General features: G+C 56.2%; 54 protein-coding genes and 5 tRNA genes (1 of these 59 running past the window's edge). 35 read left to right on the forward strand and 24 right to left on the reverse strand.

The window, feature by feature from the left end; translation table 11 throughout:
- From ACZYUB_RS10730 to ACZYUB_RS10740, 3 genes are all read left to right on the forward strand, one after another.
- Positions 1-2527, forward strand: a 2527-nt coding sequence (locus ACZYUB_RS10730) for a VWA domain-containing protein (protein WP_463947787.1), incomplete at its 5' end; no start/stop codon positions are given.
- A gap of 170 nt (positions 2528-2697) precedes the next feature.
- On the forward strand, positions 2698-3279 hold the full coding sequence (locus ACZYUB_RS10735) for a hypothetical protein (protein ID WP_463947788.1): 582 nt from the start codon (positions 2698-2700) through the stop codon (positions 3277-3279).
- Between the two features lie 55 nt (positions 3280-3334).
- On the forward strand, positions 3335-4033 hold the full coding sequence (locus ACZYUB_RS10740; RefSeq protein ID WP_463947789.1) for an SIMPL domain-containing protein: 699 nt from the start codon (positions 3335-3337) through the stop codon (positions 4031-4033).
- A 76-nt stretch (positions 4034-4109) separates the two neighbouring features.
- Here ACZYUB_RS10740 and serA read toward each other — a convergent pair whose 3' ends face one another.
- Complete coding sequence (serA, locus tag ACZYUB_RS10745) at positions 4110-5339, reverse strand: phosphoglycerate dehydrogenase (RefSeq protein ID WP_463947791.1); 1230 nt, start codon at positions 5337-5339, stop codon at positions 4110-4112.
- A 231-nt stretch (positions 5340-5570) separates the two neighbouring features.
- On the reverse strand, positions 5571-6128 hold the full coding sequence (locus tag ACZYUB_RS10750; protein ID WP_463947792.1) for a cysteine hydrolase family protein: 558 nt from the start codon (positions 6126-6128) through the stop codon (positions 5571-5573).
- A 96-nt stretch (positions 6129-6224) separates the two neighbouring features.
- Between ACZYUB_RS10750 and ACZYUB_RS10755 the strand changes: the two genes are divergently transcribed.
- The 3 genes from ACZYUB_RS10755 to ACZYUB_RS10765 all read left to right on the forward strand — a co-directional run bounded on the left by ACZYUB_RS10755 (position 6225) and on the right by ACZYUB_RS10765 (position 8953).
- On the forward strand, positions 6225-6557 hold the full coding sequence (locus ACZYUB_RS10755) for a DUF1496 domain-containing protein (protein ID WP_463947794.1): 333 nt from the start codon (positions 6225-6227) through the stop codon (positions 6555-6557).
- 136 nt (positions 6558-6693) lie between these two features.
- Positions 6694-8022: a LapD/MoxY N-terminal periplasmic domain-containing protein gene (locus ACZYUB_RS10760; protein ID WP_463947796.1), complete on the forward strand. Its 1329-nt coding sequence runs from the start codon at positions 6694-6696 to the stop codon at positions 8020-8022.
- A complete protein-coding gene (locus ACZYUB_RS10765) occupies positions 8006-8953 on the forward strand; it encodes a TAXI family TRAP transporter solute-binding subunit (RefSeq protein ID WP_463947798.1) in 948 nt (315 codons plus the stop codon). The genes ACZYUB_RS10760 and ACZYUB_RS10765 overlap by 17 nt, the downstream gene beginning before the upstream one ends.
- A gap of 9 nt (positions 8954-8962) precedes the next feature.
- On the opposite strand, the gene ACZYUB_RS10770 is transcribed toward ACZYUB_RS10765, so the two are convergent.
- The 6 genes from ACZYUB_RS10770 to ubiG form a co-directional block, all read right to left on the reverse strand.
- Positions 8963-9655 carry a transglutaminase-like cysteine peptidase gene (locus tag ACZYUB_RS10770; protein ID WP_463947800.1) on the reverse strand — a complete coding sequence of 231 codons (693 nt, stop codon included), beginning with the start codon at positions 9653-9655 and terminating at the stop codon, positions 8963-8965.
- A gap of 157 nt (positions 9656-9812) precedes the next feature.
- The gene (gene yfaE, locus ACZYUB_RS10775; protein WP_463947802.1) at positions 9813-10130 is read right to left on the reverse strand and encodes a class I ribonucleotide reductase maintenance protein YfaE; all 318 of its coding nucleotides are present in this window, start codon (positions 10128-10130) and stop codon (positions 9813-9815) included.
- Between the two features lie 21 nt (positions 10131-10151).
- A complete protein-coding gene (nrdB, locus tag ACZYUB_RS10780) occupies positions 10152-11282 on the reverse strand; it encodes a class Ia ribonucleoside-diphosphate reductase subunit beta (RefSeq protein WP_463947804.1) in 1131 nt (376 codons plus the stop codon).
- 77 nt (positions 11283-11359) lie between these two features.
- A complete protein-coding gene (nrdA, locus tag ACZYUB_RS10785) occupies positions 11360-13630 on the reverse strand; it encodes a class 1a ribonucleoside-diphosphate reductase subunit alpha (protein ID WP_463947806.1) in 2271 nt (756 codons plus the stop codon).
- A 430-nt stretch (positions 13631-14060) separates the two neighbouring features.
- A complete protein-coding gene (locus ACZYUB_RS10790; RefSeq protein ID WP_463947956.1) occupies positions 14061-14744 on the reverse strand; it encodes an HAD family hydrolase in 684 nt (227 codons plus the stop codon).
- A gap of 2 nt (positions 14745-14746) precedes the next feature.
- Entirely contained in the window at positions 14747-15445 is a 699-nt protein-coding gene (gene ubiG, locus ACZYUB_RS10795; protein WP_463947807.1) for a bifunctional 2-polyprenyl-6-hydroxyphenol methylase/3-demethylubiquinol 3-O-methyltransferase UbiG, read from the reverse strand.
- Positions 15446-15607: 162 nt separating this feature from the next.
- Between ubiG and gyrA the strand changes: the two genes are divergently transcribed.
- The 6 genes from gyrA to ACZYUB_RS10825 all read left to right on the forward strand — a co-directional run bounded on the left by gyrA (position 15608) and on the right by ACZYUB_RS10825 (position 24880).
- On the forward strand, positions 15608-18373 hold the full coding sequence (gene gyrA, locus ACZYUB_RS10800) for a DNA topoisomerase (ATP-hydrolyzing) subunit A (RefSeq protein ID WP_463947808.1): 2766 nt from the start codon (positions 15608-15610) through the stop codon (positions 18371-18373).
- Positions 18374-18532: 159 nt separating this feature from the next.
- Positions 18533-19618 carry a 3-phosphoserine/phosphohydroxythreonine transaminase gene (gene serC, locus ACZYUB_RS10805; RefSeq protein ID WP_463947810.1) on the forward strand — a complete coding sequence of 362 codons (1086 nt, stop codon included), beginning with the start codon at positions 18533-18535 and terminating at the stop codon, positions 19616-19618.
- 85 nt (positions 19619-19703) lie between these two features.
- A complete protein-coding gene (gene hisC, locus ACZYUB_RS10810; protein ID WP_463947811.1) occupies positions 19704-20798 on the forward strand; it encodes a histidinol-phosphate transaminase in 1095 nt (364 codons plus the stop codon).
- Positions 20799-21035: 237 nt separating this feature from the next.
- Positions 21036-22793 carry a DUF342 domain-containing protein gene (locus ACZYUB_RS10815; RefSeq protein ID WP_463947813.1) on the forward strand — a complete coding sequence of 586 codons (1758 nt, stop codon included), beginning with the start codon at positions 21036-21038 and terminating at the stop codon, positions 22791-22793.
- 131 nt (positions 22794-22924) lie between these two features.
- Positions 22925-24205, forward strand: a complete 1281-nt coding sequence (gene aroA / locus ACZYUB_RS10820) for a 3-phosphoshikimate 1-carboxyvinyltransferase (protein ID WP_463947815.1) — start codon at positions 22925-22927, stop codon at positions 24203-24205.
- 183 nt (positions 24206-24388) lie between these two features.
- Positions 24389-24880, forward strand: coding sequence for a hypothetical protein (locus ACZYUB_RS10825; protein ID WP_463947817.1), 492 nt, complete (start codon positions 24389-24391; stop codon positions 24878-24880).
- 2 nt (positions 24881-24882) lie between these two features.
- Here ACZYUB_RS10825 and ACZYUB_RS10830 read toward each other — a convergent pair whose 3' ends face one another.
- From ACZYUB_RS10830 to ACZYUB_RS10855, 6 genes are all read right to left on the reverse strand, one after another.
- Positions 24883-26766: an EAL domain-containing protein gene (locus ACZYUB_RS10830; protein WP_463947819.1), complete on the reverse strand. Its 1884-nt coding sequence runs from the start codon at positions 26764-26766 to the stop codon at positions 24883-24885.
- Between the two features lie 305 nt (positions 26767-27071).
- Positions 27072-27147 (reverse strand) — tRNA-Asn (locus ACZYUB_RS10835).
- A gap of 9 nt (positions 27148-27156) precedes the next feature.
- Positions 27157-27232 (reverse strand) — tRNA-Asn (locus ACZYUB_RS10840).
- An 8-nt stretch (positions 27233-27240) separates the two neighbouring features.
- Positions 27241-27316, reverse strand: a tRNA-Asn gene (locus ACZYUB_RS10845).
- 9 nt (positions 27317-27325) lie between these two features.
- A tRNA-Asn gene (locus ACZYUB_RS10850) sits at positions 27326-27401 on the reverse strand.
- 593 nt (positions 27402-27994) lie between these two features.
- Positions 27995-28070: transfer RNA gene (locus ACZYUB_RS10855), tRNA-Asn, on the reverse strand.
- 184 nt (positions 28071-28254) lie between these two features.
- Between ACZYUB_RS10855 and ACZYUB_RS10860 the strand changes: the two genes are divergently transcribed.
- Both ACZYUB_RS10860 and uvrB read left to right on the forward strand, forming a co-directional pair.
- Complete coding sequence (locus tag ACZYUB_RS10860) at positions 28255-29595, forward strand: MATE family efflux transporter (RefSeq protein WP_463947820.1); 1341 nt, start codon at positions 28255-28257, stop codon at positions 29593-29595.
- Entirely contained in the window at positions 29592-31601 is a 2010-nt protein-coding gene (gene uvrB / locus ACZYUB_RS10865) for an excinuclease ABC subunit UvrB (RefSeq protein ID WP_463947822.1), read from the forward strand. The genes ACZYUB_RS10860 and uvrB overlap by 4 nt, the downstream gene beginning before the upstream one ends.
- A gap of 105 nt (positions 31602-31706) precedes the next feature.
- On the opposite strand, the gene ACZYUB_RS10870 is transcribed toward uvrB, so the two are convergent.
- Both ACZYUB_RS10870 and nrdG read right to left on the reverse strand, forming a co-directional pair.
- Positions 31707-32009: an HlyU family transcriptional regulator gene (locus ACZYUB_RS10870; RefSeq protein WP_463947824.1), complete on the reverse strand. Its 303-nt coding sequence runs from the start codon at positions 32007-32009 to the stop codon at positions 31707-31709.
- Positions 32003-32530 (reverse strand): anaerobic ribonucleoside-triphosphate reductase-activating protein, encoded by a 528-nt coding sequence (nrdG, locus tag ACZYUB_RS10875; RefSeq protein WP_463947826.1) that lies wholly within the window; start codon positions 32528-32530, stop codon positions 32003-32005. The genes ACZYUB_RS10870 and nrdG overlap by 7 nt, the downstream gene beginning before the upstream one ends.
- 198 nt (positions 32531-32728) lie before the next feature.
- Between nrdG and ACZYUB_RS10880 the strand changes: the two genes are divergently transcribed.
- The gene (locus ACZYUB_RS10880; protein ID WP_463947827.1) at positions 32729-33076 is read left to right on the forward strand and encodes a DUF805 domain-containing protein; all 348 of its coding nucleotides are present in this window, start codon (positions 32729-32731) and stop codon (positions 33074-33076) included.
- Positions 33077-33152: 76 nt separating this feature from the next.
- Here ACZYUB_RS10880 and nrdD read toward each other — a convergent pair whose 3' ends face one another.
- A complete protein-coding gene (nrdD, locus tag ACZYUB_RS10885; RefSeq protein ID WP_463947829.1) occupies positions 33153-35270 on the reverse strand; it encodes an anaerobic ribonucleoside-triphosphate reductase in 2118 nt (705 codons plus the stop codon).
- 528 nt (positions 35271-35798) lie between these two features.
- Here nrdD and ACZYUB_RS10890 point away from each other — a divergent pair.
- A complete protein-coding gene (locus tag ACZYUB_RS10890; protein WP_463947831.1) occupies positions 35799-36587 on the forward strand; it encodes a lysozyme inhibitor LprI family protein in 789 nt (262 codons plus the stop codon).
- A 76-nt stretch (positions 36588-36663) separates the two neighbouring features.
- On the opposite strand, the gene ACZYUB_RS10895 is transcribed toward ACZYUB_RS10890, so the two are convergent.
- Positions 36664-38577, reverse strand: coding sequence for an LTA synthase family protein (locus tag ACZYUB_RS10895; RefSeq protein ID WP_463947833.1), 1914 nt, complete (start codon positions 38575-38577; stop codon positions 36664-36666).
- 206 nt (positions 38578-38783) lie between these two features.
- Positions 38784-39674, reverse strand: a complete 891-nt coding sequence (locus ACZYUB_RS10900; RefSeq protein WP_463947835.1) for a DMT family transporter — start codon at positions 39672-39674, stop codon at positions 38784-38786.
- Positions 39675-39766: 92 nt separating this feature from the next.
- Between ACZYUB_RS10900 and ACZYUB_RS10905 the strand changes: the two genes are divergently transcribed.
- Positions 39767-40627: an AraC family transcriptional regulator gene (locus ACZYUB_RS10905; RefSeq protein ID WP_463947836.1), complete on the forward strand. Its 861-nt coding sequence runs from the start codon at positions 39767-39769 to the stop codon at positions 40625-40627.
- Positions 40628-40746: 119 nt separating this feature from the next.
- Here ACZYUB_RS10905 and ACZYUB_RS10910 read toward each other — a convergent pair whose 3' ends face one another.
- A complete protein-coding gene (locus ACZYUB_RS10910; RefSeq protein ID WP_463947838.1) occupies positions 40747-41034 on the reverse strand; it encodes a DUF3144 domain-containing protein in 288 nt (95 codons plus the stop codon).
- A gap of 270 nt (positions 41035-41304) precedes the next feature.
- On the opposite strand from ACZYUB_RS10910, the gene ACZYUB_RS10915 reads away from it, so the two are divergent.
- Complete coding sequence (locus ACZYUB_RS10915; RefSeq protein ID WP_463947839.1) at positions 41305-41910, forward strand: hypothetical protein; 606 nt, start codon at positions 41305-41307, stop codon at positions 41908-41910.
- A 183-nt stretch (positions 41911-42093) separates the two neighbouring features.
- On the opposite strand, the gene ACZYUB_RS10920 is transcribed toward ACZYUB_RS10915, so the two are convergent.
- Entirely contained in the window at positions 42094-42744 is a 651-nt protein-coding gene (locus ACZYUB_RS10920) for a DsbA family protein (protein WP_463947841.1), read from the reverse strand.
- A gap of 67 nt (positions 42745-42811) precedes the next feature.
- A complete protein-coding gene (locus tag ACZYUB_RS10925; protein ID WP_463947958.1) occupies positions 42812-43672 on the reverse strand; it encodes an MBL fold metallo-hydrolase in 861 nt (286 codons plus the stop codon).
- Positions 43673-43799: 127 nt separating this feature from the next.
- On the opposite strand from ACZYUB_RS10925, the gene ACZYUB_RS10930 reads away from it, so the two are divergent.
- The gene (locus ACZYUB_RS10930) at positions 43800-44696 is read left to right on the forward strand and encodes a LysR family transcriptional regulator (RefSeq protein WP_463947843.1); all 897 of its coding nucleotides are present in this window, start codon (positions 43800-43802) and stop codon (positions 44694-44696) included.
- Between the two features lie 132 nt (positions 44697-44828).
- Here ACZYUB_RS10930 and ACZYUB_RS10935 read toward each other — a convergent pair whose 3' ends face one another.
- Both ACZYUB_RS10935 and ACZYUB_RS10940 read right to left on the reverse strand, forming a co-directional pair.
- Positions 44829-46232 (reverse strand): NAD(P)/FAD-dependent oxidoreductase, encoded by a 1404-nt coding sequence (locus ACZYUB_RS10935; protein ID WP_463947845.1) that lies wholly within the window; start codon positions 46230-46232, stop codon positions 44829-44831.
- A 191-nt stretch (positions 46233-46423) separates the two neighbouring features.
- Positions 46424-47521, reverse strand: a complete 1098-nt coding sequence (locus ACZYUB_RS10940; protein WP_463947847.1) for an extracellular solute-binding protein — start codon at positions 47519-47521, stop codon at positions 46424-46426.
- Positions 47522-47971: 450 nt separating this feature from the next.
- Here ACZYUB_RS10940 and ACZYUB_RS10945 point away from each other — a divergent pair, with 450 nt between their 5' ends.
- The 16 genes from ACZYUB_RS10945 to ACZYUB_RS11020 form a co-directional block, all read left to right on the forward strand.
- A complete protein-coding gene (locus tag ACZYUB_RS10945; protein ID WP_463947849.1) occupies positions 47972-48229 on the forward strand; it encodes a DUF6129 family protein in 258 nt (85 codons plus the stop codon).
- Positions 48230-48433: 204 nt separating this feature from the next.
- Positions 48434-48826, forward strand: coding sequence for an ArsR/SmtB family transcription factor (locus ACZYUB_RS10950; RefSeq protein ID WP_463947851.1), 393 nt, complete (start codon positions 48434-48436; stop codon positions 48824-48826).
- Between the two features lie 4 nt (positions 48827-48830).
- Positions 48831-49310 carry an arsenate reductase ArsC gene (locus ACZYUB_RS10955; protein ID WP_463947853.1) on the forward strand — a complete coding sequence of 160 codons (480 nt, stop codon included), beginning with the start codon at positions 48831-48833 and terminating at the stop codon, positions 49308-49310.
- A 12-nt stretch (positions 49311-49322) separates the two neighbouring features.
- The gene (locus ACZYUB_RS10960) at positions 49323-49763 is read left to right on the forward strand and encodes a protein-tyrosine phosphatase family protein (RefSeq protein WP_463947855.1); all 441 of its coding nucleotides are present in this window, start codon (positions 49323-49325) and stop codon (positions 49761-49763) included.
- A 13-nt stretch (positions 49764-49776) separates the two neighbouring features.
- A complete protein-coding gene (gene arsD, locus ACZYUB_RS10965) occupies positions 49777-50154 on the forward strand; it encodes an arsenite efflux transporter metallochaperone ArsD (RefSeq protein ID WP_463947960.1) in 378 nt (125 codons plus the stop codon).
- A gap of 54 nt (positions 50155-50208) precedes the next feature.
- Complete coding sequence (gene arsA / locus ACZYUB_RS10970; protein ID WP_463947856.1) at positions 50209-52026, forward strand: arsenical pump-driving ATPase; 1818 nt, start codon at positions 50209-50211, stop codon at positions 52024-52026.
- 85 nt (positions 52027-52111) lie between these two features.
- A complete protein-coding gene (gene arsB, locus ACZYUB_RS10975; RefSeq protein ID WP_463947858.1) occupies positions 52112-53191 on the forward strand; it encodes an ACR3 family arsenite efflux transporter in 1080 nt (359 codons plus the stop codon).
- Positions 53188-53547 carry an RNA polymerase sigma factor gene (locus tag ACZYUB_RS10980; RefSeq protein ID WP_463947859.1) on the forward strand — a complete coding sequence of 120 codons (360 nt, stop codon included), beginning with the start codon at positions 53188-53190 and terminating at the stop codon, positions 53545-53547. The genes arsB and ACZYUB_RS10980 overlap by 4 nt, the downstream gene beginning before the upstream one ends.
- Positions 53544-53747 carry a sigma factor-like helix-turn-helix DNA-binding protein gene (locus ACZYUB_RS10985; protein ID WP_463947961.1) on the forward strand — a complete coding sequence of 68 codons (204 nt, stop codon included), beginning with the start codon at positions 53544-53546 and terminating at the stop codon, positions 53745-53747. The genes ACZYUB_RS10980 and ACZYUB_RS10985 overlap by 4 nt, the downstream gene beginning before the upstream one ends.
- A gap of 214 nt (positions 53748-53961) precedes the next feature.
- Positions 53962-54732, forward strand: a complete 771-nt coding sequence (locus ACZYUB_RS10990; RefSeq protein ID WP_463947860.1) for a pyrroline-5-carboxylate reductase family protein — start codon at positions 53962-53964, stop codon at positions 54730-54732.
- Positions 54733-54868: 136 nt separating this feature from the next.
- Positions 54869-55180 carry a hypothetical protein gene (locus ACZYUB_RS10995; protein WP_463947861.1) on the forward strand — a complete coding sequence of 104 codons (312 nt, stop codon included), beginning with the start codon at positions 54869-54871 and terminating at the stop codon, positions 55178-55180.
- Complete coding sequence (locus tag ACZYUB_RS11000) at positions 55174-55911, forward strand: permease (RefSeq protein WP_463947863.1); 738 nt, start codon at positions 55174-55176, stop codon at positions 55909-55911. The genes ACZYUB_RS10995 and ACZYUB_RS11000 overlap by 7 nt, the downstream gene beginning before the upstream one ends.
- A gap of 28 nt (positions 55912-55939) precedes the next feature.
- Positions 55940-56176 carry a thioredoxin family protein gene (locus tag ACZYUB_RS11005; protein ID WP_463947864.1) on the forward strand — a complete coding sequence of 79 codons (237 nt, stop codon included), beginning with the start codon at positions 55940-55942 and terminating at the stop codon, positions 56174-56176.
- Positions 56177-56246: 70 nt separating this feature from the next.
- On the forward strand, positions 56247-56615 hold the full coding sequence (locus ACZYUB_RS11010) for a rhodanese-like domain-containing protein (RefSeq protein WP_463947865.1): 369 nt from the start codon (positions 56247-56249) through the stop codon (positions 56613-56615).
- Between the two features lie 26 nt (positions 56616-56641).
- Positions 56642-57028: a DUF2703 domain-containing protein gene (locus tag ACZYUB_RS11015; RefSeq protein WP_463947866.1), complete on the forward strand. Its 387-nt coding sequence runs from the start codon at positions 56642-56644 to the stop codon at positions 57026-57028.
- Between the two features lie 19 nt (positions 57029-57047).
- Positions 57048-57671 carry the 5' portion of a permease gene (locus ACZYUB_RS11020; protein WP_463947868.1) on the forward strand. Its footprint extends 747 nt past the window's final position, so 624 of the gene's 1371 nt are visible here — the first part of the coding sequence; the start codon lies at positions 57048-57050; its stop codon lies off the right edge, out of view.

Consider the following 57671-nt stretch of genomic DNA (forward strand, 5'->3'; position numbering starts at 1 on the left):
GGCGGATGTGAGCGTCACGGTGACCGACGATGCGCCGATCCTTACCTCGGTTGAGTCTGCTGTTCTACTGAACAGCGATGCTGGCTTTGCCACAGGATCCTCGGTCTTGAACCTGGGCGCCGATCAACCGGCGATGGGAGATTTGACCGGCAACATTCCGGGATGGGATGGCACCAGTGTGACTTACGCCCAATCGTCCCTGACCTCTAATGAAAAACCGGTCTACTTCTTCGTGGATCCTAACAATCCAGAAACCCTGTTTGCTTACACCAGTGAAACAGCCGGAGCCTATGATCCAGATTCATTGACACAGTCCCTGATCTTCACCCTGGATTATCAGGAGTCTGGTGATTACGCCTTGACCATGGACGGTAAACTGGATGCTCCGACTCAAGAGTTTGGGGCCTCATTCTCCACTACCATTGGTGGGAATCAGGATTACTTGGTGGTTACTAACACGGGAGGCATTTACAAACCCGGTGCTACCATTCCGGATGGTCAGACTGTGGTCATGATGATTGATTCTGCTCCGGGTGTAACCGTGAATTCCAGTCAACAAGGTCTGGGGGCTGACGGTCAGTGGATTGAGGGCGATGCGGTCATCAATTTCAACTTCACGACTCCAGTTGTCAGCGCTGAGTTCAAGATCGATATTCAGTCCGTGAACGTGGGAGCTGGCACGAATGATGTGGATTGGGTGGTTCACGGCACAGATGCCGATGGCAATCTGGTGACCGAAACCGGAACAACCTCCTTTACTGATGGCGTTATGACCCAGATCCCGACCACATTGACTCACATTACCAAAGTCGAGCTGTCGGACCATAGCGGTCTTGAAGGCAATAGTTTCCGGGTGAGTGGTTATGAGGTTGTTGATCGGATTGATGAGGAGCCGTTTGATAAGTCATTTGTGGTTGGCGTGACGGATGCAGATGGCGACACGGCGAGTGGTCAATTGACTGTTACCTTCAACCCGGATGGTGATACGCAGTTACTCGTTGGGTCTAATGCCAATGACGTGACAGGTAGTTCAGCCCGCTTCATCACGACGGCAGATGCCGGAGCCATTGCCGCAGGGAGTGGCGATGACATTCTGGTGGGTGATGAAGGGCGTAGTAGTTTGGTGGGTAAGAGCGTCAATCTGATACTGATGCTGGACACCTCCGGCAGTATGGATTCCAAAATCAGTTTTGACGGCGGCCATAACAACACGACCCGTCTGGAGGCCATGCAGGATGCGGTGAATAACTTGCTGGCTAATCTTGCCGGTGGGGCAGCCGATCATGTGCGGGTTCATATCATCGACTTCGACAGTACCGCAACCAGTCTGGGTTCGTTTGATGTCAAAGATGGTGAGCTGACGGCAGCGGAACAGGCCGTTAATCAGCTGAAAGAGGGAGGTATAACGAACTACGAGGCAGCCTTGCAAGCGGCGTTGAACTGGTTAGGCTCAACCGGAAGTGATGCGCCGTTAACTGGGTCTAATGTCATCAACCAAGCCATCTTTATCTCAGACGGTCAGCCGAATAGTTGGCTGATGGGGAATAGCTCCGATTTGGCTAATTACAGGTACCCTGACGGTTCAGAGGCCGAGGCTCTCAAGCAGATATTGGGACTGTCTGGATCCGATAGCGTTAATGAAGTCGCTTTGTTGGAGCAGTTGTTTGCCCAGATCCAAGCCATCGGCATCAATGTCAGTGCCAATGATTTGAACGTTCTGAATCGGGTCGAAGGCGAATTGGCCAATGTAAACCCCGACGCGGCTACTAACATCACGACTGCTCAACAACTCGATGATGTATTGGCGAACCTGGATCCATCATTGGTATTGCGTGATGCCGGTAATGATGAACTTTCTGGCGGTGGCGGTAATGATCTGCTGTTCGGTGATGCGCCCTTTACCGATACGCTGGCCCATAATGCCGGGCTTATGCTGGCGGCCGGCGCCGGCTGGCAAGTCTTTTCTGAACTGGAAGCGGGTCATAGTACGGTCGACGGTTATGATCACTGGACGCGCGCCGATACCGTTGCTTACATTCAGGATCATGCCGAGGAGTTAGCGCAAGAATCGGGTCGTAATCTGGGCAATGATATTCTGGATGGCGGCGCCGGTAATGACTATCTGTTTGGTCAGGAAGGCAATGACCGGCTCGATGGTGGCGTGGGCAATGATCAACTGTACGGCGGTTCCGGTAGTGATGAGATGACGGGTGGTAACGGCAATGATGTCTTTGTCTGGTTGAAGGGGGATGCTGATAAATCAACCGATACCATCACTGATTTCACCATCGGTCATGACAAGCTGGATCTGGCAGATGTCTTGAACGATCCGACGGGTAATCTCTCCAACTATCTGTCCGTTACCGGCAGTGGGGACGATGCACTGGTCAAGGTTTACAGTGCTGGTAATGCCAGTGGGGGTGGCACTGCGGATTTGACCATTGTCCTGGACGGTTTGGCCTCAACGTCTACCGAGTTGCAACAGTTGCAGGACTATTTGCTCAATCAGGATGGTGTCATCAAGTAAATCGTGGGCAATGGATTGGGCTCTCGGGCCCAATCCGGATAGTCCTCGGGCGGTTAGCATGAGTTGTCGAGCGATTGGTACACAAAGCAGTTGCTTGCCAACTGATGAATTGGTTAACTAGCGGCGAATTGATTCGGGTATTTGATGGCGTTTCGGGAGGCCGAGTGGCGATGATTAACTGGCTGGAAGTAGAAGGCGTTCGCTATGAAGGGCAGGGGGATTCGATCCATTGCCAGACGGCGGTTGGCTTCCATTCCCAGTTGCCAGGCCACACGCTGGATGGACTGGAGGTTGCCGATGCGCAGGGTAATCCGTTGGGATACCTGAGCGTTGACTTTCAATCGGGACATTTGGCGATATCACCACTGGCTTCGATGGCGGAGTTGGCCTCGACCCAGCTCCTGATATCCGATGAGAATGGTGTGCATGCGATCAGTCTGCACGAGATCGAATCATCGCCTATGGATTTATCCTGGTTGGCTGCCGAGTCGGATTTTTTGGATCCGGCTGTATTGGCGGCACCGCTGGAGCCGCAGGAGAATTACACCTTGGCGTTATCCTCGGTGGTGTCAGATGGTGACGAAACTCTGGATGCTTTTTTTGGCGAGAGCTCGACTCACGAGATCCCGGCCTATGAGGTACCGTCAACGGACACCTCGTTGCAGATGACCTCCGTGTATCTGGAATATGGCGTCGAGCCGCTGCATATGCCCTTGTTACCTGAACATACTGATTTACATCATCTGTTCTGATCGGTGTTCTTGTTAATACCTACCTATCTATGACTCTGCGATGGAATAACCTGTCATGCTGAAAACCAGTGCTCTTCTTACTTGCCTGTTTATCTGTGCGGTTCAGGCTCAGGAACAGGGCGTTCCGGCGAATGCACCTCACATAGTGACCACCGGAAGTGCGGAAATTCGGGTACCAGCCGATATGGCAACGCTGGATTTTTCGATTAGCTTGTTGGAAAAAGAGACCCTCAAGGCCCGGCAGGCGGTGGATGCTCGGGTGGCTGCGTTTGTGAACGCATTGGAAGCGGCCGGATTTAAACGCCAGGATTTGGTGGCGGGTAATCTGCAATTAAGCCCTGAGTATGTGTATACCGACAATCAGAAGCCCAAACCCAATGGCTATCGGGCGACACGGGAAGTGAGCGTACGCCTCTACCAGTTGGAGCGCGTCAGTCAGATTATTGATGTGGCGTTGAAATCTGGTCTGGAATCAGTACAACGGATCCAATACGGTGTGCGTGATGAGACTCGCTATCTGAATCAGGTGCGCCAGCAGGCCATTGAGGATTCCAAAAGCAAGGCGAACGAACTGGCTAAGGCCTATACCATGACGCTGGGTAAGGTTTATTCCATTCAATACAATACCACGATGCCACAACGCCCCATGGTGATGGGGAAGATGATGATGGCAGAGGCGGCCCCGGCAGACAGCTATATTGCCGATGATATCCGTTTTAGCGATAACGTCAGTGTGGTATTCAATCTGGAGTAATGCCGCGGATTGTTTAAATTCAAACCATAACAAAAGAGCCCTTGCGGGCTCTTTTTTTGTGCATCCAAATGCGGGATTAATGCAGGATCCGTGCGCGGATGGTGCCATCGATTTGCTTCAGACGCGCAAGGGCCTCTTCACTGCGTTCCGTTTCAACATCAATGACCACATAGCCAATGTCCGCTGTGGTTTGCAGGTACTGACCGGCGATGTTGATCCCTTCGTCGGCAAAGGCCTGGTTAATCTTGTTCAATACCCCGGGTTGGTTGCGGTGGATGTGCAGCAGACGGCTGGAGCCGCGATGCTCGGGCAGCGAAACCTCCGGAAAGTTGACGGCTGACAGCGTGGAGCCGTTATCAGAGTACTTCACCAGCTTGCTGGAGACTTCCAGGCCGATGTTCTCTTGGGCTTCCTGAGTGGAGCCGCCGATATGGGGGGTCAGCAAGACATTATCGAAAGCTTGCAGCGGAGAAACAAATGGCTCGCCGTTGGCGGTCGGTTCGACCGGGAACACGTCGATGGCGGCTCCAGCCAGATGACCACTGGCCATGGCGGCGGTCAGAGCCGGTATGTCGACCACGGTACCGCGTGCGGCGTTGATCAGAATCGCACCGGCTTTCATCTTCGCCAATTGCGCTTCGCCGATCATGTCTTTGGTGGAGGCGGTTTCAGGAACATGCAGGGTGACCACATCCGACATAGCCAACAACTCATCCAGGGTGGCAACCTGAGTCGCGTTGCCCAAGGAGAGCTTGTTCTCGATGTCGTAGTAATAGACTTTCATGCCGATGCTTTCGGCGATGATGGACAATTGGGTGCCGATGTGGCCATAGCCGATGATGCCCAGCTTCTTGCCGCGGGCCTCGACGGAGTTGTTAGCGCTCTTGTCCCACTCACCGCGGTGAGCCTTGGCATTCTTGGCCGGAATACCGCGCAACAGCAGCAGGATCTCGCCCAGCACCAGTTCGGCCACACTACGCGTGTTGGAGAACGGAGCGTTAAACACCGGAATGCCCAGCGCTGCAGCCGCTTTTAGATTGACCTGATTGGTACCAATACAGAAACAACCAATAGCGACCAGCTTCTGTGCGGCAGCCAGCACTTGTTCGGTCAGGTTGCTCCGTGAGCGGATACCGACGAAATGAACATCCCGGATTTTTTCAATCAGTTCAGCTTCTTCCAGTGAGCCTTTGAGGTATTCGATATTGCTGTAACCAGCGGCCTTGAAGGTGTCGACTGTGTTGGGGTGTACACCTTCCAGCAGCAGGATTTTGATCTTGTCTTTTTCCAGTGATACTCGGCTCATTTCGGTCCCTCATGCGCAACGTTATGGATGCAACGTCAAGTCACTCAGCTTGTCGTTCCATGTCTGGTGAGGGGAGTAAACTAGCAAAAAATAGCAACGTTGGGCAATCAGCTTTCGGTGCCGGAGTGTAGTTTCCTCCAGCATTTCCATGATGACGGCACATCTTGGCACCCGATGACCGATGGTGCCTGAACAAAATATCTGCGGTTGTCGCGCTTGGCTGGCAAACGTTTACGAAGTCAGGTACTCCATCACCTGTTCCGTGTTCAGTAATTGTACAGGGTCGGGGATCAGTAAATTTTGCCACATGAAGTTATGGTGCTCGATGATGCGGGCGGCTTCCAGATGAGGGCGATTAGCCGTGGTATGGGCATCTTCAACGGCGATGAGTTGATAATCGAGACTGGCGGCGGCACGCAGTGTGGTGTCGACACAAAAATCGGTGGCACAGCCTGTGACGATGAGACGGCCAACACCCAGTGAATACAGCAGCGGCTGCAGGCCGGTGCGGTAAAACGCATCACAAGCTGTTTTGCGGATCAGATGATCCGTGGTTTCACGGTGTAGTTGTGGCAATAACTGCCATCCGGCGGTATGTGGCTCTAACACATCATCAGTCGGGCCATCGTGTTGAATAAACACCACAGGCGTGCTTTGCTGATGACAGGCATCGATGAGCAGATTGATATTGGCGACGACACTGGCGCTGCGGTATCGACTTTGTTCCGAAGCAAAGAGCCCCTGTTGCATGTCGATGACCAGCAAGGCTAGGCGGGAATGAGTTAGCATGCTCAGCTCCAATTGAGATGAGATGCCATGCTAGCAGAGCCGGCTGCGGCCCGCTATCTCGGGTGAGGGCACCAGGAAACACAATAGGAACATAATATGATTGCATCACGTTGTTTGTTTGCCATGTTGCTGCTTTCCAGCAGCTCTTTTGCTGCCGATTCAGTGGTGGTGGGTACCGACAGCGCCTCAGGAAATACCATTATCTCGACGGGGCCGCGTCGTACCGACGTGCTCATTCCCGTGGATGGCGCCGCCGAGCGAGTGTGCTGGTTTGATGGACAAAAGTTCTCCAAAGGCGCCCGGATCAAGGCCGGAGATGAGTGGTTAGTCTGTGCTCGGGAAAATGATTATGAGACCAACGGTAGCCTGAGCTGGCGAGCGGCCGCCGAGCTGTCGCAACAGAGTGGCAGTAAGATCCAGATCAATTAGCGTCAGCCGGGTGATGGTTGAGCGTCAATATGCGGGAAAAGAGTGCAAGATAAGGTTTAACACGCCACCAGCTTGTACATTTGTTGCTCTGTTTTCTAGTCTTTGGGAAGAGATAAGGCCCTGACAGGAAATGAGCATGACGCTTTCCCGATTATTTAATGTCTGCATGATGGTCATCTTGCTATTGGTCACCTTGTTACTGGTGCGGGTCCAGATCGGCATGGTGCGGGATTCCATTCATGACCAGATGGCCGCAAATTTGGAAACTGCATCAACCTCGTTAGGCTTGGTGTTGCAAGGAGCCTTTTTAGGTGGCGATCCTGTGATGGCGGAAACCATTGTCAATGCGATGTTTGATGGTGGCTACGTCAAATCCATCCGGTTAGTGGATCCGGATGGCAAGGAACTATTCAAGCGTGAGTTTGCGGATGATGAGGCATCTGCTCCGGATTGGCTGGTGCAGATATTGGCATTTCCCCGCACCGAACTATCCCGTGAAATTACCGATGGCTGGAATGTGCTTGGCACCTTGCACATCGAAGGTCACCGCGGTTATGCCTATGGCTACTTATGGCGAGCCGTGCAGTCACAGCTGTGGATCCTGGGAATTGGTTTGCCCCTCGCCGTCGTGGCGATAGCGCTTCTGGGTCATGTGCTGTTGCGACCATTGCGCCGTGCCATCATACGTATCGCTATTTTGTCCCGCAATCACCTCCCGGGGACCCTACCAGGTTCTGCCATCCGGGAACTGGATGCGTTAGCACAGTCCGTCAACCAGCTGATCCAGGAAAAACATCGTAACTATCTGCGTCGTAAACTAAAGCTGCTCAGATGGCGGCAAAGCCTGGGGTTCCAGAAATCGCCCCGGGTTGTTACTTCCCTAACTCCGCCCAGCCAATTCAGATCCACTCAGGGCGATATGTTGCTCTATCAACGACTGCCGATCCCGATGTCGACACTATTGACCTGGCGTCAGAGTGAGAGTCGTGATCCTGAACGCATCTGGCTGGAGTTTCAGCGGATATGGCCTCTTGCGTTGGCTGAGCCTGCGCGCGGGGTGCCGATTTCATTAACATTGCTGGCGGATCCCTGGTGGCCGCAGTTACGCGCTTTGTTATCGAGCCAAGCTCCCTTGCAACTGGAGTGGCAGGCCACTGGGGATGCCTTGCCTGAAGGGTGTTTTGAACGCTTGTCCGAACTCTCCCGACTAGGGGTTACTCATCAGCTAGGCAATTTCATGGCCGATAAATCCAGTTTCCTGCTGCTGGAGAAAATGCAGCCACAGTGGGTGATTACTTCGTGGCAGCCGGATATCCCGCCAGCCTATTGGATTTTGCATAATGTTACCGTCCATGATCTGGGGGCCGGGGTGTTGCTCGAGTCTGCACCGCAGACTGAATTGCTGCTGGAGCTGGAGTTTAATGGCTATTCACAGGTTGGAGGTAGCGATGGGCTCACCCCTTAATCGGCTCACACTCGGAGTGATTCTCTGGAGCCTCAGCCTGTTGAGCTGGGGCGCAACGCGAGGACCGATCGTGATTGCCGGTGGCGATCTGAACGGCGTCTATTTCCAGATCGCGGGCGAGTTTTGCCGTCTGGCTTCGCTGGACGATCCGGATCTGGTCTGCTCTGTGATGCCGAGCGCTGGCTCGACTGAGAATTTGCAGCTGTTGCGTGAAGGTCTGGTCAATTTGGCGCTGGTCCAAGGGGATCTTCTGTATTGGGCGCAGCGCGGCGAAGGTCCCTATCAGGGACGGGCTATCCCGCAACTGCGCTCTGTGATGGCGACCCATGCCGAGCCGTTCACCTTGATGGTGCTCAGTACACAAACGGCCAATCTGGCCGCACTACAGGGCAAGCCGCTTTATCTGGGGGCCGAGCATTCAGGCTCGCGAGCCACGGCCTTGCTGGTGCTCAAACAGTTGGGATTGCCCGATGTGGAGCAGCAGGAAGTTGCGGTTGATGATCCAATGACAGCGCTATGCGAGCAAAAAATCGCGGCCTGGGCCATGGTCATCGGTCATCCTAACAAACAGGTATTGGATACGGCCAAGCGTTGCGCCATTCGCTTCGTTCCCATACTACCGAGGAATAAGCCGGGGGCGGCCGAAAAATATCCCTTTTATCGAGTCAGCCAAATTCCGGGACGTCTCTACCCCGGGGTACTGACCAACACGCCAACTTTGGCACTGCCTGCCATCATGGTGACGACTGCTGGCATGGATAATCAGTTGGTGAGTGGGTTGATCACGGGCTATTGGCAACACCGTAAATCCTTTAACAAGAAAGTCTCGGCCTATGCCAATCTGTTCCGGCTACCTGCCCATATGCAGCAAGCAGCCATGCTGATTCCTATGCACCCAGCTGCTGCTCCTGCGCTAGCGGGTCTGCGTTAACTTGAACGATTACAGAACCATGCGTGGTGATTTGAAGTTACCGTTGCCGATGCGACTGCGATAATCGGTCCATAGCTTGAGACGATCCGCATCGCCGACTAACTGAGCTTCCTTGCGCTGGTTCATGATCCACAAACTCTTGGCATCAAAGCTGTAGACAGGGAATAAGTCGGGACGCTTGCTGGCCGGGTAGAGAGCTGCCTTAATGTTGTCCAGCACCAGCGGATCCGACTTCTTGGTCGGGTAATAAGCCAGCACCATATGAAATTGGTTGTAATCCAGCGCCTTGACGTAGACCAGTCGCAACTTCTCCTCGGCAACCCCCAACTCCATCAGGGTGTAATACTTAGCCAGGCTGTAATCTTCGCAGTCGCCACCGCGGGCCCCTAAAAACTCCAGCGGGCGCGCCCAGAAATCATCCTTTCCCCACAGGCGTTGATCCGGTACGTAGATCAGCTGATTGAAGAAGTTGTTGACGCTCTCGATTTTGCTGCGCTCGGCCATACTCTCCTGACGTTTCAGGGTGGCGAGCCATTGATCGATGCGCGGTAGTACCGCAGCGCCGTAAGTCGCCTGGAGTTGATCCCGGAGTGTTTGTTGGCGCAAATAGCTTTCCAACGGTGAGTCGGTGGCTTGCGCCGATCCACACCATAGGCCGGTGAATAGGCTACCGAGCAATAGCAGTAGAGAGTGATGAGACATGAGTGCCAATCCCGAGGCTATCAATACTCTCTTGAGCTTAGGATCCCCACCTGACAAGTCAAAACTCGCGGTCGCGAACCTTGGCTGATGCCGTGTGTACCAGTACGGATATTGCGGGGCGAGGGAGAGCGGGGAATACGCCAGTCTGTGGTCAGCCTCAGGCCAGTGGCATGACCACATCGCACGACGGCTCTGCTGCCGACTGCGCCACTTCAACCTGCAGGGAGATTGGACCCCGGCTTTGGCAACAACAGGGCAATACTTGACCCGGCCCGATATAGGCGAGCGGTGGGGAGGGATAAACCAGATGTGCGGCTTGCTCCGGCTGCGCCAGCTGCAAGCGACAAGCACCGCAGTAACCGCTGCGGCACTGATATTCGACGGCATGTCCGGTACGCTCCAACGCGGTGAGCAGGGTCTCACCGGGCTGGAGTTTGAAACGGCCGCGCGGAGTGATCAGCACGGGATCTGTCATGACGCACTCATGGTTGGGTCGTTACAGGCTGAAGCCATCCAGGTCACCGGCGTTCATTTCGCTGTCGATCTGGCCGACCAGATAGGAGCTGACCTCCACCTCTTGCGGTGCGACCTGCACATTGTCGGAGCTGAGCCAGGCATTGATCCAGGGCAGAGGGTTCGGCTTGTCGGCGAAGGGTGGGGTCAGTCCGACGGCTTGCATCCGCACATTGGTGATGAACTCCACGTACTGACATAGTATGTCGCGGTTCAGGCCGATCATGGAGCCATCCTTGAACAGATATTCAGCCCACTCTTTTTCCTGCTCGGCGGCGCGTAAAAACAATGCCTGACTCTCGTCCCGACATTCGGCGGCGATTTGCGCCATCTGCGGATCATCCTTGCCACTTTGCAGCAGGTTCAGCATGTGCTGGGTGCCAGTCAGGTGCAGGGCTTCATCGCGGGCAATCAACTTGATGATCTTGGCGTTGCCTTCCATCAGCTCGCGCTCGGCAAAGGCAAATGAGCAGGCAAAGCTGACATAGAAGCGGATCGCCTCCAGGGCGTTGACACTCATCAGGCACAAATAGAGCTTCTTCTTGAGCTCATACAAGGAGACCTGAACAGTCTTGCCGTTGAGCAGGTGTTCTCCCTCGCCAAATTGCTGCCAGAGCTGGGTGGCGGCAATCAACTCATCGTAATAGCTGGCGATATCATCGGCCCGTTTGATGATCTCCTGGTTGACCACAATATCGTCAAACACCAACGCCGGATCCTTGACCAGGTTGCGGATGATGTGGGTATAGGAGCGGGAGTGGATGGTCTCGGAAAAGGCCCAGGTCTCGATCCAGGTCTCCAGCTCGGGCAGCGAGACCAGAGGCAACAAGGCCACGTTCGGACTGCGTCCCTGGATCGAGTCCAGCAGGGTCTGGTACTTGAGATTCGAGAGAAAAATATGCTGTTCGTGAGCAGGCAGGGCTTGATAGTCGATGCGATCCCGCGAGACATCGACCTCTTCCGGGCGCCAGAAGAAGGAGAGCTGCTTTTCGATCAGCTTCTCGAAGATTTCATGCTTTTGTTGGTCGAAACGCGCCACATTGACCGTCTGACCAAAAAACATGGGTTCTTGCAGCGGATTATTGGCCTGTTTGCTGAATGTACTGTAAGCCACGGTCTGGATCCTTCAAGGCTATCTCACGGGTTTCATTGGCCTCATGGCTATCCCCTCCGCAGAGGGGATACAGGGCATTAAATTTTGCAGGCGCCGCCTGCGCAGCCATCATCCTGGGTCTGCTGGGCATCATCGGCACCATCACGGGTATTGTGATAGTAAAGGGTCTTGATGCCGAGCTTGTAGGCATTGAGCAGATCGGTGAGCAACTGCTTCATCGGTACCTTGCCGCCGTCAAAACGCGACGGGTCGTAGCTGGTGTTGGCCGAAATCGACTGATCGACAAACTTTTGCATCACGCCCACCAACTGCAGATAGCCTTCGTTGGAGGGCTGGCTCCACAACAGCTCGTAGCGCTCTTTCAAGGTGGCGTAGTCCGGTACCACCTGACGCAGAATACCGTCCTTGGAGGCCTTGACGCTGATGAGGCCCCGGGGCGGCTCGATACCATTGGTCGCATTGGCGATCTGGCTGGAGGTTTCGGAGGGCATCAACGCCGTCAAGGTACTGTTGCGCAGGCCATGAGTGGTGATGGCGTGGCGCAGGCTCTCCCAGTCCAGTTGCAGCGGCTCGGCACAGATGGCATCCAGATCCCGCTTGTAGCTATCAATTGGCAACACGCCCTTGGCATAGGTGGTTTCGTGGAAACGTGGGCAGGGGCCAAGCTCCTTGGCCAGAGCCACCGAGGCCTTGAGCAGATAGTACTGAATGGCCTCGAAGGTTCTGTGGGTCAGCCCCAACGCGGAACCATCCGAATAGCGCACGCCGTGTTTGGCCAGGTAGTAGGCGTAGTTGATAACGCCAATCCCCAGCGGGCGTCGCCACATAGCACCATTTTTCCCGGCCGGAACCGGATAGTCCTGGTAATCCAGCAGTGCATCCAGGGCGCGAACCGCCAGATCGGCCAGGTTTTCCAGCTCATCCAGCGAGTCGAGAGCCCCCAGATTAAAGGCTGACAGGGTGCACAGGGCAATCTCGCCATTGTCATCGCGCAAGTCGTTGAGCGGCTTGGTGGGCAAGGCGATTTCCATACAGAGGTTGCTTTGCCGCACCGGTGCCACGGCCGGATCGAAGGGGCTGTGGGTGTTGCAGTGATCGACGTTCTGGATGTAGATACGCCCGGTTCCGGCGCGCTCTTGCATCAACAGGGAGAAGATCTCGACTGCCTTGATGCTCTTTTTCCGGATCGCAGGGTCTGCCTCATACTGCAGATACAGACGTTCAAACTCGGCCTGATCGGCAAAGAAGGCATCGTAGAGACCGGGGGCGGCCGAAGGGCTGAACAGGGTGATATTGCCACCCTGGATCAGACGCTGGTACATCAGCTTGTTGAGCTGAACCCCATAGTCCATGTGGCGCACCCGGTTGTCTTCGACACCCCGGTTGTTCTTCAGTACCAGCAGGGATTCCACTTCCAGATGCCACAGTGGATAGAACACGGTCGCGGCGCCACCGCGTACACCGCCCTGGGAGCAGCATTTGACTGCAGTCTGGAAGTATTTGTAGAACGGGATACAGCCAGTATGGAAGGCTTCGCCGCCACGGATCTCCGAGCCCAGGGCGCGTATGCGACCGGCATTGATGCCAATGCCCGCTCGTTGCGAAACATAACGCACCACGGCCGAAGCGGTGGCATTGATGGAATCCAGGCTGTCATCGCATTCCACCAGCACGCAGGAGCTGAACTGGCGGGTCGGAGTGCGCACCCCGGACATGATCGGCGTCGGCAATGAAATCTTGAAGGTGGAGCAGGCATCGTAGAAACGGATGACATACTCCAGGCGAGTATCCTTGGAGTAACGGGAGAACAGGCAGGCAGCAACCAGCATGTACAGAAATTGCGGACTCTCGTAGATGTCGCCGGTGACGCGGTTTTGCACCAGATATTTGCCTTCGAGCTGCTTGATGGCGGCATAGGCAAACAGCATATCCCGCTCATGATGCAGGTGGCGATCCAGCTCCTGGAGCTCCTCGGCGCTGTAATCCTGCAGCAGATGAGCATCGTAACGGCCTTCAGCCACCAGTTTTTTCACATGCTGATACAGAGGTGGCGGGGTGAATTCGCCATAGGCCTTCTTGCGCAGATGAAACATCGCCAGGCGCGCCGCCAGGTACTGGTAATCCGGGGCATCGGTGCTGATGAGATCGGCGGCGGCGCGGATCAGGGTCTCGTGAATATCTGCTGTCTTCATGCCCGCATAAAACTGGATATGGGCGCGTAGCTCGACTTGGGAAACCGAGACATTATCGAGCCCTTCAGCGGCCCAGGTAACCACGCGGTGGATCTTGTCCAGATCCAGGGGTTCAGTACGACCGTCGCGTTTGGTGACTAGCAAATTGGTGTTCATTCCCGTACCCATTCCTTGTTGTATGCCGGCCGTGTCGGCGCGGTGAAGTCTCAGGAACACAGCGATGCGTGATCAGGACTATGCCCGAAGGCCCCGGATACAGCGGGTGATGGTAGTGCCGGGAGTTGGCATGCATCACAAGGCGCGGGGCAGGATGCAAATAGGGTGCATCCCTGGTGGGCGATGTCGGTGATAAATACTACATCTAGTGTTGTTGTGGTTTCGAGGCACAACATAGCGGGCGTCGACGGCTGCTGCAAGGGACTGCCGCGGGGACGAGTTGTGGATAGATCTTTACAAGGCAAGTACAAAGCGGCTTTGCGGCGGTTACAAAAAAATACATTTTTTTTTTATGTTTAGCCTTGCGCCAATCGGTGACGCAAGGGGGCGCCAGATTGGCGCACGACTTGAGTGAGGATGGGGCGCCAGATCAGTGAGGGGCTAGCCACTGGTGCAAGGCGGCTACATCATCAAAGTTCCAGTCGGCCCCCCATTCGGCCGTTGCCTCTGCCGGGTCCATATAACCCCAACCGGCAATGGCGGTTCGCATCCCGGCGGCGCGTCCGGCCTCTATATCGCGGATGTGATCGCCGACATACAAACACTCTGCCGGCTCGACGCCGAGCTGGGCGCAGGCATAGAACATAGGGTCGGGATGAGGCTTGCGCACCGGCAGGGTGTCGGCGCTGACGATCACGCCGCAGTGGGGTAGCTCCGCTACTTGTGCCATCAAGGGCTCGGTGAGAAACGCCGGTTTGTTGGTGACTATGCCCCAACGGATGCCCTGGGCATTGAGCCAGGCTATAAACTCCGGCATGCCCTGGTAGGGACGCGTACCTTCGCAGAGATGGGCGGCGTAGTAATCCAGCAGAGCTTGTCGCAGGGCGGGGGTATCCATGCGCGCCAGCTGCTCCTCACCAAAGCCCGCTTTGAGCAGCCCCAAGGCCCCATCGGAGGCGATACGGCGGATGACTGTGTCCGGCAGTGGTGCCATGCCCTCGCGCTGGAGGACATGATTTACTGCCGCCCCCAGATCGGGGGCTGTGTCGAGCAGGGTGCCATCCAGATCAAACAGGACGGCGGCAAAGCGCGGAGCCGCAGGGTGTGACATCAGGATTACTCCGGTTTGTGGCAATGCAGCATGTAATTGACATCTACCTTATGGGTCTGGCTGAACTGGCCCAGCAGGGGATTGTAGCGCACGCCGCGCATCAGTTTGAGCTGCAGGCCAGCCTGTTCTGCGAAGCGGGCAAGCTCTGCTGGCTGGATGAATTTTTTGTGATCATGAGTGCCTTTAGGAACCATGTTTAGCAGGTATTCGGCGCCCACGATCATCAGCAACCAGGATTTCGGATTGCGATTGATGGTGGAGAAAAACAGCTGACCGCCGGGTTTGGCCAGCCGCGCGCAGGCGCGCACCACGGATGCCGGATCCGGCACATGCTCCAACATCTCCATGCAGGTCACCACATCGAATTGCCCCGGCTGCGCTTCGGCCAGCGCCTCGACAGTCCCCTGGTGATAGTCAACCTCGACGCCGCTTTCCAGAGCATGCAGACGGGCGACTTGTAGAGGTTGCTTGCCCATATCCAGGCCGGTGACCCTTGCACCCTGACGGGCCATCGCTTCAGAGAGGATGCCGCCGCCGCACCCCACATCCAGGATCTGTTTGCCAAACAGGCCATTGCAGTGCTCGGCGATCCACTCCAGGCGCAAGGGATTCAACTGATGCAAAGGTTTGAATTCCCCCTCCAGATCCCACCACCGGCTAGCAACGGCTTCAAATTTGGCGATTTCCTGATGGTCTACGTTCATGGCGACGGCTTCCTAAACGGCATAGTGGGAATGGCGAGCCATTATAACCAAGCTCTCGCCCTGTGACAGCAAGCCATTCTGGATGCTGGGGAATCACCCATTTTTGTGCTAGAATGCCGCCCTTATGCTTTCAAGTAGATTGAAGTAGGGACCTAGGGTTATATGAGTGAGCTGGCCAGAGAAATCACGCCAATCAACATCGAAGATGAGTTGAAGAGCTCCTACCTGGATTACGCCATGAGCGTTATCGTGGGTCGAGCTCTGCCGGACGTGCGAGATGGTTTAAAGCCTGTGCACCGTCGTGTCCTGTTCGCCATGCACGAACTGGGTAATGACTGGAACAAGGCCTACAAGAAATCGGCCCGTGTGGTCGGTGACGTCATCGGTAAGTATCACCCGCACGGGGATAGTGCCGTTTACGACACCATAGTGCGGATGGCACAAGATTTTTCCATGCGCTACATGCTGGTCGACGGTCAGGGTAACTTCGGTTCTGTGGATGGCGACTCCGCGGCGGCGATGCGTTACACCGAAATCCGGATGAACAAGATCGCCCACGAATTGCTGGCCGACCTGGATAAGGAAACTGTGGATTGGGTGCCGAACTATGACGGTACCGAGATGATCCCGGCGGTGATGCCGACCAAGATCCCCAACCTGCTGGTCAACGGTTCATCCGGGATCGCGGTCGGGATGGCAACCAATATCCCGCCCCACAATCTGACCGAAGTGGTCGAGGCGTGTCTGGCGCTGATCGACAATAGTGAGCTGACCATTGATGAGCTGATGCAGTACGTGCCAGGTCCGGACTTCCCGACTGGCGGTATCATCAACGGTCGCTCCGGCATCATCGACGCCTACCGCACCGGTCGTGGCAAGATCTATGTCCGCGGCAAGCACCATATCGAGACCGACGAGAAAAACGGTAAAGAGAGCATCATAGTCACCGAGTTGCCTTACACGGTGAATAAGGCGCGTCTCATCGAGAAGATCGCGGAGCTGGTCAAAGACAAAAAGCTCGAGGGCATCACAGCCCTGCGCGACGAATCGGACAAAGACGGGATGCGGATGGTGGTCGAGCTGCGCCGTGGCGAAGTCGCCGAGGTGGTACTCAACAACCTGTATGCCCATACCCAGTTGCAAAACGTGTTCGGCATGAACATGGTTGCCTTGGTCAATGGTCAACCCAAGACCTTGAACCTCAAGGAGATCCTGGCCGCTTTCATCGACCACCGTCGTGAAGTGGTGACTCGCCGTACCGTATTCGAACTGCGCAAGGCGCGGGATCGTGCCCATATCTTGGAAGGCCTGGCGATTGCGCTGGCTAATATCGATGCCATCATCGAGCTGATCCGGAACTCACCGAGCCCGGCGGAAGCCAAGGCGGGTTTGATTGCTCAGGCTTGGGCTCTGGGATCCGTCGCTGCCATGCTGGAGCGTGCTGGTGACGACGCCGCTCGTCCCGAGTGGCTGGAGCCGGAATACGGCATCCGCGAAGGCCAATATTTCCTGACTGAACAACAGGCGCAAGCCATTCTCGATCTGCGTCTGCACAAGTTGACCGGCCTCGAGCATGAGAAGATCCTGGATGAATATCAGGAACTGCTGAACCAGATCGCTGAACTGTTGCGCATTCTGAACAGCCCGGCACGTTTGATGGAAGTGATCCGTGAAGAGCTGGAGCTGGTGAAGAGTCAGTTTGGCGATGCGCGTCGTACCACCATTCAAGCGGCAAGCATTGAAATCAACATGGAAGATCTGATCACTCCGGAAGATGTAGTGGTGACGCTCTCCCATGAAGGCTATGTGAAGTATCAGCCCTTGTCAGACTATGAAGCCCAGCGTCGGGGTGGTCGCGGTAAATCGGCCACCAAGATGAAGGAAGAAGACTTCATCGAGCAGCTGCTGGTGGCCAATACCCACGACACCATTCTGTGCTTCTCCACGCGCGGCAAGGTGTACTGGCTCAAGGTCTATAACCTGCCGGAAGCCAGCCGCGCCGCACGTGGTCGACCCATCATCAATTTACTGCCGCTGGACGAGAACGAGCGGATCACTGCGATCCTGCCGGTCAAGTCTTATGACAGTGACAAATACGTGTTCTTCGCTACTGCTGACGGTACTGTGAAGAAAACGGAACTGTCGGCTTTCTCCCGTCCGTTGAGCTCCGGTATTCGTGCCATCACGCTTAAGGAAGGGGACGAACTGATAGGTGTCGATATCACCGACGGTAGCAACGAGATCATGCTGTTCTCCGATGCGGGTAAGGTCGTCCGCTTCGCTGAAGGCTACGCTCGTGGCGACGCCGACAGTGATACCGATGATGACAGCGAAGAGACCGAATCCGAGAGCGATAGCTCTGATGCGGTTGACGGTGTTGATAGCGCGGAAACCAAGGTGAGCAGCAAGGGTGTCCGCCCGATGGGCCGGACCGCCACCGGGGTTCGTGGTATCAAACTGGCAAGCGGTGATCGTGTGGTGTCGCTGATTGTGCCTCGTGAGGATGGCGCCATCCTGACGGCTACAGCTAACGGTTATGGGAAACGGACCGCCTTGTCCGAATACCCGACCCGTAGTCGTGGTACCCAGGGTGTTATCTCCATCAAGGTCGATGAGCGCAATGGTAAGGTCGTCGGGGCCGTGCAGGTGACTGAGCAGAATGAAATCATGCTGATCACCAACGCCGGAACCCTGGTGCGTACCCGCGTTACCGAGGTCAGCATCATAGGTCGGAATACCGGCGGTGTCCGTCTGATCCGCACCATGGAAGGCGAAGAGGTGGTGAGCCTCGAACGTATCGCCGAGCCGGTGGTCGACGAAAGTGACGAGTCGTTGGTCGATGATGCCATCGAGACCGGGATGGATGCGGAAGCCAATACCGACGTCGAAGGCGATGCGCCAGCCACCGAACAGGATGCTGACGAATAACGTCTGATGACATGAGGCGGCCTGCGGGCCGCCTTTTATTTATCCATCATCTGGTCAATGCCGGGAAATGGCATCGACCAGGTCGATGAAAAACCTTTTGCGCCGGATCACGGTTCGGTGTAAAAGCTGGTAGTTCCAAGGAAGCCAACGGAAGAGAAGATGAGCAAGGTTTATAACTTTTGTGCAGGCCCGGCCATGCTGCCGGAAGAGGTAATGGCGCAAGCCCAACGCGAATTCATCGACTTTAGTGGTCTGGGTGTCTCCGTGATGGAGCTCTCCCACCGTGGCAAGGAGTACATGGCGGTTGCCGCCGAGGCGGAGAAGGATCTGCGCGATTTGATGCAGGTGCCGGACAACTACAAGGTACTCTTCATGCACGGTGGTGGTCGCGGCCAGTTCGCGGCCGTGCCCCAGAACTTACTGGGTGGTGCCAACAAGAAGGCGGACTACCTGCTGTCCGGCGTCTGGTCGAAAGCGGCACTGACCGAAGGTCAGAAGTTTGGTGATATTCAGGGCGTCGAGGGTGTGGTCAAGCACGACAACGGTGGTTTTTCGCTGATCGAAAAGCCTCAGTTCCGTGCTGATGCAGCCTATGTGCATTTTTGCCCGAACGAAACCATTGAAGGCATCGAGATGTTCGATCTGCCGGAAACCAACGGCATTCCGCTGGTAGCCGATATGTCCTCCACCATATTGTCTCGCCCGGTGGATGTCAGCCAGTACGGCATCATCTACGCTGGTGCCCAGAAGAATATCGGCCCGTCCGGTCTGGCGGTGGTGCTGGTTCGCGATGACCTGCTGGGGAATGCCCGCCCCGATACCCCAGCAATCTTCGATTACAAGGTGACGGCCGATAACGACTCCATGTTCAACACCCCGCCGACCTATTCCTGGTATCTGGCCGGTCTGGTGTTCAAGTGGTTGAAGCGCCAGGGTGGTCTGGAAGCCATGGAAGCCCGGAATATCGAGAAGGCGAAGTTCCTGTATGACTATATCGATGCCAGCGATTTCTACAGCAACCATGTGGCGCTGAACTGTCGCTCGCGGATGAACATTCCGTTCCAGTTGCAAGATGCCGCTCTGGATGCTGCCTTCCTTAGTGACTCCAAGGCTGCCAATCTGATGGCGCTCAAGGGACACCGTATCGTCGGTGGCATGCGAGCCAGCCTGTACAACGCCATGCCGCTCGAAGGGGTCAAGGCGCTGGTGGCCTTTATGGAGCGCTTTGCCAAGCAGCACGGCTGAGTCGGATTAAGCTCCATTCCTTAATAGAATCAGGGCCCTACGGGGCCCTGATGTTACCGATTGTCATAGCAAAGAGATCAGCATTATGGACTATTTGGCATTGGCCAACGCCGGGGTTTCCGGCTTGCAACCCTATCAGGCCGGCAAACCTATCGAGGAGCTGGAGCGTGAACTTGGGATCAGCGACTGCGTCAAACTGGCATCGAACGAAAATCCATTGGGGTTGAGTCCGAAAGCGAAACTGGCGATTGAAGCGGCATTGGCCGATTTAACCCGTTATCCCGATGCCAACGGCTTTTATCTCAAGCAGAAACTGACTCAGGTCTTCGGTCTGGATGCCGCGGGTTTGACCTTGGGCAATGGTTCCAATGAGGTCATTGACTTGATTTTTCATACCTTCGTCAGCCCAGGCGACGAGGTCATTTATGCCCAGTATTCGTTTATCGTCTATGCCCTGGCCACCCAGGCGCACGGTGCCGATGCCGTGGTGGTGCCCGCTAAAAACTGGGGTCACGATCTGGACGCCATGCTGGCGGCGGTTACCGACAAGACCAAGCTGATTTGTATTGCCAATCCGAACAATCCGACCGGTACCGTACTGCCGCCGGCCGAGCTGGAAGCTTTTCTGGCGCGAGTGCCAGAGCATATTCTGGTGATCCTGGATGAAGCCTATAACGAGTACATGGATCCGGCATTGCGTGCCGACAGCGCTGCCTGGGTGGCGCGATTCCCCAATCTGGTGGTGACTCGGACTTTCTCCAAAGCCTATGGTCTAGCAGGTTTACGCCTAGGGTATGCAGTCACGACCCCTGAGTTGGCCAGCGTCCTGAATCGGGTGCGTGAGCCCTTCAATGCCAATGCCCTGGCCCTGGTTGCGGCGCAAGCCACGCTGGAGGATAGCGATTATCTGCAGCGCGCTGTGGCGTTGAACCGGCAGGAAATGGCGCGCTATGAAGCCTTTTTCAACGAGTTGGGATTAACGTTTATCCCATCGAGCGGGAATTTTATCACCGTCGATCTGGCTCAACCCGCGGCGCCCATCTACCAGGCGTTGCTGCAACAAGGAGTAATCGTGCGTCCTATCGCCGGATACGGCATGCCGAACCACTTGCGGATCAGCATCGGGACTGCGCAAGAAAACGATCGCTTCTTCAGTGCCTTGCGGCACATCCTGCAATAACTAGCTCCCGTCAGAGAAAGCGCCGGCCTGTCCGGCGTTTTTTGTTTCTGCACCCAGCATAAGTATCCACTTGAATACAAAGACAAATGTCATCGTTCTGCCGCTGTGAGCGGATAGTCATTCCTGACAAATTTGCCATAGTTGTATAAAGATTAATCCCACTTTGTAAGGTGCGTCATGCTTGTGGGAGCACTGATCTGGTATCAAAAGAACATATACACTAACTGGTGGTTTGTAATGTCCGATTCAGTCTCTTCGCTGTCTGATGCTTCGTTATTTGGGGCCGGAGATCTGGGACCCGATTTCTTTTACCTCTCTTCTGATGGTCAGTTTGTCTTGCTCGCCATCGAGCCGGTAGAAGCGCATGTTGATGCCAAGGTGCTGGCTTCTTTGCTGCAACATTCCAACTTTAGAAATTATCAGGTTAGTGACAAAGCACTGCAGGATGCGGCCAAGAATTTTCAGGAACTAAAATCCCAGTCATCGCCCGATCAGGCCTCTTCACATTCGGTGATGATCGTCGCCCGGCGTCAGGACGGCCAAGTGACGGTGGCATTGAGTAAAGATGCCATGACGGCCACGGCAACTGTGACGGCTCCCTTTGCCGGAAAACCGGTCGATGTAGCTCAGGTTCGGGCCAGTTTGCATGCTGCCAGCATTACCCATGGTATCAGTACCCAAGCGATCAGCGAGCTATTGGTTCAGGTGGCGGCATTGCCACCAGGAGCTCAACTCAGCGCTGTGGTGGCCGAGGGGCAATTGGCTGTTAATGGCGCAGACAGCCGATTCGAAAAACTGGTGGAAACCTTGCGCGAGCGGATCTTGCGGCCTCAGGTACAGGATGCGCGACAAGATCGCGTTGATTTGCGGGATCTAGGGGTCATGGTGACTGTGGTGCCTGGCGATGCGGTCATGTGTCGCTATCCACCGGAGCCGGGGATCCCCGGGTTCAAGGTCACCGGTGAGCCGCTACCGGCTAAACCCGGTGTGGAGGTGCCCTGGAATATAGGGTCTGGAACTCAGCTCAGTACGGATAATCCAGAGCTGCTCATTGCGACGCAAGAAGGGCTCCCTCAGGAGATTGAGCACGGCATGCAGGTGGATGAGGTGCTGAATATCCAGAATGTCGATGCCAAGTTTGGGCATGTCACGTTTTCCGGTAGTGTCATGATCAGCGGGAATGTGTGTGAGGGGATGCGCATCAAGGCGGGTGGTAGTGTGACAGTGGCGGGTCTGGTGGAATCGGCCTCGATAGAGGTGGGAGGGGATCTGTTAGTCGAAAAAGGCATCATAGGTCACCCGCTGCATCAGTCAGGACGTTATTCTTGCAACATCCGCTGTATCGGTGCTGTCTCTGCCCGTTTTGCCCAATATGCGGACATTAGTGCAGGCCATGATGTCACAGTGGGGAGTCAGTTGCTGCATTGCCGGATTGAAACCCCTGGTTCATTGACCGTCGCGGATGCCAGCCGCAGCAAAGGTTCGTTGTTGGGGGGGGAGATTGTTGTTGGAAAACAGGTTCTGGCTGTGACGCTGGGGGGAATGGCCGACACCTCGACCCATATCTCTATTCGCGGTTGCTATCCAGAATTACTGGCGCGCAAGAAGGAATTGCGCGGAGCGATTGAAACGAGTGAGCTCACCATCAAGCATCTCGAGGATGCTGAAGCCAAAGTGCATCAATTGCCTATTGGCGAGAAACGCAATCTGTTGAGTCAGAAAATTGCGGCGACGCGTGCTCATCTGGTTGAACAGCTGGCTGAGGAACAGCGGGAATGGGAGCAGGTCAATGCGGAACGCGAGGCTTTTTTGGCTCAAGCCCGGGTCTTGTGTGCCCGTCATCTCTATGCCGGGGTGAAGGTCGATATTGCCGGTTTCAAGCTGACCAGCGAGCGGGATTATCCAACGTGCCAGATCATCCACCAAGAGGGGCAGTTGATCGTCGAACCGCTGTTGGCCATTCCTGAGTCGGCACCATCGGCCAAGAAAACCTGAGCTCACGCTTTTCCGTGCAATCCTGTCTTGTCACTCTTTCCTCAGGGCGCTTATGGCTTGCCCTGTTCGCGTGTGGCTGATACTGTCGCCAGACTGTCCGTTATCCACCCGTTGTAAGAGAACAGGAAGTTATGAAAACCCTGACATTGGAACCCATAGCCCGAGTCGAGGGCACCGTCAATTTGCCAGGCTCCAAGAGTGTATCGAATCGCGCTCTGTTACTGGCCGCATTGGCGAAAGGTACAACCCGCCTCACCAATCTATTAGACAGTGATGATATCCGTCACATGCTGGCCGCGCTGAAATTGTTGGGGGTGAAATACGAGTTATCCACCAACAAGACCGAGTGCGTCGTTCACGGTCTTGGCCGCCCATTCTCCGTGAGCGAACCGCTGCAACTTTTTCTGGGTAACGCGGGTACCGCAATGCGTCCGCTCTGTGCCGCTCTTTGTTTGGGAAATGGCGAGTTTACGCTGACGGGTGAGCCGAGAATGGAAGAGCGCCCCATTGGGCATCTGGTCGATGCCTTGCGTGAAGCGGGTGCCAAGATCCACTATCTGAAGAATGAGGGCTATCCACCGCTAACCATTGATGGCAAAGGGCTCTGGGGCGGCGAAGTCCATATTGATGGTTCTGTGTCCAGTCAATTTCTGACCGCGTTTTTGATGGCCGCACCTCTGGCTGCTGGCGATATCCGGATCAAGATCAAGGGGGAGCTGGTTTCCAAACCCTACATCGATATCACCCTGCACATCATGCAGCAGTTCGGGGTTCTGGTAGAGCATGATAACTACCAGACCTTCTACATCCGCGGTAACCAGCAATATGTGTCGCCGGGAGATTTTCTGGTGGAGGGCGATGCTTCATCCGCGTCCTACTTCCTGGCTGCCGGTGTGATCAAGGGCAAGGTCCGGGTTACCGGGATCGGCAAACACAGTATTCAAGGAGATATCCGCTTTGCGGATGTGCTGGAAAAAATGGGTGGCAAGATCACCTGGGGTGAGGATTATATCGAGGCGGAACAGGGCTCGTTGCATGGCGTCGACCTCGATTTGAATCATATCCCCGATGCGGCCATGACCATAGCCACCACGGCATTGTTTGCTACCGGTAAGACAGTGATCCGCAACATCTATAATTGGCGAGTCAAGGAAACGGATCGTTTGAGTGCCATGGCAACCGAGTTGCGCAAGCTGGGGGCTGAGGTTATCGAGGGTGAGGACTTTATCGAAGTCACGCCTGTTGCACATCTGCAGCATGCGGCCATCGATACCTACAATGACCACCGGATTGCCATGTGCTTCTCATTGGTGGCCTTGAGTGATACCGCAGTTACCATCAATGATCCGGGTTGTACTTCCAAGACATTCCCGGATTATTTTGAAAAATTGGCCAGCATCAGCCAGTCATGATGTTGGTATGACGGTGAGCTCAAGATTGGGGCGCCTGATAAGGCGCCCCTTTGTTTTGGTTTTTACTTCGGTGTTTTCATCCGGCCCGCTTTCTTTGTCGTGAGGATGCATCGGTATCCCTGGCTTGATGAAAACTAAGATAGACTGTCAGGTCTGGCTCAGCGCAGTAATGGGGACGGCAATTTGTTTACATTTTCATGCTACGGACAACAAACAGGTCAGGCGACCATCACAGTCCATGCGGTTGACTGGTCAATGATTGGTGACGTGGCATTTAGCTGCAACGATGATGCCTTAGCTTGTTCACTGCTGACGGGATGTCGGTGTGATGCGGCTGGTTTTTTCAATTTGCTGGCGGGTTGTAAACCGCTGCAGGTCGAGCAATGGCTGGAGTACTTGAAAGAGCGCGGCGTCATTCGGGATCTTCAGGTCAGCATCCTTCACCCGGGAGACAGGGAGTATGCTCAAAAAACCGGGCTCAAAGGGGAGGAGCTTGAAGCATTGCTATCGTTATTTTACCGGATTGGTGGTTTTAACCGCTTGCAGATCACCCGCTATATGAAACAGCGCGGAAACGCCTCCTTGCTCTCCACGCGTTACGGTAAAGAAGAGCTGGAGCGGTTTCGTTTGCTGAATGAAGTGTTGCGCTTACTACACCGCCTCAAACGAGAATAACCTTACGCTATGGGCTCTATGCTGTAGCCTTGGGTTAGCGGGGTTGGCCGGGCAATCAGGTACCCCTGGATCGCATCGATATACATGGTTTCCAGCAACTGTTTCTGTGCGATATTTTCAACTCCTTCGGCGATCACCACACATCCCAAGCGGTGGGATACCTCGACGATCATGCGGATAAATTGTTGACTGGTATGTTCTCGCTCCAGCACGTTGATCAGACTCGGATCCAGCTTGATGTAGTCAGGTTTAAGCTCGCGGTAGAGACGGAACGACCCCAGGCCCTTACCAAATTTCGAGATACTAGAGCGGCTACCGACCCGACGCAGCATCTCGAACAGCCGGGTACTGGCGGCTAGGTTACAATCCAGCAAATCCTCATCCACTTCAAACACCAGATTGGCTGCCACACCGCTCTCGCGTAGCAGTTGGCGCTCCAACCAGATCAGGAATGCCGTATTCATCAGGGCATTGGCCGACAAGTTGATACCCCAACGCTGGTTGGCAAAGTTTTGTTGGCTATGCTGCTGCATGATCAGCTCGATGATTTGTTGTTCCAGCCGGATGAGCAAGTCATGGCGTTGAGCCATGGCGAGCAGGGTTTCTGTCGGCATCACCTGGCCATTTTCGCCCACGAAACGGGCAAATATTTCGGTATAGGTGCGGATCGAGATATTCATGCTCTGGATTGGTTGTTGCATCAATAAGATAGCCTTACGGGCTATAACATCGGCGATCACCTGTTTCCAATAGCTCTCGCCTTGCAGGTAATCCTCACTGTCTTTTTCTTGCAGGTACCAACCATTGGTTATACTGGTCTGCGCCTTGGCCAGCGCCAGATCACTACGGCCCAGGATCTGCTCGGGCTCTTGTCCCGGTTTCAACAGAGTGAGTCCGGTATAGGCCACGCTTTCCAGTTGGTTATCTTGTTGATATTGATCAAACGCTACTTTCAGTTCTCCGCCCAGTAACGTTGCCTGATTGCTATTGCCGACCTTGAGCAACACGCCAAAGTCACTGCCACCCATCCGGTAGACGCGGGCATTCGCTAGTCGCTTGGCGCTCTTGTTGATCAGATTGGCAACGTCGATCAGGTATTTATCGCCAGCCACGAAGCCTCGCTGCTGGTTGATGGTTGCTAGCTCGGTGGCTCTAACTATGGCCAGCAGTGAAAAAGAAACCTGCTCTTCATCATGCAGTATCTCGGTCAGATCTTGGCGAAAGCTGGTTCTATTCAATAGATTGGTCAATGGATCCTGGTTGACGCGCAACTCTAGTGCCAAGGCATGTTGCTCTGCTTCTGCCAACTGCAGTTCCAACTGCTGGCGCATGCTATGTATGGCTTCCGAGACTTGATGCATCATGCCGTCGGGAAATGAGTGTGACTGTTGAATCTCGTCCAGTAGCTCGTGTTGGAGGGCCTGTACCATCTTCTTCTGTAATGCCAGCATGCCGCCGATGGCCAGAATGACGGTCAGTAAGGCCAGAACACTTTGTATGGCCAATACCGGAACGAGTTGGACATGCTGGAGATGGTAAATCGCCTTCTGCCCGGGGAGTGGTAGGGCAACTTCCCCTATTAAGGCCGGATAGATCAGCTCCAGCAACCCTGTCGTGGCCTCCGAGGTTTGCATCAGCGTGCGCTGGCTACTTTGTTCATAAATGGTAATGGCGGAGAGATCGAGCTTATTTTGGATGTCGCTCAGCAATTGCGGGGTGAGGTTCGAGTTCGCTAACTCGGCCTGTAACAGGGTTGCCATGTGCTGATTGCTCTGCTGCAACTGCTGGCTTTGCAGCAGATAGATGGCTGCGCCATTGAGCAACAACAAGCTAGCCATGAGCAACAAGGCCTTCTGCTTGAGCGTGGTCATCGGATTGCGCATCATGCTTCCATCCCTATCCAAAAGAAACTGTTACGGCTTGCCGGTACTGAATCATCCATAGCCAGTTGGTTATCTTGATCCTGACGCTACTAGATAATATCCATGTCTACTTATTAAGCAAAGACGATAAGCAAAGAGAGTGCCATTTCGCTCATGTGCTACGGGTTCACTTCGTGAACTCGCACCGGATGTGCAACATCCATTCTGTGTCTTATTTGAATCCAGAATAGCAAATTGGTTGCAAAATGATGGGAATCAGAACGACAGAAACACAAAGGGACACATGATTGTGTCCCTTTGTGTTGAATTGGCTCCTCCTGCTGGACTTGAACCAGCGACATACGGATTAACAGTCCGCCGTTCTACCGACTGAACTAAGGAGGAATTGAAATTTGGCTCCCTCGACTGGACTTGAACCAGTGACATACGGATTAACAGTCCGCCGTTCTACCGACTGAACTACGAGGGAATTGAAACTGGCTCCTCCTGCTGGACTTGAACCAGCGACATACGGATTAACAGTCCGCCGTTCTACCGACTGAACTAAGGAGGAATTGAAATTTGGCTCCCTCGACTGGACTTGAACCAGTGACATACGGATTAACAGTCCGCCGTTCTACCGACTGAACTACGAGGGAACAGAGTCTCTTCGAGACGCCGCGCATGTTACTGATTGGCCTGGAGACTGTCAACCGCTGCGCCGCTTATTTGGGGAAAAACGACCTGTTCGGTGAAATGCTGCACAACGGCGTATTATTCTTAATCAACAGGCGGTTACTCCGTTCATGTCTGTGCGAAAAATCGTGCGCTGAAGGGTGGGACGGGCGGCCTCATTTCTTGCTCCTGGCTTGCAGAGGGTGGGCTGATTCAGAGAGCTTCAAATGGTGAAATCCTCTACTGGTCAGGTGTCTGAATTTATGCACAGCATGCGGAAGTCGCGTGGTATCTGGCTTGGCGCAAGTTATCCACGGTTTCTGTGGATAACCATGTGAGTTAAAGTTTCAAACCTTGCTGTAACCCGCATGTCATAAGGCTTTGCGCGAGTTCAATAGAAAAGAGTTGAAATAATTTAGTTGAATTAAATCAGTTGGTTACCGTTTGTGGTGTTTTGTGCTGAAGTCGCGACAAGTTGAAAAATTTCAGGTAAGTGAACACTACGCCAATTGTGCATTGTTTTGGCGCATTGTGCTCTTTTTTGGTGGATAACTGCAGGAATGGTGCCGAAATAAACTGGCTCCCTCGACTGGACTTGAACCAGTGACATACGGATTAACAGTCCGCCGTTCTACCGACTGAACTACGAGGGAATCGCTAGGCGAGGCGCACAATACTAGAGATGGACTCCATTTAGGTCAAGAGGGAAATGTGTGATGAACTGCAAACTCGGTTCGGTTTATTCAAATGCTCGATATGGCTAAAGGATCATTTTGCTTGGCTGTTTACCCATCGAATTGCAGGTTAGAATAGTGAAAAATCGCTGGAATTGAGCTTTTGAACGTCGACTTGCTGTCTGGCCCTATTCGTCCGCAACTTATTCGCATGACTCTGACCTTGATGGTCGGCATGTTGACCATGATGAGCTTTAATTTGCTCGATACCTGGTTTATCGCTCAGTTGGGAACCCGTGCACTGGCGGCGATCAGTTTCACTTTTCCGATCACCTTTTCGCTGATTAGCCTGACGATTGGCATGGGGGTTGGCACCAGTGCCATTCTGGGGCGTTACTTGGGGCAGGGGCGCGAGGAAGAGGCCAAGCGCAAGGCTCTGAGTGCCATTCTCTTTGCGTTTGGCTTCATGGTCGTCGGCGGTGGAGCTGGCTTGCTATGGAGTGAGCCGCTGTTTGTTGCCATGGGCGCCGATGCGGAAGCCTTGCCGCTGATCCTCTCGTATATGCACATCTGGTTTGCCGGTTGTGGTCTATTGGCGGTATCCATGGTCGGGAACGCGATTTTTCGAGCGTTTGGCAACACTCGAATTCCCAGTGGCATCATGGTTGCCGCCAGTGTGGTCAATGCGGTGCTGGATCCGGTGCTGATTTTCGGGGTGGGGCCAGTGCCTGCGCTAGGGATCCAGGGGGCTGCCATTGCCAGTCTGCTCTCCTGGGCGTGCGGCTGCGGTTTGATGCTGTGGATGTTGTGGTTTCGTCATCGCCTGCTGTCATGGCGGCAGTTCTATCGTTATGGCTTATCCGATGGTCGCGAAATATTACGTATCGCCATGCCCGCAGCGCTGGCCAATATGTTAACGCCGCTTGCTACCGTATTGCTGACCGCATTTGTGGCGCGCTACGGTCAGGAGGCAGTCGCGGCGTATGGGGTTGGTAGTCGGCTCGAATCCGTGGCTTGCCTGTTTGTTCTGAGTCTGTCTATGAGCTTACCCCCCGTTATCAGCCAGAACAGCGGTGCTCGCCAGTTGGCCCGAGTCGCGGAGGCCTATCGCAGTGCCTTGCAGATGGTCTTAATGATTCAACTGGTGATTTACCTGTTGCTGCTGGCCGGATCGCCCTGGATTGCCACTGCGTTTAGTGATCAGGCCGAGGTGCAGCGTCTGTTATTGCATTATTTGTGGATCCTGCCCTTAGGGTACGGGCTGCAAGGGGTGATCATCCTGACCAGCTCCTCCTTGAATGCCTTGCATCAGCCGCGACTAGCCTTTGGTTTGAGTCTGCTGCGCTTTTTTGTGCTGTTTGTCCCGCTTTCGTGTCTGCTGGGATATGGTTTCGGACTGTTCGGGATGTTTATCGGAGGCGTTGTCGCCAACCTGCTCGGTGCCTGTCTGGCCTATCTGTGGTTCAATAGCACGCTGCGTCGCCTGACCTTGGAGCCCGTATGAGTAAAGCATTTCAACTGGAGAGCCAGTTTGAGCCCGCCGGCGATCAGCCCCAGGCGATCGCCCAATTGATTGATGGCATAGAATCCGGCCTGGCTCATCAGACCCTGCTCGGGGTAACCGGTTCGGGCAAGACTTTCACCATGGCCAATGTGATCGCCCATTGCAATCGACCCACTATGATCATGGCGCATAACAAGACCTTGGCCGCCCAGTTGTATGGTGAGATGCGCGAGTTCTTCCCGCACAATGCGGTGGAGTATTTTGTCTCCTATTACGACTACTACCAGCCCGAGGCCTACGTGCCGTCGACCGATACCTTTATCGAGAAGGATTCGGCAATCAATGATCACATCGAGCAGATGCGCTTGTCGGCCACCAAGGCGCTGATGGAGCGACGAGACGTGATCATAGTGGCATCCGTCTCGGCCATTTATGGTCTGGGGGATCCGCAAGCTTATCTGAGCATGATGTTGCATCTGCGTCAGGGCGATATCATCAACCAGCGCGAGATTTTGCGCCGCCTGGCCGAATTGCAGTACAGCCGGAATGATGCCGCGTTTGCGCGGGCCACGTTCCGGGTGCGAGGGGAAGTGATTGATATTTTCCCCGCCGAGTCGGACAAGCTGGCGTTGCGGGTCGAGTTGTTCGATGAAGAAGTAGAGCGTCTATCGCTGTTTGATCCCTTGACCGGCGCGGTGGAAAAGCAGGTTCCTCGCTATACCATCTTCCCGAAGAGTCACTATGTGACGCCACGGGATACCATCCTCAACGCCATTGAACAGATCAAGGTGGAACTTGGCGAGCGCCGTCAGCATCTGCTCTCGGTGAACAAGCTGCTCGAAGAGCAACGCATCACGCAACGCACCCAGTTTGATATCGAGATGATGCAGGAGCTGGGTTATTGCTCGGGCATCGAAAACTACTCCCGCTACCTCTCGGGACGGGCGCCCGGTGAGCCGCCGCCCACGCTATTCGATTACCTGCCGGCAGATGGTTTGCTGATCATCGATGAATCTCACGTCACCGTGTCGCAGATTGGCGCCATGTACAAGGGCGATCGCTCACGCAAGGAGACATTGGTCGAGTATGGCTTCCGGCTGCCTTCGGCACTGGATAACCGACCGTTGAAATTTGATGAATTCGAGGCATTGCAGCCTCAAACCATCTTTGTTTCTGCGACACCCGCCAACTATGAGTTGGAAAAATCCAGCGGCCAGGTGGTCGAGCAGGTGGTGCGGCCGACCGGTCTGCTGGATCCGGTGATTGAAGTGCGTCCGGTAGCCAGCCAGGTGGATGATGTACTGTCGGAGATCCGGATCCGCGCCAAGCTCGATGAGCGAGTGCTGATCACCACACTCACCAAACGGATGGCGGAAGATCTGACTGAGTATCTAGACGAGCACGGAGTGCGGGTCCGTTATCTGCATTCGGATGTGGATACCGTCGAACGGGTGGAGATTATCCGCGACTTGCGACTGGGCAAGTTCGATGTGCTGGTCGGGATCAACCTGCTACGGGAAGGGCTGGATATGCCGGAGGTGTCGCTGGTGGCCATTCTCGACGCCGACAAGGAAGGATTCCTGCGTTCGACCCGCTCCCTGATCCAGACCATAGGACGCGCCGCCCGAAATCTGAATGGTAAGGCGATCCTGTATGCCGATCGCATCACCGACTCCATGCGCGCGGCGATTGGCGAAACCGAGCGTCGGCGTATCAAACAGCAAGAATTCAATACCGAACATGGCATAGTCCCTACTGGTTTGAAGAAAAAAATTGTCGATATCATGCAGGTCAGTGGTAGCGGCCCGAGTGATGAGCGGCAGGTGCGGCAAGTGGCGGAGTCCGAGGCTTTCTATCATCCGGAGAGCCCGGAAAAAATGGCCAAACGTATCAAGCAACTCGAAGGGCAGATGTATGAACATGCCCGTAATCTGGAGTTTGAGCAGGCCGCGGCCCTGCGGGATCAAATCCAGCTGCTGCATGAACAGCTGTTTCGTGAGCAGTGATGCACCAAGGGGATGAGCGGGAGGCTCTATGCCAACGGCCGAGCAATCCGGCCGTTGGGGTTTGATGGGACAATAGGTCTTGCTCGCACCGTCATATGATGTGGTTTAGCGGAATATATCGCCTTGGGTATGCAGGATAAAGTTCTTGGCTTTTTCCACCATCAGCCGACAGGCTTCTTCCTTGTCGCTGATAATATCCGAGCGAATAAACAGATGAGTCTGCAACTCGCCGTCGATCTGCTTGCAGATACGTCCGGCCAAGCGGTATTGGCTTCCTTCCGGTTGTGGCTCGGGATAGATCAGAAACCCTTCATGTTCAATCGGTTCCACTTCATTCCTGGATTGGCGCGCGATTGGATCCGGACTCTGGTTTGAACCAAACAGGCGACGCAGGAGTTGGCTTAACATGCTATATCTCCGCAAGGGGTTAGGGATGGCGTAGCGGGGTGCCACCAAGCCTGACTCCGATCAAAATGGTGAATGTTCTGGTTGCTGCTACCGTGCCAGACCAGTGCCGGATCCGCCAGCTCTTTGATAAATTTGCCATCGATCAGGGTATCCACCAGATCGACCACGGCTTGCTGATCGGCCGTCAGCTCGGCGAGCGTATAACCCGTCCAGCACCAGATATCCTTACCCGGACACTCCTGCCGCACCCGGGTGATCAGCGCCAGTACTGCCGATAGATTGGCCGGATGCAGGGGATCTCCACCAGAGAGACTCAAGCCTCGGCGCTTGATGTGCGGGTTGTTCAGATCGCTGATGATCCGATCACTCATCGCCGCGGTGAACGGATGCCCCGAGTCCAGTCGCCAGGTGGACTGGTTGTAACAGCCCTTGCATTGATGGACGCAGCCGGAAACAAACAGCGTGCAGCGGGTGCCGGGGCCGTTGACCACATCAATCGGGTAATACTGGTGATAATTCATGACAAACTCTCGATGTATCGAAATCGATGCCAAGTGATGACGTGCCATTCTAGCATGGCTGGGCTCACAACTTCAGTGGCGTCAAATGGAATTGGTTGTTACAGCTTGTTACCATGTCCGTGATCTTGGTACCAGAATGCCGGATCATGGAGTGGCCGTTAAGCCACAACACATAATCAAAAAAGGAATGCTAAAGGAATGAACTGGTATATCGAAGTCTTGAAAAAATATGTCACCTTCAGTGGCCGTGCCCGTCGCACTGAATACTGGATGTTCTTGTTGTTCAGCGTGATCGCCTCCATCGTGTTGGGTGTTGTGGATGGGGTCATAGATACCGCTCCGTTGCTGGGTGCCCTGTATTCCCTGGGCGTGCTGCTGCCGAGTCTGGCGGTTAGCGTGCGTCGTCTGCACGACACCGACCGCTCTGGCTGGTGGTTGCTGCTGGGACTGATCCCGCTGGTTGGGCCGATCGTGCTGCTGGTGTTTTTCTGCTTCGAAGGGACTCGCGAAGAGAACCGTTTCGGGGCCGATCCGAAAGCTGCCTGATAGCCATTGAGTGATCATAACAAGGGCGCCGTTGGGCGCCCTTGTTGTCTTCGATACCGCGAGTCCCATCCAGGAATTACAGATGCTTCACTCGGCGCTTGACCTCTTCTTGCTTGCCGCTGTTAAACGGCCGAGCATCCGGACTGCCGAGATAACCGCATACCCGACGGGTCACCGATACCTTGGTGGAGTCATGGTTGCCACATTTCGGGCAGGTGAAGCCCTTGCTGGTGCACTCGAACTCACCGGTAAAACCACACTCGTAGCATTCGTCGATGGGGGTGTTAGTGCCGTAATAGGGGACCTTGTTGTAGCTGTAGTCCCAGACGTTTTCCAAGGCTTCCAGATTGTGCTGGATATTCGGATATTCGCCGTAGCAGATGAAACCACCACTGGCTAGAGGCGGGTAGGCCATCTCGAAATCCAGCTTGGCATAAGGGTCTACCTTCTTCTCGACATCCAGATGGAAGCTGTTGGTGTAGTAGCCTTTGTCGGTGACACCATCCACCAGTCCGAACTCGCGGGTGTCCAGTTTGCAGAAGCGGGTACAGAGGTTTTCGCTGGGCGTGCTGTACAGACTGAAACCATAACCGGTTTCCGCTTTCCAGGCTTCGACCGCATCACGCAGGGTCTGAACAATCTGGATACCCTTCTGGCGCAAGGTGGCATCATCAAACAGGTGCTTGTTGTGGCCATACAGGGCATTGATGGTTTCGTGAATGCCGATGAAACCCAGTGAAATCGAGGCTCGGCCGTGCTTGAAGATCTCGCTGACGTTGTCATCGGCCTGTAAACGAACGCCACAAGCACCTTCCATATACAGGATAGGGGCGACTCGGGCTTTGACACCTTCCAGCCGCTCGATGCGGGCCATCAGAGCTTTTCTCGCCAACCGTAGGCGACTATCCAGCAGATCGAAGAAGTGGGCTTCATCGCGAGCTTCCAGCGCAATCCGTGGCAGGTTCAGACTCACTACGCCGAGGTTGTTGCGCCCCTCATGGATCATCTCGCCATTCTCTTCATAGACGCCGAGGAAGCTACGGCAACCCATAGGTGTCTTGAAGGAGCCGGTGACCTTGACCACCTGATCGTAGTTGAGGATATCCGGATACATACGCTTGGAGGCACACTCCAGCGCCAGTCGCTTGATATCGTAATTCGGGTCGCCCAGCTTGTGGTTCAGACCATCCTTGATGGCAAAGACCAGTTTGGGGAACACAGCCGTTTTCTTGTTTTTACCCAGCCCGGAGATCCGGTTCTTGAGGATGGACTCCTGAATCAAGCGGGATTCCCAGCTGGTTCCCAAGCCGAAGCCGAAGGTCACAAAAGGGGTCTGACCGTTCGCGGTGTGCAGGGTATTGACCTCATATTCCAGCGACTGGAAGGCGTCGTAGCACTCCTTTTCGGTACGCGAACGGGCAAAACCTTCGACATCCGGGATTTGCCACTCTTGCGCTACTTCCTTGTGTTTTTCATAGCTGATAGTGACATACGGGGCCAGCACTTCATCGATACGATTGATGGTGGTGCCGCCGTAGATGTGGCTGGCGACCTGGGCGATGATCTGGGCTGTCACGGCAGTTGCCGTGCTGATCGACTTGGGTGTATCGATCTCGGCATTCCCCATCTTGAAGCCATGGGTCAGCATGCCATGCAAGTCGATCAGCATGCAGTTGAACATGGGGAAGAAGGGTGAGTAGTCCAGATCGTGGAAGTGCAGCTCTCCACGCTCGTGGGCTTGCACCACATCCCGCGGCAGCATGTACTGCTTGGCATAGTGCTTGGCGACGATCCCGGCCAGCAGATCGCGTTGGGTCGGAATCACCTTGCTGTCTTTGTTGGCATTCTCGTTGAGCAGATCGGCATTACTCTGCTCGATGAGGCCACGGATCTCCTGGCTCAGACGCCCCTGCTTTTCTCGGGCCATGTCGCGGTCGTGGCGATACTCGATATAGGCACGCGCCATCTCTTTGTGTTCACCTGCCATCAGCAGGTTTTCCACCATGTTCTGGATATCGTGAATCGCGACTTCGTCTTTGTCGGCCAGCTGCCGGGCTACCTGTTCGGCGATGCCGGCACAATAGGCCAAATCCTTGACGCCGACTGCTTCGGCAGACTTGGCGACTGCTTCAATAATGCGCATGCCATTGAAGGGCACACGGCAGCCATCCCGCTTGATGATAACCGGTTTCACGATATCGCTCCTGATTTCGAAAGATCCATATTGCTGATGGCCTGCCAGGGATCGACTGGCTGGTCCTTATGCAGCAAAACACCGGGAACAGCGCTGGATCCCGCATGGTGACTGCATTCCCGTGATGGTCTGTACTTGTGAGTGGAACACTATATATAGATGCCAAATCTATAACGGCACCAAGATGTGGGTATTTAACCGCAAAGCGCCTCACCGTTTTATTGATCTGGCGCAGAGAATTGGGGGGATGGATTAATCCGCCAGCAAGATTGCGATCGAAGCCGAAAAATGATGAAAATTCGCTGGAATCCAGATGCATCCTTGTTGCATTGGCATGTTGTTCTCCCGAAAAAATGAGGGGATGGAATTGCGGTTTACTGTGCAGGGCCTTGATGCGCGTGAAGGCTTTGCCATGGTTGGCTGCTTCCGTGTACTCTAGCGCCCGTTACGCTGGATTTCGGCCTTGATATTGCTGTTGTTCTTGATGTTCAGGATTTGAATCGTATTTCCCTTGGTAAGGAGTTACCCATGAGTTTCCGCGCTTTGATCGGGTTCCGGTGGTTACTGGCCGGTTTCGGTGGTCTGGTTGCGACCAGCTGTCTGGCGGCCGATACGCTACCGATGGCTCAGAGTGCATCGGCTGCCGCCAGTGGTGTGACGTCTGGGGCTGTAGCCACTGTCAGCGCTGCTGTCGCCACCCAGGCTCTTGGTGATCAGGCGATCCCCCTGACAGAGGCGCAATTACCCAAAGGATTAACGGGTGATGAACGTAAAGTTCAGGATTCGGCCCGTAACCGTATGCTGCGGGAAAAATGTAAGGCTATCCCTAAGGATACCTTCGAGAAATACCAGTGCGAGCGCCCGGTACAAGTCGATTTGATCGAGCAGTTGGATAAATTGCTCGCTGAGGTGACTCCTCTACAGCCGGCATGGCCGGGGGTGGATGTTGCGGCGGAGCAGGCCCAATGGGTGACGCGCCGGGATGCCTGTCGTCAGGACCGGGATATCAAGATGTGTCTGGAGTTTGTCTATCTGGAGCGCATTGCCCAGTTACAGGCCCAGTTCGAGCGGGTGCCGACCGAGGGGCCCATCTCATATCAATGCGATGGCTTGGCGCAGCCCCTGGTGGCGACCTTTTACTCCACCGAGCCGCCCTTACTGGTGGTGCAACAGGGCGATACCAGAATGCTGACCTGGATGCGGCCTACCAGCGGCGGAGTCAATTTCGAGGGGAACGGGGTTAATTTTCATGAGTTCAAAGGCGGAGCCGATTGGACGCAAGGAGATAAACAGTACCGTTGCCAACAGCAACCCTGAGTCGTGATCCAGTGATCTGAGGCATAAAAAAACCGGAGCTTGTCTCCGGTTTTTTTATGCTCGTCTGCGGCCAGACTCAGGTGCGGATCTTCATCTGTCCGGTGGTAAACAGCTGGCTGGCAATCTCGTACCAGGCGATAGCATCGTGCTGCTGTCGGGATTCATCGATGGCGGGAGCTTGATCCACGACAGCGGAGGTCACAGGCTTTTTCTTCGGATTCAGGATGCTTAAATGCTCCTGCTTCAGATAACCAAGTCCTTGATAGGTCGCAAGAAATGCTCGTTCGGGGCCTTTGGGGGTAGCAAACACATCTTGTCCCAGAAATTGCGAGCTGTAGTTGAAATTCAGCAGCCCTAATAAAGTTGGTGCTACATCGATCTGGCTGCTGAGTCGCGCCACCTGCTGTGGGGCTATATGGCTTGGCGACCAGATGATCATCGGAATATGGTACCCCTCTACCGGGATTGCCGTCTTGCCGGCGCTGGAGGCGCAGTGATCGGCCACGATCACAAACAGGGTGTCCTTGGCCCACGGATGTTGCTGGGCGCGGCGCAGGAAGTCGCCGATGGCCCAGTCGGTGTACTTGACCGCACTCTCCCGACTGCCTTGGGGACGGTCGATGCGATTCTCCGGGAAGGTGTAGGGTCTGTGGTTGCTGGTGGTCATCAAGTGCGCGAAAAATGGACGTCCCAGCTGTGTTTCCTTGTCAAATTCCCGCAGTGCCATGCTGTAGAGGTCTTCATCGGCAACCCCCCAGATATTCTCCTGGGTGATCTGATCCTTGTTCAGTGCCGTCCGGTCCAGCACCTGGTAGCCATTGCCGCTGAAATAGCTGTTCATATTGTCAAAGGTGCCATAGCCGCCATACAGGAAGTGGGTCTGGTAGCCCTTGCTGCGAAACACGGATCCCAAGGTGAACAGATTCTCGTTGTTCGGACGACGGACTATGGATTGCCCCGGAGTTGGCGGTACCGCCAGGGAGAGCGCCTCCAGGCCACGAACCGTACGGTTGCCGGTGGCATAGAGCTGGGTAAACAGCATGCCCTGGCTGGCCAGCTTGTCGAGTTCAGGCGTCAGATTCTGGGTGTTGCCGAAGCTGCCCAGATACTTGGCCGACAGACTCTCGACGGTGATCAGCACGACGTTCAGCCGTTTCTCGGTGCCGCGATGACGGATGAGCCGGCGCATATCCAGCGGATTGTTGCTGACGAAGGTGGCATCCGGGGTCGCGAGTTGCTCACGCACTCGCTGCGCAGCCTCATTCACCGGCAGTGTGGCGTAGAAACGCTGGAAGTCGAGTTGATTATTGCGAAAGGCTCCAAACAGGCTGAACAGGCCATTGCCAGCCAGCTCATTGGCATACTGATTATGGCGCTGGTTGATATCCTGGGCATTGAGACCAACGCTGACCAGCAGGGTTACCAGCGCAGAGCTGAGTAACACTGGCCAGCGCCTATTGTGGTCGAGCAGATGCAGGACTGGACGCGGTAGCCACTGTGTGGCCACAGGATGGTTGGAGAGGGAAACCCACACCAGTGCGACTCCGGCACATAGTGAAAGCCAGAGACCTATGGGGTAGGACTGCTGGATATTGCCGATCACTTCATGGGTATACACCAGATAATCGACGGCGATGAAATTAAAGCGGCTGTCAAATTCTTCCCAGAACACCCACTCGCTGGCTACCTGGAATAGCAGGGCAAAAATGGTCACCAAACGGACTCCCCAGCCGGCGATACGCCAAACCGGGTGGTGCCGCCATCTCAACGGCATCAGGCTCAGCCAGAGCACAAAAGGCAGGATCAGATAGCAGAAACTGGCTATATCAAACAGGAGCCCGGTGCTGTAGGCAAACAGCAGGTCGGTCAATGACAGGGCACCTTTATGCCAACTCATCCAGGTCAGTCCCAGACGGCTAACCAGATTCAGAAGCAGATAACTGGCGGCAAACCAGTAGATAAAGGCATAACGGCGTGGGGAATTGGGCACAAACTGCTCCGACCATGAAATCCAATGAAACAGGATTATCAACAGGCAAGCTTAAGGGGGCCTTAAGCTCGCGGACTGTGCATGGTGGGATGAGAATAACTTGCTCTAAAAACCAGTGGTTATTCCCTTGAATTCACGGGTTATTGGTTCGAGAAATGATTCTTTAGAGTGAGAGTTTTTGAAATATTTGGTTATTTATCAGTTTGTTACATTGCTGTGGCGGGTGTGCGGCCTGGCAACGGCTGACGCCAGAACTGGCAGAGCAAGACGCCGAGCAGCGTCAGTCCGCCCCCCCAGAGATGGAAGCTATGGAGTCGTTCTCCCAGCCAACCGACCGCAATCAGCGCGGTGAACACGGGTAGTAAATTCATGAAAATGGCGGTGCGATTGGCGCCCAGCAAGCGCACTCCCTGCAGCCAGAACAAGGTGCCCAGCAGTGAGGCCGGAAGTGCAGCGTACAGCACCAGCGGCAGGTTATCCCGGCTCAGTAACAGGTTGTCGGAACGCAAGAAGTCGGGGAGTAACCACAGCAGGGCGCAGCTCATTTGCAGGTAGATAAACTGCCAACCGGTGAAGGGTAATTGCCAGCGCTTGAGTAAGACGCCATACAGGGCGTAGGAAAGCACCGCTACTAGCATCAGCAGATCGCCACTGCTGATCCCTTGTTGCAGCAAGCGCTCCGGCGAGCCTTCACTGACCAGACCGAGTAAACCGGAAAACGACAGCACTGAGCCACAGAGGATACCCAGTGTTGGTGTCTCCTTGAGCAAGAACAGGCTGAGAACTACGGTAAACAGCGGGATCAGGGCATTGTGGATGCCGATATTGACGGCGCTGATGCTCTGGGCCGCGTAGTAACCCAGACTCTGGTTCAGCATCATACCCAGGCAGGCCAGCAGCATGAATTTCTTCATATAGGGGCGGATCTGTTGCCGCTGTTGCCATAACGGACGCAGCATAAAGGGCGTCAGAAGTATCCAGGCGATGAACCAGCGATAAAAGGCAATGGCTCCTGGCTCAATGTTGCCTGCAGCGAGCTTGCTGACAATCGCGTTGCCGCTCCAGATTAATACGGCCAGCAAGGGGTACCAGAACATAGTGTGACTCCAGACAATGATGTGGCGCGATTCTACGCTGTCCTATTTTCTGCATATAATGATAACCCGCCAACTCATTGCCATATTCAGACATGCTGAAGTCACCCCGGATCCCCCCATCATCATCGAGCCCTGCATCACCTGCTGCCCCTCGCCAACGGCGTCATACCGAGCCCTCGATCAGCTCGGCGCCGCGAACCATTCGCTTTTGCGAGGCTCACCTGGCGGCAATGACCGATCTGGAAGAGGAGTGGCACGAATGGGGGCAGTTGGCTTTTATCCGCAGCGGTCTGATGGAGCTCTCCATCGCCGGGGAGAGCTTTATTGCCCCGCCGCGATTCGGGGTCTGGATCCCGCCACGGGCACGACATCGCAGCTACAACCACAAGGCCATCGATTTCGGGACTATCAATGTGGCCAGCGAGCTCTGCCAAGGGTTGCCGACTTCCCCCTGTGTGCTGGATTTATCCCCGTTATTGCTGGCGATTATCGACCATTTCCACCAGCACCAGTTGCTGGAGCCGGAAACCCCGGCGGATCAGCGGCTGGGGTTGGTTCTCATCGATCAGCTGGTGGCTTCGCCGCGACAATTGCGCTATCTGCCGATGACCGAGGATCGATTGCTGGCGCCTGTGCTTCGGGCGCTGGAGATGCAACCTGCGGATAATCGTTCCTTGGCGCAGTGGGCCAGGATAGTACACAGTACCGAGCGGACACTGTCGCGGCGTTGTAGTCTGTTGCTGGGGATGTCGTTTAGTGAATGGCGGCAACGGCTGCGCTTTATTCATGCCTTGTCACTGTTGGAACGCGAAATGAGCATCAAGGAGATCGCACTGGAGCTGGGGTATAGCTCACCATCAGCCTTTATCACCATGTTTCAGTCGTTGGCTGGCGTGACCCCGGATCGTTATCGCAAGCGGGACATGGGGCTGTCGCTAACCGATGGGGAGTAAGCGTGGATGGCTATTGGCGCAGGCGACATCCTGAAGGGGCTATTGCGAAGGGGGTAGAGTGCCAGAGGCTGGCGCAGATAGGGATCCTGCTCCAGCCACGGCACCATGGGTGACGGATCTCAGGCGTTGTATTCGTCAAAGTTCTCGATGTAGTCGTCGAGATTATCCATCAGTAGTTGCTGATACTGCTCGGTGAAGTAGGCCACCGCATCCTCTTTGCCGCTTTGAATATCCGCGGCGCTGCGGGCGGTAGAGGCAATCAGAAAGGCATTGAAGCGAGCGGTGGCATACAGCAAGGAGGCGCTGACATCATCACTGCTCTCGGCTTTCTCGCATTGTTCATTGGCCAGGTTGATGATCTCGTCAGCCCGTTGCCAGAAGGCATCATCCAGTGCTTCAGTACTCATAAGGTTCTCCTGCTGGGGTCCAGCATCTAGTTTCTAGTTCAGTGGCTTGCCCGACAGAGCATCGGTCAAGCGGAGCTGGCTATTAAAGCAATCGCCATTCACTTCGCCAAGCCGATTTTCATCGGCAGGCCATTTTCATCGTCCTGGCGGCCGAGCGCGTCTGGTGGTAAATGGTCTCTCAGCTGTCTATGCTCTTCATGCGACACCCATTTATATTCCATCTGACCATAGTCTTCCGCTCTGGTCGCGTACGGCAAAAGGATTTCAGTGATGATGACAATGACAAAGATGACTCTGCTGGCTGCCATGATAGCAGGGATTGTTGGCTGCTCAGCCAAACCGGACGAACCTCTGGATGCCAAGGTCAATACCGAGGTGACCCAGGTGAAGGGTACTCCGGGCGGTATAGTGACTCAGACCCAGGTGTTGACGGCTTCGGTGGTCGAGATTGATCGGGATAAACGCGAATTTGTGCTCCAGGATGAGGCGGGCCATCGCCGTCATGTCATAGCGCCGCCTGAAATGGTGAACTTTCCACAACTAGCGGTTGGCGATACGGTCAAGGCGACCCTGATGGTCGAAACCGTGGCCTACCTGCACGATGCGGATACGGCCAAGACCGACAGTGAGACGTTTCTGGCTGCCGCCGCAGATGAGGGGGAAAAACCCGGCATGCTGGTTGCCGGACGAACCCAGGTCACGGCTCGAGTCACCGCTATTGATATTCTGGCGCGCACGGCGAGTCTGCAGTTTGAAGATGGTTCCACGCGGGTAGTTCCAGCCCGCGATGATGTGGTTTTGACTCATGACCTGATTGGCAAACAAGTGGTGATCATCATGACCACTGCGGTAGCTGCCGAGGTGATTAAACTTTAGGTAGGATCGGAGCCCGCCGTTGGCGGGCTCCGTATGAAGGAGCTCCTGTGTCGTCATCCGACGACAGAGATGGTAGTGGCGTGTCTCTTCTGCTTCCGTCCTGATAGGGGCTATCTCGCTCTCTTCAGTAGTGTCATCGTCTGTCGCTTGGTGAATCTGCATCCACTCCTGTTGATTGACTCGCTACTCGGCGTGCGACAGGGCCTGCCACTGACTCAGCAGATACTGGCAAAAGCCATCGGGATTGCCGAAAAAGTCGGAGATTGCCAGCGGTATCAGTCGACCGGATAGCTCAAGCCCCAGAGTCGGATATCCCCGCGCCCCCAGCCGTTGCAACCACTGCTGACTCGTCGCCAGATGATTGGCCAGTGCGACCGCTTGATAGCCTTGCTCGAAGTTCTGTCTCTCTATGCCCTGCTCGGCGGCCAGCAACCCAAGCGGGTGCAGATCCCCGATCCAGTTGCCATCGCGATAATGGCTCTGCTGGATACGAGCGAGCATCTGCAGGCCATCCCCACCGGATGCCACCACCGCCAGAATGGCGCGGATCGGCGGCTCCGAGTCCAGTTGACGATCCGGGGTGAGCAGCAACTCGTGGAAGTAGCGATCACCAAATGGCTGAGCCGTAAGCGCCTGGATCCGCTGGTCATGGGGGCGCACGTAATCGCGCAGGGCCTTGCCCATCGCGGGGCGATTGGTGCCCATCCAGAGTCCACCGGCGTGGAGCTCGATGGCTATGCCTGTAAGCTGGCGGGCTGCCGCCAACAGTGGCGCGGCGCCGTAGCACCAGCCGCAGAGAGGGTCATAAATGTAATGCAAGATCGCCTGGTTCATATGGGCCTCGGATAGTCAGGGAGAGGAGATCGGGTCCGCAGACCCGGTGGATAGTGTTGTTACCGGATCACCACTTCATCTCGCCGGTATTGACCTTGGCGCTGATGGCCATGCCGTCATCGACGGGCAGTGCGGGGTAGGCGGCTTTGAGCTTCTCGATCAGCTCGCCCGAACTCTTGCTCTGGCTCAGCGCCTGTTCGTAGAACCTCAGGTAGTCGTGGGTAAAGGTGACGGCCGCGGTACCTTGCGGCTCTGTACCCAGAAAATGCCCAGGCACCACACGCTGAGGATGCAAGGCGGCAAGTCGCTCCAGTGCCGTCGACCACTCCAATCGTGCGGCCGGAGTCTGGCTGTCCGCAGTCCACAGATGTTGTCCGGCACTCACCAGGACGCCCCCGAGAGCGGTTCGGATAGCGGGGGCCCACAGGTAAGCCTGATGGGTATCCCGCTCACGGATCTCGAGAGTTTCACCTTCCAGCGTCAGACTGTTGCTGCTGAGCAGGGTAGGAATTATCACCGTCTTGGGCGCATGCGCGCCGAGGATCGGCCCCCAGTAGGCCAGCTTGGCATCTTTGGTGTGCTGGATATGGTCGATAACCTGCTGGGTTGCCACGATCTTGGCCTGCGGAAATGCGGCCTGGATGGGCTCCAGACCAAAATAGAAGTCCGGATCGCCACCACTGATAAACACTGTGGTCAGCCTCTTGCCACTGCGCTGGATCAGATCCACGAGCGCCTTGCCATCCGCCACGCTGAATTGGGCATCGATCAGAATGGCCTCTTTTTCGCCACTCACCAGTGAGGAGGAGACCGGGAAGATGGCGTTTTCGCCCGGGTTATAAACCGTCACGGTGAGGGGGGCCGCCAGGCCGTGGCCTGTCGTCAGGCTGGAGATCAGTGCCAGGCTGCTCAGGCTCAGGGTATTCAAGGTGTTACTCATCTTCTGCTTCCTTTTCATCTGTGCCGGTAGTGGCGATGAGGGAAGTTTATTGGATCAATTCGATAGCATATACGGCATAATTGAGACATGACTGTTGCATATATCGAGCAAATAAATGGATCGATTAACCGCCCTGCGGGTGTTTGTGGCGATTGTAGAGCGCGGTAGTCTCAGCGCTGGTGCCGAACAGTTGGAGATGTCCCGGGCCATGGCCTCGCGCTATCTGGCCGAGCTGGAAACCTGGATGGGGGCGCGATTGCTGCATCGCACCACCCGGCGCCAGAGCCTTACCGTGCAAGGGGAGGAAGCGCTGCAAAAAGCCCGGGCCATGTTGGCGCTGGGTGAAGAGATGGAGCAGTTGGCGAGCTTGCAACAGGAGGCTCCGCGCGGGCAGCTGCGACTGACCTGTAGCTATTCCTTGGCGGACGCCTTTCTGGTCGCGGCAGCCAATGACTATTTACGCCGCTGGCCGGGAACTGCCATCGATATTCTGCTGGTGGATCGAACCGTAAATCTGATCGAGGAGCGAATCGATCTGGCGCTGCGCATCAGTAACGAACTGGATCCCAATCTGGTGGCCCGACGGTTGGGGACCTGTCGCTCCGTGGTCTGTGCAACCCCCGCTTATCTCGAGCGTTTTGGTACCCCGCAGCAGGTGCAGGATTTGGCGCACCATAACTGTTTGACCTACAGCTATTTCGGCAAGAGCCTGTGGACTTTCGAGGGGCCCTTGGGGCCCGAATCGGTGCCGGTGAGTGGCAATTTCAGCGGCAATATCTCCAATCTGCTGCTCAGTGCCACCTTGCAGGATTGCGGGATCAGTTTGCAGCCGCGTTACTCAGTGGCGTCATTGCTGGAACGAGGTGAACTGGTTGCGCTGTTACCGGCGTGGGAGCCGCAAACTATGGGCATCCACGGGGTGTATGCCACCCGAAAACAGATGTCGCCGCTGCTGCGCAGCTTTCTGGATTTCTTGCTGGCCCGTATGGCGCAGGATCCGCTCTGGCAGTAATTCGGCCCGCTTTTCGTCCAGAATCCAGTCCTCTTGGTTTCCAACAGGTCATTGGGACAGAGCCCTGAAAAAGGGCCCATAGGGCCCTTCTACGTGGGGAGTGCTGTGGCTTGAGCGAGAGCCAAATCCCACTCAAGATTCAAATCCCAGACCTAGTTTGTCCATCAGACGCAGGAACAAGTTGCGCTTGCCCTGATTGTGATCGGCCCGATCCAGGCACCACTGCATCAGTCGCACCACAGGATAGGCGATGGGCTCCGGCGGGAACGGCAAGGCCCACTGACGCACCATGCGCAGCCGGGTGCGTTCGGTATCCAGTCCATAGACCTTGTCCAGTAAGACATTGGCGGCAAAGCGGCTGGCGCCGACCCCCAGACCGGTGAAACCGACGGCATAAGCCACCCGGCCACCATGGGCATGGCCGAAAAAGGCACAAAATCGGGTCGAGGTATCGATGGCTCCGCCCCACTGGTGGGTGAATGTCAGTCCGGTCAGTTGCGGGAAGGTGGTGAAGAAGTGGCTGGCCAGTCGTTCGAAGGAGGCCTGGCGTGCATCGTACTCCTCCTTCACCTGGCCGCCGCGGTAGTAGAGCGCATCGTAGCCGCCGAACAGGATGCGATTATCCCGGGTGATACGGTAGTAGTGGAATTGGTTGGCCGGATCGGCCAGTCCCTGACGGTTTTGCCAGCCAATGGCGGCCAGTTGCCCGGCATTCAGCGGCTCCGTCATCAGCGCATAGTCATAGACCGGCAGGGTATGCAGACGGTAGCGCTTGAGCAGGGAGGGGAAGACGTTGGTGGCCAGGATCACCCGCGCTGCATCGACACGGCCGCCAGGCGTCACCAGACGGGAGGTTTCTGCAGAGAGCTTGCGCAGGGTCTCGACCGATGACTCTTCGTGGATGCGCACCCCCAGTTGGCTGGCAACTCGTGCCAGACCGACCACCAGTTTGGCCGGGTTCAGCATGGCGGTGCCGTGACGATCCCAATTGCCGGACAAGAAGGTGGGCGAGTTCACCTCGGCGCGCATCTGCTCCTGGGTGAGATAGCCTTCACCGTGCAGATCGGCATCCTGATGGGGTTCGACCGCTACCACAATTTCACCGGTGCGCTCAAAGTCACACTCGATGCCATAGCGCTTGAGCGTCTCCTCCATCTCGTCCAGGTTAGTCAGCCCCATAGCCTCTAGGGTATCGAACTCTTCTGGCCAGCGACGGCGGCCATTTTTTTCGCCATGGGTCAGGCTGGCCTCACAAAAACCACCGTTGCGCCCGGAGGCGGCCCAGCCCAGTTGCCGGGCCTCCAGCAGCATGACATCCGCCTTGGGGTTACGCTCCTTGGCCAGCAGGGCTGTCCACAGGCCGACGAGGCCGCCACCGACAATCACCAGTTCGGCATTGGTACTGCCGCGCAGCGGTGGGTAGCTGGGGCGCTCGCTGAGGGCATCCAGCCAGAAGGGAGCGAATCGGGTCTGGGCCAGGGAAGCCTGGATCACCTCGGGGCTGGGGGGCTGCCGCTCAAAAACTGTTTGTAACATCCGGTGCTCCTTGCACATTGAACTCTGTTCATATCTTGCGGTTGTGAATTAACGATCACCATCGACAGGGCTGGGGGGCGCTAAACAGACCCTCTGCGCCATGGATGGCGCGGCGGAGCACCCATGGATGGGTTCACGGCGTGTCTGTGTGCGTGACCCGGACCAGGTCGGAGTCCATGAATCGTTATCCGTTATCTGCCGGTCATGACCTTGGTCCATTCCCGGGTGATGATGCGATTGATCTTCTGCGGCAGCATCTGTTGCGCGAACATCTTGGGTTTCATCTCGTCGGTGAAATAGATATTCGGATTGTTACGGATGGACTCGTCGACCAGGGGGAAGGCCGCCTGGTTGGCATTGGCATAGGAGACATAGTTGGTGATTTTGGCGATGACTTCGGGACGCATCAGGTAGTTGATGAAGGTATGGGCCGCCTCCGGATTATGGGCATCCTTGGGGATGACTAACATGTCATAGAAGACATCGCTGCCCTCCCGGGGGATCACGTAGTTGAGTTTGACGCCATTATTGGCCTCTTCGGCGCGCAAACCGGCCTGCATCACATCCCCGGACCAGCCGATGGCGACACAAATATCGCCATTGGCCAGATCATTGATGTATTGGGAGGAGCTGAAATAGGTGATATAGGGCTGCAAGGTACTCAGCAACTGACTGGCGGCGGCATAATCGGCCGGGGTAGTCGAGTTCGGCTCCAACCCCATATAACGCAGGGTGACAGCGAAGATATCGGTGGGGGAGTTCAGAAAAGCGACACCGCACTTATGTAACTTGGCCAGATTGGTCGGGTTTAGCACCGCGTCCCAGCTGTTCATCTTGAAGTCCGGGCCCATGATGGCCGCCACCTTGTCGACGTTGTAGCCGATCCCGGTGGTGCCGCCCAGATAGGGAACCGCGTGGGCATTATCCGGATCCTTGTCCTGCAGCAGTTTCAGGGTGGCCGAGTCGAGATTGGCCAGGTTGGGTAGCTTGCTCTTGTCCAGTGGCATGAAGGCACCCGCCTTCAACTGGCGGCCGAGAAAATCCGAGCTGGGGACCACCAGATCGAAGCCGGTATTGCCGGAGAGCAGACGCGCTTCGAGGATCTCGTTGTTGTCGAAGACGTCATAGACCACCTTGATACCCGTCTCTTTTTCAAAGTTGGCTATGGTGTCTTCGGCGATATAGTCGCTCCAGTTGTAGACGTGCAGGATATTCTCTTGCGCCATGGCGGCATGACCGAGCCAGCAACTGCCGAGTACCAGCAGTGCTGTGATTCCTTTGTTGTGCATCGACGTGTCTCCCTACTTTGCTCCTGGGCGCGGCATACCGGCGTGGTCTGCCGCTCGGGTGTCCACATCGTTCAGGATGTGAGCAGCGATGGAGACTAAAGCAACCCTTATGCCAGTTGAGATCACAATGACCATAGCCTCAAGACATCCCATGCTGACCCTGGTGGCGTTACGGTGCGGCGCTCGGTATACAGCACCGTAGCTCACGAATATCGCACCGTCTTGGTGAGACGGCCTGGGGTGAGTATCAACTCAGTGCGATAGCTGTTTCTATCTCGACAATCAGCCGAAATTGTCGCAACTGCGCTACGGGATGTCGGTTGGCGTCGGCATGCGGCACGCCGGGTCCACGCTGTTTCCGCTGTCGATAGCTCTGGCATAAAACTTGAGGTGCTTCCTTCATCTCTCATCTCTGCGAGATTGCTCGCGCTGCTAAATGGAGTTTCAACGATGATCAACGACACAACTTTGGATGCGATTGAAGTGGCAGTCGCGACCGCCGGTTTTACCGCACAAGGCATGGCCTCGGTAAAGCAGAACTTCCCCGGGATGCGGCTAACCTACTGCCTCGTCGATGACATGGAAGCCAAACGCCCGTATCGGGAATGTGAGGGCTTCAGCCTGTTTCTGGTTGGGGGCAGCGACCATTGCTTGGGGATTACCTACAATCTCGAGCAGGCCATCGGTGTGGTGATTGCCGAAGAGTAGTTGCGATTGGAGTTGCTCCGTATGGAGCCCTATAGCTTGGAATCTGAGAGCTCTCTTGCTGTACGCTTAGTCATGCTCCCGGATTTGCAGGGTGCAGGTGGGGCCGCCTAACTCGCTGTCGGTACATGGCTTCACTGCGCCTGGCTTGTTAGCAATGGAGAGCGATGAGGTTGATCATTTCAATAACTCTTGTAGTATTGAAGCATGAATAAAGAGATCGCAACTCAGGTATTTGAATCCCTGGCCTCCGGCGTGCGGCTGGATGTCTACCGCTTGCTGGTGAAAGCCGGGCTGGAAGGGATGGTGGCGGGGCAAATTGCCTCGACCTTGGCCATTGCCCCCAACAACCTGTCGTTTCATCTCAAGGCGATGACCCATGCCGGGCTGCTGTCGGTGGCGCAGGAGGGGCGCTTTGTGCGTTATCGGGCCAATATCCCCTTGATGCTGGATCTGATCGCCTTTCTGACCGAGGAGTGCTGTGGAGGACATCCGGAGCAATGTGCATCGCTCCGCTCAGCCTCCAGTTGCTCACCCGCTGTCTTGCCGCCGTTGGCCCCTGAACTTAACCCCACAACTTCCTGTGACTGTAAGGATTAATCTGATGAACGTACTGTTTCTGTGCACCGGTAACTCGTGCCGCTCCATCCTGGGCGAGGCGACCTTCAATCATCTGGCCCCCGCGGGCTGGCAAGGCATGAGTGCTGGCAGCAAGCCGACCGGCCAGGTGCATCCGCGCTCCTTGGCCCTGCTGGCACGCGAGGGCATCAGTACCGAGGGCTACTTCAGCAAGTCCTGGGAAGATCTGCCTCTGGTGCCGGATATCGTCATCAGCGTGTGTGGCAATGCGGCCAATGAAACCTGCCCGACTTATCTGGGGCCTGTGCTGCGCACCCACTGGGGGGTTGAGGATCCAGCCCACGCCACCGGCACCGATGAAGAGATCGACGCCGCCTTTATGACCGCCTATCGCATCCTGCGCGCCCGCATCGAAGCGTTCTTTGCGTTGCCGCTGGTCGAGCTGCAACAGAACCCCGCTCAGCTCAAGGCCGAGATGGACCGTATTGCCAGCGAGATTGCTTAAGGAAGCCGAGTGATGACCAAGCCCTACCATGAACTGATTGCCGGACGTATCTATTGCGGTGGCGCTCAGGATATCCAGCAGATGGTGGATGAAGACCAGATCGCCGTGGTGGTGGATCTGCGCGCCGAGTCGACCGCCTGCGCCGCAGAGCACCCTGAGCTGATCTGGGTGCAGATCCCGCTGAGTGACCATGCCGAGCAACCCGAAGATGAGCTGTTTCGGGAGGCCATTGTAGCCGTCGTCGAGGCCTACCGACTGGGCCAGAAGGTGGCCTTCCATTGCGGCGGCGGTAAGGGCCGTACCGGCACCGTCGCTGTCGGTGTGCTGCTGGAGCTGGGCCTGTGCCAGACCCTGGAGGAGGCGGAAGCCATGGCCAAGTCCATTCGTCCGGTCATCAACATCAAGCCGGATCAGCGCCTCTCGTTAGCGCGCCTCTACCCGCAAGCCCACTGAGGAGGCTGTTGTGATGCCCAGTATCCAGATTTTTGAACCCGCCCTGTGTTGCAGCACGGGCGTCTGCGGAGTGGATGTGGATCAGACGCTGGTCACTTTCACCGCCGATGTGGCGTGGCTCAAGGCACAAGGGGGCCAGATTGAGCGTTTCAACCTGGCGCAACAACCCTTGGTGTTTGCCGATAACGCCGTGGTCAGTGCCTTCTTGATGAACTCGGGGGCCGAGAGTCTGCCGCTGACGCTGCTGGATAACCAGATCGTTCTGGCCGGGCGGTACGCTACACGACAGGAGCTGGCGCGCTGGGCGCACATAGCATTGCCAGATGGCAGCAAGCCGAAGATCAAGGGCATCGTCAAGCCCTCGGGATGTGGTGGCAGTGGCTGCTGTTAGCCAATGCCTCATCGATTGACGGGGCTATTCAGGGTCGAACACCGAGGTAACGCCATGCAGGCATATTTACAACAGCTTCCTCCATTTGTGTTCTTTACCGGCAAGGGCGGGGTGGGAAAAACCTCGCTGGCCTGTGCCACGGCGGTGACGCTCGCCGCGCAGGGGAAGCGAGTGCTACTGGTGAGTACTGATCCGGCGTCCAATGTCGGTCAGGTTTTTTCAACCGTCATCGGCAACCGCATCACGGCGCTGCCGGCCGTACCCGGTTTGTCGGCGCTGGAGATCGATCCGCAAGCGGCGGCTCAGGCCTATCGGGAGCGGATTGTCGGCCCGGTTCGCGGGCGCTTGCCGGAGGTGGTGATCCGCGGCATCGAGGAGCAACTCTCCGGCGCCTGCACCACAGAGATCGCCGCCTTTGATGAGTTCACCGCCTTGCTGACCGATCCGGCGTTACCGCAGCAGTTCGACCATATCCTGTTTGATACCGCGCCCACTGGCCACACCATCCGCCTGCTGCAACTGCCGGGAGCCTGGAGTGAGTTTCTACAGACCGGCAAAGGGGATGCCTCCTGCCTGGGGCCTCTGGCGGGTTTGCAAAAGCAGCAACAGCAATACCGGGATGCGGTCGCCGCGCTGGCGGATCCGCAGCAAACGCGTCTGGTGCTGGTGGCGCGCGCGCAAAGCTCGACCCTGAACGAGGTGGCGCGCACCCACGGCGAGCTGGCGGCCATAGGTCTGAAACACCAATATCTGGTGATCAACGGTTTACTGCCGGGATCGGCTATCCAGCAGGATCCATTGGCACAGGCAGTCTGGCAGCGCGAGCAGCAAGCGTTGGCGCAGTTGCCTGCCGTATTACAGCATCTCCCGCAGGATCGGATCCCGCTGCTGGCTTGTGATCTGGTCGGCCTGGATGCCTTGCAGCAACTGCTGCTTCCCCGGTTCGAGGCCGCCAGCTCCGAAAACGACAGCTCCGAGAACATAAGCTGCGAAAACATGAGCCCCGAGGTTGCGGTGCTGTCGTCATCGCGGGAGGCGGCTTCTTCACTGTCCAGCCTGGTGGATGAGCTAGCTCAGGATCAGCATGGTCTCATCATGCTGATGGGCAAGGGCGGGGTCGGTAAAACCACGCTGGCAGCCGCCATTGCCGTGGAGCTGGCCCATCGTGGCTTACCGGTGCATCTGACCACCTCGGATCCGGCGGCTCATCTGGCCCAAACCCTGGCGGGCGAGATGGCGGCCCTGACGGTCAGCCGTATCGATCCCCAGGCTGAAACCGAGCGTTATCGTCAGCAGGTGCTGGCTAGCAAGGGTGCGGCTTTGGATGCGGCGGGTCGCGCCCTGCTGGAAGAAGATCTACGCTCGCCCTGTACCGAAGAGATTGCGGTTTTTCAGGCGTTTTCACGGATCATTCGTGAAGCAGGCCAGAAATTTGTGGTCATGGATACCGCGCCCACCGGGCATACCCTGCTGTTGCTGGATGCCACCGGTGCCTATCACCGTGAAGTCGCCCGGCAGATGGGCGACAAGGGCATCAGCTTCACCACACCCATGATGCAGTTGCAGGATCCCGCACAGACCAAGGTGCTGATTGTCACTCTGCCTGAGCAGACGCCGGTGCTGGAGGCTGCCCATTTACAGGCGGATCTGCAGCGAGCGGGCATCAACCCCTGGGCCTGGATCATCAACAACAGTCTGAGCCTGAGTCCACTGGCTAGTTCACTCTTGCAGCAACGGGCCCGAGCCGAGCAACCCCATATAGCCCAGGTCACCGAAGTCCATGCCCGACGTTATGCATTGGTACCCATGCAGGTAAGCGAGCCGGTAGGAGTGACCCGGCTGCTGGCGTTATCGGCGCCACAGCAAGAATGAGCTGGCGTGGATACGTCTCCGGCTCAAATGTGAACAGACTGGACTCATGGTTAGTTCATCACCCTCAAGCATAAGGAGTTTTTTCATGTCGGCACAATGCGAAGTAACCGCCAAACGTGCGGCTGCTGCCCCCATGAGCTTTTTCGAGCGTTATCTGACCGCCTGGGTGGCGCTCTGTATCGTCATCGGCATTGCGCTGGGGCAGGGCATGCCCGGGGTGTTCAAGGCGATCGGCGCCATGGAGATCGCCAAGGTCAACCTGCCGGTCGGTCTGCTCATCTGGGTGATGATCATCCCCATGCTGCTGAAAATCGACTTCGCGGCCCTGCATCAGGTCAAGGAACATGTGCGTGGCATCGGCGTCACCCTGGTCATCAACTGGTTGGTCAAACCCTTCTCCATGGCCTTCCTCGGCTGGTTGTTCATCCGGGTGCTGTTTGCCGACTGGCTGCCGGCCGATCAGCTCGACAGCTACGTGGCGGGGCTCATCCTGCTGGCTGCCGCCCCCTGTACCGCCATGGTGTTTGTCTGGAGTCGGCTGACCAACGGCGACCCTTACTTCACCCTCTCTCAGGTGGCGGTGAATGATCTCATCATGGTATTTGCCTTCGCGCCTCTGGTCGCGTTGCTGCTCGGGGTCTCCAGCATTACCGTGCCCTGGGATACCCTGCTGACCTCGGTGGTGCTCTATATCGTCATTCCGGTGATCATCGCCCAGCTGATGCGTCGCGCCCTGCTGCGCCAAGGGCAAGCCAGCTTTGATGGGGTGATGCACCGCATTCAGCCCTGGTCCATCGCCGCCCTGCTGCTGACCCTGGTGCTGCTGTTTGCCTTCCAGGGCGATGCCATCATCCAGCAACCGTTGGTGATTGCTCTGCTGGCTGTGCCCATCCTGATCCAGGTGCTGTTCAACTCCGGCCTGGCCTACTGGCTCAACCGCAAAGTCGGTGAGAAGCACTCGGTGGCCTGCCCGTCGGCCCTGATCGGTGCCTCCAACTTCTTCGAGTTGGCGGTGGCGGCGGCCATCAGCCTGTTTGGCTTCCACTCCGGCGCCGCGTTAGCGACCGTGGTGGGGGTGCTGATCGAGGTGCCGGTGATGCTGCTGGTGGTCCGGATCGTCAACCGCAGCAAGGGTTGGTACGAGCAGGGGCTGCCACGGTCATGACGAAAGAGACCTCGATTCCGGCCTGTCTGCTGCGCGCCTGGCGCCAGCATCAAGGCGAGCTCCGCGGCTGGCTGCATCAGCGGCTGCGGGGGGCGGATCGGGTCGATGATGCGATGCAGGAGATCTTCATCAAGGCGATGAAGCAGGAGGAGCGTTTCTGCGCCATCGCCCAACCGAGAGCCTGGCTGTTCGAGGTGGCGCGACATCACCTGATCGATGAACACCGCAAGCGGCGCGAACTACTGCCGCTGCCCGAGGAGTTGCCCCAGGATGAGTCGGAGCAGGCGGTGGTCGACCAGCTGACCGCCTGCCCCGCGTCCTGGCGGAGCTCGATAGCGCCGATCGTGACATTCTGACCCGCTGTGACATCGAAGGGATGACCCAGCAGGCGTATGCCGACCAGCAGGGGTTGAGCCTGTCTGCGGTCAAGTCTCGCCTGCTACGCGCCCGAGTCCGCCTGAGAAACCAGCTGCATACCGCCTGCGCCGTGCAACTCGACGACCAGGGGCAGGTCTGCTGTTACACCCCGCGCCCCCCGCTGCCAGAGCAGAAGTGATAGCCACTGGCCATTTGATCCCGCCTCAGATCGACCATCGGTTTGCTTCATCGCGGCCTACTCCAAGTGGAGAGCGGGAACCGCACTTTTTTGGAAGAAATCTGCATCCTTTGCCAACCGATGGCGTCTTCTTGAATAAGACAGACCGTTCACTCATCAACCGACGATGAACAACGGCAACTCTTGCGAACCACCCATTCAAGGAGAGGAAACTATGTTTGAATCGATTGGCATCATTGGCGCCGGAAGGATTGCCCACATACTGCTGGGTGGCTGGAAGCACACAGCAACGGCGCTGCCTCCCATCCGGGTCTACGATGTTTCCACCGAGGCGCTCAGCAAGCTGAAAGCAGCCTTTCCACAGGTGCACATCAGTACGCTGGAGGAGACATCCAATAGCGATTTGCTGCTACTCGGTGTCCACCCGCCCGTGTTAGCCGAGCTGCTACCCCGGATCCGCCCGTTGCTGCGACCCGAGGCCCTGGTCTGCTCCCTCGCCCCGAAACTGCGCCTTCCCCAGCTGCAAGCACAGCTCGGTGGCTTTCATCGGTTGGCGCGCATGAACCCTAACGCGACCAGCATCATAGGTCAGGGATTTAACCCCCTGGTCTTCGCGGACCAACTGCCGGAAGAGTCTCGGCAACTGCTCCGGACGCTGTTTGCTCCCTTGGGTCAATTGCCGGAGGTGGCCGATGAACAACTGGAGAGCTACGCCGTGATCAGCGCAATGGGCCCCACCTACTTCTGGTTCCAGTTCCACGCGCTGGAGCAGCTGGCCGAATCCTTTGGCCTGCCGCGACACGAGGCGCGTCAGGCCATCGCCACCATGCTGCATGGTGCCGTCGAGACCCTGCTCTCCAGTGAATTGCCCGCCGAGACGGTCATGGATCTGGTGCCGGTCCGGCCGCTGGCCGATGACGAGGAGAGCATCACCAACCTACTGGCGACTCGCCTGCGGGCCATGTACAGCAAACTAAACGGCTAAATAAACCAGCACAGGGAGCTTCGCCAAGCTCCCTTCTTCGCCGTTTCGCTCTTCTCGTTCTATTTTTTGCAAAATCAGCATCCTTTGGTCAATGACGACGTCTTCCTAGATAAGAGACACCGAATGAGAAGCCACCATGCGACCACTCCAGGTTATGCAAACCTTTCCCCACCAGCGACCACGGCTATTTATAGTGACCACACTCCTGCTGTGGCTGGGGTTGTATCAGCTGATCCTGCCGACCTCGGAGTTGCTGGTTGGCTGGCTACCAGTTGAACGTCAAAGTCATCTGGGCGGAGCCTTGCAATTCTTCCTCTATGACACCCCCAAGGTGCTGTTGCTGCTGACCGGCATCGTCTTCGTCATGGGGATGATCAACTCCTGGTTTACCCCGGAACGGACTCGTGCCCTGCTGGCCAAACGCGGGGAGGGGGCGCTAACGTGTTAGCCGCCCTGCTGGGGATCGTTACTCCTTTTTGCTCCTGCTCGGCCGTGCCGCTGTTTATTGGCTTTGTGCAGGCCGGAGTGCCGCTCGGGGTGACCTTCTCGTTTCTGATTTCCGCCCCCATGGTCAATGAAGTGGCGTTGACCCTGCTGTTCGGCCTGTTTGGCTGGAAAATTGCGCTGCTCTACCTAGGACTGGGGCTCAGCGTTGCGATGACGGCGGGCTGGATCATCGGTCGGCTGAAGATGGAGGCCCATCTGGAGGCGTGGGTGCAACAGATGCCGCGAGTCAGCGCCGAGGATCCCCTGCAGAACATGCCCCTGGCCGAGCGGGTAGCGAGCGGCTTAGGCGCCGTGCGGCAGATAGTGGGCCGAGTCTGGCCCTACATACTTGTAGGGATCGCCATCGGCGCCGTCATCCATGGCTATGTGCCGGAAGCCTTCATGGCCTCCTTCATGGGCAAAGAGGTTTGGTGGTCGGTACCGCTGGCCGTGATCCTGGGGGTGCCCATGTACACCAATGCCGCTGGCATCATCCCCATCGTGCAGGCGTTACTGGCCAAGGGGGCAGCCTTGGGCACTGTGCTGGCGTTTATGATGGCGGTGATTGCCCTCTCTCTGCCTGAACTGGTCATCCTGCGCAAGGTGCTCAAACCCAGACTGATTGCCACCTTTGTCGCCGTGGTCTCCGGCGGCATTCTGCTGGTGGGCTATATCTTCAATGCGGTGTTATAGCCGCTATTCTTAAACCAGAGGTGAATCGATGAAAAATATCAAAGTGCTGGGCCCGGGCTGCGCCAACTGCAAAACCGTCGCCCAACTGATCACGGCGGTGGCCGAAGAGAAGGGCATCGCCATCGAGTTGGAAAAGGTTGAGGAGATCCGCGAGATCATGAGCTTCGGCATCCTCGCCACGCCAGGTGTGGTGGTGGATGGCCAGGTGGTGCACTCCGGCGGCATCCCCTCCCGAGAAAAAATAGAACAGTGGCTAACGGCCTGATCGCTAATTTTTCGGGTGATGCAGCGCCCGATCCACATAGTCCACCTGTCAAACACAAGGTGCAATCACCATGCTCGATGAAGCCAAGGAAGTCTGCCCCACCACCACTCAGAGCCTGCTTAAACAGGGCTACACGCTGGTGGATGTGCGGGAGCACGACGAGAGTGCCCGGCTCGCCTTTGATGTGGCCAATCTCATCATCATGCCGCTGAGTGAACTCGAGCAGCGCTATGCCGAGCTGCCCACTGACCGGCCACTGATCCTGGCCTGCCAGGATGGTTCACGCAGCCTGCGAGCCACCTACTACCTGATGAACAAGGGCTATACCAATGTCACCAACATGAAGTTCGGCATGGCACGCTGGGTCGCACGCGGCTTTCCGATCCTGGGCGATCCGGGGGAGTTGCCGACCACCCCGAGTTCCGGCTGCTGCGGCTAGGACCACCAGCGCTATCAGGAGGCACGATGCGAACTATCCAGATTGTCTGGCAACGCCTGCTCAGCCTGCAGGGGCAGACCTGCGATCGCTGTGCCGCCACCGAACTCGCCTTGCAGCAGGCGGTCGAGACCCTGCAACAGGTTCTGGCGCCACTGCAGATGCAGGTGGAGTTTCACCGTCAGCCATTGAGCCTGGAGCAGTTCAACCAGGATCCGCAGGCATCCAACCGCATCTGGATCGCCGGGCAGCCGCTCGAGGCGTGGCTCGGCGCCAGCACTGGCACCAGCCCCTGTTGTTCTGTGTGTGGGGATGCGGCGTGCCGTACGCTGGAGTGTGGCGACCGAAGTTACGAGGCAATCCCGCCGCAATTGATCATCAAGGCCGTGTTATTGGCCGCCGCCCAGCAACTCTGACGGATGAGAGGGAGTATCTATGGAGTGGATTGTCGCACTACCCCATCTGCTATCAAGCGGTGTGGGCAATCTGGCCTCCTACCTAGCAGCTCATGTGTTGTTGTGCCTACTTCCGGCGTTTTATATTGCCGGAGCCATGACCGCTCTGATCCCCAAACCGGTGATCACCCGATTCTTGGGGCGTAATCGCCCTCGCTACATCTCCTATCCCGCTGCCGCACTGGCAGGTTCAGTGCTCGCCGTCTGCTCTTGCACCATAGTGCCGCTGTTTGCTGGTATCTATAAGAAGGGGGCTGGCTTAGGACCGGCCATCACGTTTCTATTCTTTGCCCCCGCAGCCAACGTGTTGGCCCTCATCTATACCGGTGGCATCCTGGGCCCCGATCTGGCCATCGCCCGACTGCTGTTATCTCTGGTCTTCGGGATCAGTATTGGCATGCTGATGGCCGCGATATTCTGGCGCGACGACCAGGCCCATGACGAACAAACCGATCTGCTCTTTGCCGGACTGGGCCGTATGCAGCCCGCCGCATTGGTCTTTTTGTTGCTGCTCATCGCCCTGCTGCTCTGCGGTACCTTGAAAGTAGCCTTGCTCACGACCACCTATTGGACTGTGACTATCCCTTGGGGCGGCGTCGATCAG

It is taken from the genome of Pseudaeromonas sp. HNCC25DJ182 (assembly GCF_055413365.1).

Bases quoted from the DNA above. Each gene is read 5' to 3' on its own strand.
- ACZYUB_RS10935 (WP_463947845.1), bottom strand. From the start codon at position 46,232: ATGTTACAAACAGTTTTTGAGCGGCAGCCCCCCAGCCCCGAGGTGATC.
- ACZYUB_RS10735 (WP_463947788.1), top strand. From the start codon at position 2,698: ATGATTAACTGGCTGGAAGTAGAAGGCGTTCGCTATGAAGGGCAGGGG.
- ACZYUB_RS10750 (WP_463947792.1), bottom strand. From the start codon at position 6,128: ATGCTAACTCATTCCCGCCTAGCCTTGCTGGTCATCGACATGCAACAG.
- ACZYUB_RS10920 (WP_463947841.1), bottom strand. From the start codon at position 42,744: ATGAACCAGGCGATCTTGCATTACATTTATGACCCTCTCTGCGGCTGG.
- ACZYUB_RS10740 (WP_463947789.1), top strand. From the start codon at position 3,335: ATGCTGAAAACCAGTGCTCTTCTTACTTGCCTGTTTATCTGTGCGGTT.
- uvrB (WP_463947822.1), top strand. From the start codon at position 29,592: ATGAGTAAAGCATTTCAACTGGAGAGCCAGTTTGAGCCCGCCGGCGAT.
- ubiG (WP_463947807.1), bottom strand. From the start codon at position 15,445: ATGAACGTAGACCATCAGGAAATCGCCAAATTTGAAGCCGTTGCTAGC.
- gyrA (WP_463947808.1), top strand. From the start codon at position 15,608: ATGAGTGAGCTGGCCAGAGAAATCACGCCAATCAACATCGAAGATGAG.
- ACZYUB_RS10880 (WP_463947827.1), top strand. From the start codon at position 32,729: ATGAACTGGTATATCGAAGTCTTGAAAAAATATGTCACCTTCAGTGGC.
- serA (WP_463947791.1), bottom strand. From the start codon at position 5,339: ATGAGCCGAGTATCACTGGAAAAAGACAAGATCAAAATCCTGCTGCTG.
- ACZYUB_RS10910 (WP_463947838.1), bottom strand. From the start codon at position 41,034: ATGAGTACTGAAGCACTGGATGATGCCTTCTGGCAACGGGCTGACGAG.
- hisC (WP_463947811.1), top strand. From the start codon at position 19,704: ATGGACTATTTGGCATTGGCCAACGCCGGGGTTTCCGGCTTGCAACCC.
- nrdA (WP_463947806.1), bottom strand. From the start codon at position 13,630: ATGAACACCAATTTGCTAGTCACCAAACGCGACGGTCGTACTGAACCC.
- serC (WP_463947810.1), top strand. From the start codon at position 18,533: ATGAGCAAGGTTTATAACTTTTGTGCAGGCCCGGCCATGCTGCCGGAA.
- arsD (WP_463947960.1), top strand. From the start codon at position 49,777: ATGCCCAGTATCCAGATTTTTGAACCCGCCCTGTGTTGCAGCACGGGC.
- ACZYUB_RS10950 (WP_463947851.1), top strand. From the start codon at position 48,434: ATGAATAAAGAGATCGCAACTCAGGTATTTGAATCCCTGGCCTCCGGC.
- ACZYUB_RS10870 (WP_463947824.1), bottom strand. From the start codon at position 32,009: ATGTTAAGCCAACTCCTGCGTCGCCTGTTTGGTTCAAACCAGAGTCCG.
- ACZYUB_RS10765 (WP_463947798.1), top strand. From the start codon at position 8,006: ATGGGCTCACCCCTTAATCGGCTCACACTCGGAGTGATTCTCTGGAGC.
- ACZYUB_RS10960 (WP_463947855.1), top strand. From the start codon at position 49,323: ATGACCAAGCCCTACCATGAACTGATTGCCGGACGTATCTATTGCGGT.
- ACZYUB_RS10930 (WP_463947843.1), top strand. From the start codon at position 43,800: ATGGATCGATTAACCGCCCTGCGGGTGTTTGTGGCGATTGTAGAGCGC.
- ACZYUB_RS11015 (WP_463947866.1), top strand. From the start codon at position 56,642: ATGCGAACTATCCAGATTGTCTGGCAACGCCTGCTCAGCCTGCAGGGG.
- ACZYUB_RS10830 (WP_463947819.1), bottom strand. From the start codon at position 26,766: ATGATGCGCAATCCGATGACCACGCTCAAGCAGAAGGCCTTGTTGCTC.
- ACZYUB_RS10900 (WP_463947835.1), bottom strand. From the start codon at position 39,674: ATGTTCTGGTACCCCTTGCTGGCCGTATTAATCTGGAGCGGCAACGCG.
- ACZYUB_RS10890 (WP_463947831.1), top strand. From the start codon at position 35,799: ATGAGTTTCCGCGCTTTGATCGGGTTCCGGTGGTTACTGGCCGGTTTC.
- ACZYUB_RS10815 (WP_463947813.1), top strand. From the start codon at position 21,036: ATGTCCGATTCAGTCTCTTCGCTGTCTGATGCTTCGTTATTTGGGGCC.
- nrdG (WP_463947826.1), bottom strand. From the start codon at position 32,530: ATGAATTATCACCAGTATTACCCGATTGATGTGGTCAACGGCCCCGGC.
- ACZYUB_RS10980 (WP_463947859.1), top strand. From the start codon at position 53,188: ATGACGAAAGAGACCTCGATTCCGGCCTGTCTGCTGCGCGCCTGGCGC.
- aroA (WP_463947815.1), top strand. From the start codon at position 22,925: ATGAAAACCCTGACATTGGAACCCATAGCCCGAGTCGAGGGCACCGTC.
- ACZYUB_RS10955 (WP_463947853.1), top strand. From the start codon at position 48,831: ATGAACGTACTGTTTCTGTGCACCGGTAACTCGTGCCGCTCCATCCTG.
- ACZYUB_RS10945 (WP_463947849.1), top strand. From the start codon at position 47,972: ATGATCAACGACACAACTTTGGATGCGATTGAAGTGGCAGTCGCGACC.
- ACZYUB_RS10770 (WP_463947800.1), bottom strand. From the start codon at position 9,655: ATGTCTCATCACTCTCTACTGCTATTGCTCGGTAGCCTATTCACCGGC.
- ACZYUB_RS10995 (WP_463947861.1), top strand. From the start codon at position 54,869: ATGCGACCACTCCAGGTTATGCAAACCTTTCCCCACCAGCGACCACGG.
- arsA (WP_463947856.1), top strand. From the start codon at position 50,209: ATGCAGGCATATTTACAACAGCTTCCTCCATTTGTGTTCTTTACCGGC.
- ACZYUB_RS11010 (WP_463947865.1), top strand. From the start codon at position 56,247: ATGCTCGATGAAGCCAAGGAAGTCTGCCCCACCACCACTCAGAGCCTG.
- ACZYUB_RS10905 (WP_463947836.1), top strand. From the start codon at position 39,767: ATGCTGAAGTCACCCCGGATCCCCCCATCATCATCGAGCCCTGCATCA.
- ACZYUB_RS10915 (WP_463947839.1), top strand. From the start codon at position 41,305: ATGATGACAATGACAAAGATGACTCTGCTGGCTGCCATGATAGCAGGG.
- ACZYUB_RS10940 (WP_463947847.1), bottom strand. From the start codon at position 47,521: ATGCACAACAAAGGAATCACAGCACTGCTGGTACTCGGCAGTTGCTGG.
- arsB (WP_463947858.1), top strand. From the start codon at position 52,112: ATGTCGGCACAATGCGAAGTAACCGCCAAACGTGCGGCTGCTGCCCCC.
- ACZYUB_RS10990 (WP_463947860.1), top strand. From the start codon at position 53,962: ATGTTTGAATCGATTGGCATCATTGGCGCCGGAAGGATTGCCCACATA.
- ACZYUB_RS10760 (WP_463947796.1), top strand. From the start codon at position 6,694: ATGACGCTTTCCCGATTATTTAATGTCTGCATGATGGTCATCTTGCTA.
- ACZYUB_RS11005 (WP_463947864.1), top strand. From the start codon at position 55,940: ATGAAAAATATCAAAGTGCTGGGCCCGGGCTGCGCCAACTGCAAAACC.
- ACZYUB_RS10755 (WP_463947794.1), top strand. From the start codon at position 6,225: ATGATTGCATCACGTTGTTTGTTTGCCATGTTGCTGCTTTCCAGCAGC.
- yfaE (WP_463947802.1), bottom strand. From the start codon at position 10,130: ATGACAGATCCCGTGCTGATCACTCCGCGCGGCCGTTTCAAACTCCAG.